This is a genomic window from Tatumella ptyseos ATCC 33301, assembly GCF_000735525.1.
Lineage (GTDB): Bacteria > Pseudomonadota > Gammaproteobacteria > Enterobacterales > Enterobacteriaceae > Tatumella > Tatumella ptyseos.
The window spans coordinates 52963-110485 of sequence record NZ_JMPR01000028.1; the positions used below are offsets into that span (position 1 = coordinate 52963).

Consider the following 57523-nt stretch of genomic DNA (forward strand, 5'->3'; position numbering starts at 1 on the left):
GATGCGAAGTATACGCCACCGGAAATTACTAATGCGATGAAAAAGAACCCTGACGATCCGGCTTTGAATATGCAGACCATGCAAGGTGAGCAACAATGATCCCTGAAATAGGCAGTTTTTTGTTATGTCTGGCACTCGGCCTGGCATTACTGTTAAGTATTTACCCGCTATGGGGGGCAGCACGGCTCGATAGCCGCCTGATGGGGATGGCCCGTCCGCTGAGTTACGGGATGTTTGCCTGTATTGCCGGGGCCTTTCTGATTCTGGTACATGCGTTTATTGTTAATGACTTCTCTGTTGCTTATGTGGCAGAAAACTCAAATACCCTGTTACCGGTCTGGTACCGTATTGCAGCCACCTGGGGCGCTCACGAAGGCTCATTGCTGTTGTGGCTGCTGATGCTGAGCGGCTGGACACTGGCCGTCGCGTTACTGAGCCGGGGGATGCCACAGGACGCCATTGCCAGAGTACTTGCCGTGATGGGCATGATTAACCTGGGTTTTCTGCTGTTTATTACCCTGACTTCCAATCCTTTCATTCGTACACTGCCTGACTTCCCGGTCGATGGGAATGACCTTAACCCTATGCTTCAGGATATCGGCCTGATTTTCCATCCGCCGTTATTGTATATGGGCTATGTCGGTTTCTCGGTCGCCTTTGCCTTTGCCATTGCCTCCCTGATGACTGGCCGCCTGGATACCGCATGGGCTCGTTGGTCACGTCCCTGGACCACTGCAGCCTGGGTATTCCTGACCATTGGTATTGTTCTGGGATCCGCCTGGTCCTACTATGTTCTTGGCTGGGGCGGCTGGTGGTTCTGGGATCCGGTAGAAAATGCTTCCCTGATGCCGTGGCTGGCAGGTACGGCATTGATTCATTCCCTGGCGGTGACTGAAAAACGCGGAACTTTTAAATCCTGGACCGTACTGCTGGCGATCACTGCGTTTTCTCTGAGCCTGCTCGGAACATTCCTGGTCAGGTCAGGGGTACTGGTTTCTGTGCACTCCTTCGCGTCCGATCCTTCACGCGGTATTTTCATCCTGATTTTCCTGGTGATTGTCATCGGTAGCTCACTACTGCTCTACGCTCTGCGTGGCGGGCAGGTACGTAGTCGTGTGCAGAATGAAGGCTGGTCACGTGAATCCTTCCTGCTCGGCAATAACGTACTCCTGATTGCTGCCATGCTGGTGGTGTTACTGGGGACGCTGTTACCGCTGGTTCATAAAGAACTGGGGCTGGGGAGTATTTCGATTGGTGCGCCGTTCTTTAATACTATGTTCACCTGGATCATGGCGCCTTTTGCGCTGATGCTGGGGATTGGTCCGCTGGTACGCTGGCGTCGTGATGAGCCGAAAAAGCTCGTTAAGCGACTGCTTGTTGCCGTGGTTGTGACCCTGATTTGTTCAATTGCGTTACCACTCATTCTGCAGGACCGTATTGAAGCGATGGCGGTTGTCGGCTTGCTGATGTCGGTATGGGTGATCCTGCTGACGTTAATGGAGTTGCATGAGCGTGCTACCCACCGTCATCGTTTTTTCCGTGGCTTACTGCATCTTTCCCGCAGTCACTGGGGCATGGTATTGGGGCACCTGGGCGTCGCGGTGACGGTTATCGGTATTGCATTCAGTACTCAATACAGTGTGGAACGCGATGTCCGCATGAAACCTGGTGATAACATCGATATTCATAATTATCATTTTATTTTCCGTGATGTGCAGCGACTGACCGGGCCTAATTACTCGGGCGGGCAGGCCATTATTGACGTCTCGCATCAAGGTAAGCAGGTCGCCGTGCTTCATGCCGAAAAACGCTATTACCCGGTCGCGCAAACCATGATGACCGAAGCGGCCATCAGCGGTGGCTTTGCCTGTGACCTTTATGCCGCACTGGGTGAAGAGATTGGCGATGGGTCCTGGGCGGTACGCCTCTACTATAAACCTTTTGTACGCTGGATCTGGTTCGGGGGTGTCTTTATGGCTGTCGGGGGTGTTCTGTGTCTGCTGGATCCCCGTTACCGTTCCCGTAAAAAACATCAGTCCGGGGAGGATCAGCACTGATGAAGAGAAAAATTCTGTTTATCCCGTTGGTGTTATTTTTACTGCTGGCCGCCGCATTGCTCTGGCAGTTAAACCGTAATGCCCATGGGGATGATCCTACCCTGCTGGAATCTGCATTAGTGGGTAAACCGATGCCGGTATTTAAACTGGAATCATTGCAAAACCCGGGCAAATTCTATGACCAGACAGCATTACTGAACGGCAAACCTCTGCTGCTAAATGTCTGGGCAACCTGGTGCCCGACCTGTCGTGCTGAACACCAGTACCTGAATACGTTGGCTGAAAAAGGTATCCGTATCGTCGGGCTGAATTATAAAGATGATCGGGTTAAAGCCGTCAATTGGCTGAATACCCTGGGTAATCCGTATTCCCTCAGCCTGTACGATGGCAACGGTATGCTGGGGCTGGATCTGGGGGTGTACGGTGCGCCGGAAACGTTCCTTATCGACGGTCAAGGCATTATCCGTTACCGCCATGCAGGGAATGTGGATGCTCAGGTCTGGCAGCAGCAGATCCAGCCGCTGTGGAATAAGTACAGCCAGTTAGCGGAGAAATAATCGATGAAAAGACTCCTGCTTTTCATGGCAGCCATGATGACCAGCTTTAGTCTCTGGGCCGCCATCGATACTTATCAATTTAAGTCGCTGGCCCAGGAAGAGCAGTATCGCTCACTGACAGAGTCCTTGCGTTGTCCGAAATGTCAGAATAACAGCATTGCCGATTCCGGAGCGATGATCGCGGCAGATATGCGACAGAAGGTCTATGAGATGCTGCAACAAGGGCAAAGCCGCCAGCAGATTATCGGTTATATGGTGAGCCGCTACGGTAACTTTGTGACGTATGAGCCGCCGGTCACTCCGTCAACGATCATTCTTTGGGTCGGTCCGGCGTGTTTTATTATTGCAGGTGCTGCGTTGATTATTTTACGTAGCAGAAGAAAGAATATGCGCAGTGAGCTTGATCAGGCTGAACAGCAAAGACTGGCTGCGTTACTGGATAATGACAGGAAGCCGCTATGAGCGCGTTATGGTTAAGTATTTGTATTATCTTGCTGGCGGCATGTGCTCTGGTGCTCACCAGTGGCTGGCGTTCCGGGAAAGACACCAGCACTCAGCGCGATCAGCTTAATAAAACGTTTTACCGTCAGCGTCTGAATGAACTGGATGAAGATGAACAGCAGGGCGTTGTGGCTGAAAAACAGGAGATGATCACCGAATTACAGCAAACGCTGCTGACGGATATTCCTGAACAACAAACGGTTATCCGCCGTAGTTCCGGTCGCTGGGTGCTCTGGCCGGGACTTATTATTCTGGTACTGGTGACTCTGGGCATGTATCTGAAAACCGGAGGGCTGGCTCAGGTGCTGGCATGGGAGCAGATTAACGCTCAATACCCTAAGCTTCGTGCTCAGTTAATGAACCCGCAGGATAAAGCGCTGAATATCCGGGAACTGGAAGAGTTTGAGGTGGGTCTGAGAACTTCACTGCAATCGCATCCTGACAATATAAATGACTGGGCGATGCTGGGACGGTTGGGGATGGTGCTGAATAATACACCGCTTGCCAGCCAGGCGTTCCAGAGAGCCTTAAAACTGTCACCGAATAACAATGAACTCAAACTGGCTTATGCCAGTGTACTGGTTCGTTCTCAGGACCCTCAGGATAATCGTCAGGCTCAGGTGATGCTCAGTAATATGCTGACTGCCGAGCCAAATAGTTTACGCATCTTAAGTTTACTGGCAGCGGTAAACTATACCCAACAAAATTACGATACGGCGATCGGTTATTGGCAAAAAATGCTGCCATTGCTGCCTGCAAATTCCAAAGAGGCGAACGCAGTAGAGCAGGGGATCGAGCTTGCCCGTACGAATGCAGGGCAACAAAGCAGTAAACTCACGCTGAATGTGGCCATTTCGCCTACTGCAGAAAAAATGTTAACCCCGAACGGAATATTGTATATTTCAGTGACCGATGGTGTATCTCCGGTCCCGGTGGCAGTGAAACGCATCCCGCTGAGTCATTTTCCGCTGACTGTTACTCTTGATGACAGCAACGCAATGGTTCAGCAACGTTTACTCTCAGCACAGCACAATATTCAGGTGAGAGTGCGTATTTCTCGTGACGGAAGTGCGGATCCGCAATCGGGCGACTGGTATGGCCAGACGGGGAAATTACCGTATAACGGTCATCAGACGGTCGCTGTGGTGATTAACCAGCAGCAACCCTGATGGTCTTTCAGATCATTGCACAGGGAGATCAGCATGCATTACCGCCTGACCATTCTGGGGGTGGCCAGTTTACTGCTGGTAGGGTGTGCCGGAAGTCATCCGGCCACTGAAAAAAATAACCAGGTGATAAAGCCTGAAGCACAGCAGGTTTCGCAGCCAGTCGCACAGGTGCCTGTTCCGCAGGCGGCATCGGGATCAGCGAATCGCAGTGATCCGCTGGAAAGTTTTAACCGTACCATGTTCAACCTGAACTACAACGTGCTGGATCCGTATATTGTGCGTCCGGTGGCGGTTGCGTGGCGGAACTATGTACCGATACCTGCCCGAAACGGGATCAGTAATGCATTGAGTAACCTCGATGAGCCTTCAAGCATGGTGAACTATCTGCTGGAAGGAGACGTACATCGTGCGGCTATTCACTTTACCCGTTTCTTCCTGAACTCCACGCTGGGGCTGGGCGGGTTGATTGATGTGGCCGGTAAAGCCAATCCGGCACTGGCCCGTGAACATGCACAGGGCTTTGGTACTACACTGGGCCATTACGGGGTAGGTTACGGTCCGTATGTTGAGTTACCGGGCTATGGCAGCTTTACATTACGTCAGGACGGCGGGGATATGGTCGATGCCCTGTATCCGCCACTCAGCTTTCTGACTATCTGGATGTCGGCAGGAAAATGGGTGTTAGAAGGAATTGAGACTCGTGCCGAATTACTGGATTCCGATGGCATGCTGAAACAACAGAGCGATCCTTATGCCTTTATCCGTAATGCTTACTTCCAGCGTTATGATTTCCTCGCCAATGGCGGTAAGTTGAAACCGGAAGTCAACCCGAACGCCCAGGCCATTCAGGGCGACCTGAGCGAGATTGACTCCGATTAATTCGCGATCAACGCAGTAGTGTACAGACGGGTCTGAAATTTCAGGCCCGTTTTTTTTGTGTTATCCCTCTTAATGTTGATGGCTGCCCCCTGGCTGGCAGTGTTGATCCCGGCTTCCGGAAAAAAGAGTTAACGCTCCCGGCGGGAGATGGCAAAGACTGTCCGGCAGAGGGGTTGCGGTGGATCAAAGTTTGTGTGCTCTTTGCCGCGAAATCGGGGTTTCGTATAGCTGAGGGGCTCTTTACGGGCGTACACTGTGTTGAGTGATTATTAACTCTACCGGAGCGCACAATGACTGATGCGATTAAAAAATGCAGTGCGAATGAGACGGCCGCGTGTTGTTGTATGGATGTCGGCACGGTGATGGACAACAGTGACTGCACAGCCGACTGGTCGGCCGTTTATCCCGACAGGGCGGCGGCAGAAGCAGCTCTGGCACAACTCACGTGTAATGCCAGGGCGGTGGAGTCAGAACCTTGTACCATCGAGAGCGAAATCAGTGAGGGGGCCGATGGGGTTCGTTTACAGGCGACGTTTACCTTCAGCTGTCAGGCCGAGAGTATGATCTTCCAGCTCGGCCTGCGTTAGCGGGCTGCCCGCCGGTTTTTCTGCAATATTCAATCTTTGTTACGTTTTGGCTGAAAGCCTGAATATTAACCTGTTCTCCGCGCCGTCCTGATACGGGGGGCGCGGAGGGTATTTTGTTTTTGCCGCCGGTATTTCAGACAGAGTGACTGACTGTAGAGAGAATACTTTGCTTCCGCGAGGCTCTGTCTGATGGCCATGGAAGTCACCGTAACCAATCAACGCAATGATTTTTAGAGGTTTTATATGCTGCCGGCCCGGTACTGATGTGGTGCTATGCTGATCCGACAGCCCACCCATGCAAATATCCTATGCATCCCGTTCACAGACTCTGATAACCTGCAGAACCGGCGTTAACCGGTATTTAATCTCCTTGTTATCCTGTCGGCGGAATTGCGCCGTATCAATTTAACCGGATATTTGTTGTGCATAAAATGGCCATTCAGTTGACTGCAAGCCGGCCTTTAGGTACAACACCTGCTTCATAACGCTATGCAGCATGCTGCAGTTCATGAAACCGTTCTTTTTTCAATTAACAGCGGTGTACTATGCAAGTTTATATCATGCGTCACGGCGAAGCGGCGCTGGAAGCGGACAGCGATGCAGCCAGACCTCTGACTCATTGCGGATGCGATGAGTCAAAACAGATGGCACACTGGCTCGATAATCAGGTCGTGGATATTGAGCGCGTGCTGGTCAGCCCTTACCTTCGGGCCGAACAGACGCTGAAAGTTGTCCGTGAAGGAATGCTTCTGCCGCAGGAAAGCGATGTTTTACCGGAACTGACCCCTTCAGGCGATGCCGGCAGGGTGGCCCGATACATCGAAGCGCTTGCACATGAAGGCGTTAGCTCTGTTCTGGTGCTCTCTCATTTACCGCTGGTCGGCTATCTGGTGTCAGAACTTTGTCCGCAGGAAGCTCCCCCGATGTTCGCGACCTCCGGGATTGCTTTGGTCGACTATGACGAACAAACGGCAACAGGCCAGCTGAAATGGCAGGTCAGCCCGTCCCGATTGGATAAAGCTATCTGATCTGCCCTGAATTACCGCGGCAGGACGCTGCCGGTGATTCAGGGAAGCTCCGGCGGTTGCCACTCTTCTGTTTCTATCAATACCAGGATCGCCGCATCCCCTCCGAACAGTTTTGGAGCCTGATGAAACGCCATCACATAGGGATGCTGTGCCAGCCATAACGGTGTCTGTTGCTTGAGAATATGTTTGCCGTGCCCGTGCATAATGCTGGCACAGAACAGATGTTCTCTCCGGCAGGCTGCCAGTAATGCCCCCAGCTCTTTTTTCGCCTGTTGCTGTGTCAGCCCGTGAAGGTCGAGGAAAATCTCCGGTGTGTAATCGCCCCGGCGTAATTTTTTAAGCTCATAGTGACTGACATCGGCACGAACATACCTTACCGGCCCCTCCTCTGCCAGCAACGGCTGGAATTCGTCGGAAAAATAATGACTGTTATCCGCTTGTTCCGATTGCAGGCGCTTCTGCGGGATGACTCTGCTTTGCGGGCGTACCGGTGCATGCTGCACAGTATCCTGTTTCAGTTTCCGTGTATCAGACATTAACTGCCGGAACAGTAACTGATCCTCCTGGCTAAGTGTTTTCTTCGGGTTCATAAGATAACTGGCTTTATGATGAGGGAGAGTCTCGTATTTTTCCTGGCTTAAAGGGAAAAAGCAAATGCCTTTCTGCTCTTCCGTTGTACATTTTCGTTATCAGGTGTTCAGGCACAGAGTTTTTTATGCGCCAAAAAGACCGTTTTTTCAGGGTCAGGTCTCTCTGCGGGTGGATAAGAGATAAAAGCGGGCTTTTTATTAATACAGCGCTGAATTCTGAGTCACTTCATGGCAAACTATCGCCCGTATTCAGATCTCGTCCCCGGAGGACAAAGTGGACAAAATTTTCGTTGATGAAGCAGTAAACGAACTGCACACCATTCAGGATATGCTGCGCTGGGCGGTGAGCCGTTTTTCCGCGGCTGATATCTGGTACGGACACGGTACCGACAATCCCTGGGACGAGGCGGTTCAGCTGGTATTACCGACCCTCTATCTGCCACCTGAATTTCCTGAAGAAATGTATCAGGCACGCCTGACCCGTAGTGAGAAAAACCGGATAGTGGAGCGGGTGATCCGCCGGGTTAATGATCGGATACCTGTCGCCTATCTGACGAATAAAGCCTGGTTTTGCGGGCATGAATTTTATGTGGATGAGCGGGTATTAGTCCCGCGTTCGCCGATTGGCGAGCTTATCAGTCAGCGTTTTGCCGGGCTTATTAATCATACCCCTGAGCGTATTCTGGATATGTGTACCGGGAGTGGTTGTATTGCTATTGCCTGTGCTTATGAATTTCCTGAGGCCGAAGTCGATGCCGCCGATATCTCGCCGGAGGCACTGGCGGTCACTGAGCAGAATATTGAATCGCACGGCCTGATGCATCAGGTCACACCGCTGCGTTCAGACCTGTTCCGTGAGATCCCCCCGGTAAAATATGACCTTATCGTCACGAATCCGCCGTATGTGGATGCGGAAGATATGGATGACCTCCCGGGCGAGTACCGCCACGAACCGGAGCTGGGACTGGCTGCGGGCAGCGATGGCCTGGTGCTGGTGCAACGTATTCTGGCGAATGCGGCAGAATATCTGAGTGAAGACGGTGTACTGATCTGTGAAGTGGGTAACAGCATGGTGCATATGATGGAGCAGTATCCGGAGGTGCCCTTTACCTGGCTTGAATTTGAACATGGCGGGGACGGGGTATTTATGCTCGACAGACAGCAATTGGTTGAGGCGCTTCCGTACTTCAGACAATATCAGTTTTAATTCCCGGACGGGCCGCTGCCAGGCGGCCTGTGTTTTTTGATACAAGGAACTACCATGGCCGGAAACAGCATAGGGCAGCTTTTTAAAGTCACCACCTTTGGTGAATCTCATGGGATCGCATTAGGGTGCATCGTCGATGGTGTTCCCCCGGGCATTCCGTTGACAGAAGAAGATATTCAGCAGGATCTGGACCGCCGTCGTCCGGGGACGTCCCGTTATACCACTCAGCGCCGTGAGCCGGATCAGGTACGTATTCTGTCCGGAGTCTTTGAGGGTGTCACCACCGGAACATCTATCGGTCTGCTGATCGAAAATACCGACCAACGTTCGCAGGATTATGGTGCGATAAAAGATCTGTTTCGCCCGGGACATGCTGACTATACCTATGAGCAAAAATACGGGCTGCGTGATTATCGCGGGGGCGGACGCTCTTCTGCCCGTGAAACGGCGATGCGTGTGGCTGCCGGCGCTATCGCAAAAAAATATTTGCAGATGAAACACGGTATCGTGGTTCGCGGGTATCTGGCCCAGATGGGCGAAGTGAAGTGTGAACTCCGCGACTGGCAGCAGGTCGGCCAGAACCCGTTTTTCTCTCCGGATGAAACCACACTGGAAGCCCTGGATGAACTGCTACGCGGTCTGAAGAAAGAAGGGGATTCTATCGGCGCGAAAGTGACCGTGGTGGCGGAAGGCGTGCCTCCGGGACTGGGTGAACCGGTATTTGATCGTCTGGATGCCGACCTGGCCCATGCACTGATGAGCATTAATGCGGTCAAAGGCGTCGAAATCGGTGACGGATTTGCCGTCGTGGAGCAACGCGGCAGCGAACACCGTGATGAAATTCGTCATGAGGGTTTCCTGAGCAACCATGCCGGTGGCGTTCTTGGCGGGATCAGCAGCGGGCAGACCATTCTGGCGAATCTGGCGCTGAAACCGACGTCCAGCATTACGGTGCCGGGTAAAACCATTACCCGGACAGGTGAAGAAGTGGAGATGATCACCAAAGGGCGTCATGACCCTTGTGTCGGGATCCGGGCGGTGCCTATCGCTGAAGCAATGATGGCTATTACTCTGATGGATCACTTGCTGCGTCACCGCGCCCAGTGTGCCGATGTCACCACCGCCATACCACGCTGGTAATACCATGAAAAAATACGCGCTGGCTGTTCTGATGTTACTTCTGAAAACCCCGGCAATGGCGGCGGCAACCCCCTGGCAGAGTATTCAGCATCCTGTCAGTGGTGCTCCGCAATCGATAGGCAGTTTTGCCAATGGTTGCATTATCGGGGCACAGCAACTGCCTCCGGACGCGGCTGATTATCAGGTGATGCGTCCGGATCAGCGGCGCTATTTTGGTCATCCGGATCTGATCCGCTTTATCCAGCGTTTCTCCGCGAGTGTTGCCGCAGAGGATAACGGAGAAGTGTTGATCGGCGATATGGGAATGGCGGCGGGGGGCCGTTTCAGTAGCGGTCATGCCAGCCACCAGACCGGTCTGGATGTGGATATCTGGCTTCAGTTACCTGCCCGTCGCTGGACGGCACAACAACTCCTGCATCCGCAACCTCTTGACCTGGTCAGTGCCGATGGCAAACATATCGTAGCCAGGCACTGGTCACCCGGCGTGATGCAGATGATCAAGCTGGCCGCTGAAGACCCGGAAGTCACCCGGATTTTTGTGAACCCGGCGATTAAACAACAGTTGTGTCTGCAGGCGGGCAGTGACAGGGGCTGGCTGCAGAAAGTACGGCCGTGGTTCGGGCATCGTGCCCATATGCATGTCCGGTTACGTTGTCCGGCAGGCAGCACGCAATGCCAGGATCAGCCCGCACCGCCTGCCGGGGATGGTTGCGGTGCCGAACTTGCCAGCTGGTTCCTGCCAGCGAAGCCTTCTGCCAGCTCTCCGGTGAAGCGGACACCTCCGCTGCCGCCGGCCTGCCAGGCTCTGCTCGATAATCACGTTTTGTAAGGAACGCTATGGAATGGTTTTTAGTCAGCCCCGTTACGGTTGCGGTACTGTTTATTGTGGCGGTGGCGGCGGCCTTTATTGATTCAATTGCCGGGGGCGGGGGATTACTGACGGTACCTGCCTTGCTGGCGGCCGGGCTGTCACCGGCGCAGGCACTGGCGACCAATAAACTGCAGTCTGTCGGCGGTTCTTTTTCGGCCACGCTGTACTTTATCCGGCGCGGAGCGATAAACATTGCTGAACAGCGGCTGAATATCGCCATGACATTTCTCGGTGCGATGTGCGGTGCCATCCTTATTCAGCATATGCAGCCTAATCTGCTGCGCCAGATCCTGCCTGCGTTTCTGATTGGTATCGGCTTATGGTTTTTATTTATGCCGAAGCTTGGTGAAAACGATCGGGCTGCACGGCTAGGGGGCTTACCTTATGCGTTGATTGGCGGCGGCTGCGTAGGCTTTTACGACGGCTTTCTGGGCCCGGGAGCGGGTTCCTTCTACGCCCTGGCGTTTGTCGTGCTGGCTGGTTTTAATCTGGCGAAAGCGACAGCACATGCCAAACTGCTGAACTTCACCTCTAACTTTGCCGGTCTGGTCTTTTTTATGTTCGGCGGCAAAGTTCTGTGGGGGCTGGGGCTGGTGATGCTCCTCGGGGCCTTTTGTGGTGCCAGACTGGGTGCCAGGCTGGTTCTGAGCCGCGGTCAGAAACTGATCCGTCCGATGGTGGTTATTGTCTCTATGACCATGAGCCTGAAACTGTTGTGGGACAGCCACGGTCAGGCCATTATAACGCTGTTATCTCACTGAAACAGCCTTCTGCAGGGGCGTGGCAGCGGAGTTCCGCTGCCACGTTGTCTCGTTTTGAGTAATGAGTAAGTGCATGACAAAGCATCGTTATCAGGATTTAAGGGTCATCTTTGACCAGTGTTTTTATACGGATTTTAATACCCGGCTGGTGAAAGGTGATGATGAGCCTGTCTACCTGCCGGCCGATGCCGGTTGTGATCATCATCGGGTTATTTTCGCCCACGGTTATTTCGCCAGCGCTTTACATGAGATCTCACACTGGTGTGTCGCCGGTGAAGCCCGTCGTCAGTTAGTGGATTTCGGTTACTGGTACTGCCCTGACGGTCGTGACAAACAGACACAACAGCAGTTTGAATCTGTCGAGGTGACTCCGCAGGCTCTGGAGTGGATGTTCTCTGTGGCGGCGGGATTTCCCTTTAATGTCAGTTGCGATAACCTGAACGGGGATCATGAGCCTGACAGAATCGCCTTCCAGCGCAAGGTGCATCAGAAAGTCGCCAGTTACCTTCTGCAGGGCATTCCCGAACGTCCGCAGCGTTTTATTGAGGCTCTGAACCGGTTTTATGGGACCCCGCCGCTGACGTTGTCACAGTTTCCCTGGCCGGAAGATCTGTGCTGACAGCCGGTTAATAAAATAAAGTCGTGATGCTCCCCGTGATTTTATAGATATCCGCCATGGGGCATTCGACGTTTATTTCCCGGGCAGGATGTAAACCAGACTTAAATCAGCGACCTGCTTCTTCAGTCGCTGATTTTTATCCTCCGGCTACTACCGATAAGGCAGGGTTCCCACGAATTTATGAAAAATGGCCTTAGAAACAGTCATCTTTTTGCAGGTGTTACCTGCAGCGGGTACCGGTTTCGGCGCGGCTTCAGCACTGATATTCATACAAGCTGGGTCCTCGTGCAGTAGCGGCCAGACTGATACGCCCGGCCAGCTTCAGTGCCTCGTCACGGAATCCGGGCATATGCTGCTTTCCGGGCTTTTTAGTGTTGGCAGAGATTTTTTCATCTGAGTTACTTCTGATGGAGAGTTTGTTCATTTAATCGCGAATCCACTTTTGCCGCGGAGGAACTGCCAGCTAGCCTGATACTTATCGGGTTGTAATTGCTCTCATTAAAACCACATATCCGGAAATCAATAGAAAAAAAATACCGATAAAAAAGAATTTTAATACTAATTTGCTACGTTATATTAAAGAACCGAAAGAGATGAGGGCAATATCATGCATTTCATTACTGAAAATTGGTTAGTTGCCTGGTTTTCCTTATTGTTTTTTTTAGAGGTTTTAATCTATAAGGATATTATCCTTACAGGAAAAATAAAGAAATACTGGGGGGTAAATATTTTAAATTTTATTGCGACAAAGTTAGTCAGTATATTACTCATCGTCCCTTTGCTATCTATTTCATCTGATAATAGTTCTCACTTCATTAGCTCATTACCTTACTGGATTTCAATTCCCATTGGAGTTGTGCTCTTAGATTTATCTGGTTATATATTTCATCGGTTGAGCCATGAACTTGAGTTTTTTTGGCGGTTCCATGAAATTCACCACTTAGATGAGGTGTTAGATGTCAGCACATCACTAAGGGTCCATTTTTTAGAAGCAGTTTCTCACGCGTTGTTAAATGTATTATTCATCTATGCATTTGGGATAAGTCAGGAATGTATAGCGGCTCATGCATTAATATCTTTTTTATTTGCCACGTATCATCATTCCCGATTCAAACTACCATTGAATATTGAGAGTAAATTATCATTACTTGTGACTACCCCTGGATTCCACGAGCCACATCATGATGTTAATATTGAGAATAATCAAAGTAACTATGCCTTTATATTTCCTGTATGGAATTATATGTTTTCAACTTATGACCAGAATACATTTAAAAAAGAATGGGATTTTGGCCTCTCATATTCAAGAGATGTCGGTGCCATAAAGTCTTTAATTAAACCATTATCGAAGGATGGTGGAAAATGAAAAAAATAAAGTTATATTATGTCAGGGGCGGAACCTCATCAGGAGTCATCATTCAAAAAAAAGATTTGCCTGAGGACAGGGAAAGCATAGAACGTATCGCAAGGGAAATATTCGGTGTTCCCAGGAGTAGTTGCCAGCCACCCGATGAGTACCAGATAGAAGGCATAGGTAAAGGTAAAAGTACCAGCAATAAGCTCTTTATTATTGATGTAAATATTGAAGATAAAATGGTCTGCAGTACATTTATTCAGTTGGAAAATATAAGTAGCCGTGTTTCGTGGGACGTCAACTGTGGGAATATGACAACTGCAATCCCCTTAGTTTTAGATGACCTGGGGTTAATGGACGTCATTAAGCATAATGAAAAAATAACAATCCACAATACAAATACCAATAAAATGATTTACTGCTCACTTCCAAAAAAAGGCGGAGAAAATAAGTTATGTAAAATACCCGGAGTTTATCATCGTTACCCGGAGATTGATATTTCCTTTAAAAATCCGGAAGCAAGCACGACAAACGCTCTTTTCCCGACAGGGAAAAAAACTGATAATATTAACGGGAAAAGTATTACCTGCATTGATGCCGTAATTCCAATGGTTATTATGAGGGCAGAGGATTTTGGTTTGTCTGGCATGGAGAGTAAAACTGAAATGTCGGAAAAACACAGGGTGCTTAATGAGATTGAAGAGATAAGGGTAAAGGCCGGAGTCCTGATGGGGATAAAGAACAAGTCAGGAGAGAATATGACAGAAGATGAAATAAGGGAGTCAATAACGGTTCCAAAAATATCGCTAATCAGTCAGGGAGGGGACGGATATGATATTTCTGCGTTTTATTTAACCCCCAAAGAGATACATAATTCAATAGCCGTTTCCGGAGGTGCATGCTTAAGCTATGCCTGCTATATAAGTAATACCGTTGCCTCTCAAATTTATTGTAATGCTGATGTGAGAATAAAACATTTCTCAGGGGTTTCTGAGTTTGGAGTGGTGGATAGTGATGGCGAAATTGAAATATATACTAAGAGGAATGCCCAGATATATATAAGTGGTAATTTTTATTTATATGATACCTAAATAGATACATCAATAATCATACTTACTTCAGGCGTACCCTGGCAGGTAACAAGGTATGGCTGGTTGGTTTTTATCCGCTTTTACTTTTCTCCGGATGATTATTATAAGAGATTTTGAAACGGATGCAGAGAGAGTTCGGGTGCCGTTGGTCGGCAGGCTCATTACAGAGAAATGCTGCAGGATATTTTATGCCTGTAACCGTAATACCAGAAGTCAGTTGATTATTTTCGTCCATAAAATGCAACTCCAGCCAGCACTGCAGCGAATGACCACAGAAACCTTTTTTACTTCATTTCGTGGTTCAGGCAGGCCACTGTTGTGTTATCTGTCGATACATTCATGTCCGCCAGGCTGATTAAACATTTCCCGCCATACATGGTTCAGGATTGAACCCAAATATTTTGTATGTCGTAATCGGTTATGAGATACGCAACTTTCATCTGCAGCCGCCAGGTCTCCGGGGGGGAAGTGATGAGTGAGTTATCTGTAAGATCCTGACAGGATCACGCCACTTAGTGGGGGATATACACTCAGGATTATCTGAGCCATTCTGAGGTGTTTTTAGAGTGGGTTGAATAGGGCCCTGAGGTTGTTTCTGTGGTGAGAGCAAGACGGTGTTATAGTCAATCCTCCGACTTACAGCAATATCGGCAAGGAGATTATGTGCGGGAAGAAATGAAGGAAAAGATGATCAGTGTCTGTGAAGCAAAGATAATAGCCAAGGGGAGTAACGTTGGGCTGTCATTCTACGCTTTTTTCGCCAACAAAAATGATGACCCGGAGTTGCTGATGGAAGTTGCTCACTGGTGGATTATGGAAATGAAGCTGGACCATTTTGAGAAGGCTGAAAAGATAAAAATGCTCGTCTCAGCCATATAGTTTTGCGGGGAAGTCTCCTGCCACCTCCTCAGGCCCTCAGGGCTGCGCCCCTGACTCCGGCAGAATAAACACGGCATAAGTTAATACGCAACTTCACCGCGAAAAAGTCGGGCACTGCCTCGTTTTGTTATACAATCACTGACACCTGATACCATGGGCTGCTGAGGCGGTAGCAAGCGGAACCGGGTGTGGGTGAACGTCTGGCACTGCTCCCACACGATCAAACCTTTTGCAGGGTGAAACATACATAAAAACAAGTAAGAGGAATGCTGTTTGATTATTGAGATTGAAACAAAAATACTGACGATGATTGATGACATGGTCGAAGACGCGACCGATGATCAGTTATTCGCTGGCGGGTATATCCGCGGCCATCTTACCCAGTCGGTGGCCGAGCTGGAGCTGCAGGGGAAGACCAGTGCGGCAGCGCTGAAACAGCAGGTCGAAGAGAGTCTGCAGCAGGCAATCCGCCAGCAGGAACTCTCGCCACCGGATCAGGTGCTGGTACTGGATTTATGGCAGGAACTCTACCTGAAAGCCAGCAGTGCCGCCTGAGCCGGGCAGCATCCCCCCGGTCAGGTGACCGGGCGTCCTTTCAGTAACTTTCTCACCCAGAAACGGTTCGGTTGCAGGGCATCCAGTGTTTCTGCATCCAGCGGCTGAGGTTCCCCGCTGATCTGTGCCGCCAGAATTTCAGCGGCCAGCGGGGCACTGCATAATCCGCGGGAACCCAATGCGCCGAGCATAAACATCTCCGGCCAGACCGGGGCGTCAGGCACGGCCTCAGGCTGATGGCGTTGTTCGGAAAGCCGGGCATAGGCGGTCAGTAAACCCGCATAGTCCGGTACCGAACCGGCCATCGGCAGATGATCGCGGATAGCGCAACGCACGCCATTCCGGGCCTGCTGATCGGTGATATCCACTTCGGCTGGCCACTGACTCTCCGGCAGACAATCGATCAGCCGCTGGCGATTTTCCCGCTGGTCACTCTCACGATAGACCGCCTCACTCTCTCCCCGGTGGTAACTGGCTCCGATGCAATGGGTATGGTGCGTTTCACTGACCGGCGTGAGATAGCCGTCGTAACACAATACTGTTTTCAGGGCAGAGAGTTGCGGGGTTGACGGCACATGGCTGACCTGACCTGACACGGCATACAGCGGTAACTCCCGGGTCTGGCTGAACCCGGGGAGACGATGCCCGTTCGCCAGCACTACCGTCTGATGCCGTTGTGCCGGCTGGTCCCTGAAACGAAGTTCCCAGTGGTCGGTATCACGCTCACACTCCTGCAGATCATGCTGCCAGTAACAGCGCAATCCCTGCTGCTCTGCCAGCGCAATCATCTCACGGGTAAGCTCCCCCGGATTCAGCCAGCCTCCCTGTGGATAGCTGAGCGCAGTGCAGTGAATGTTAACTCCGGCGAGCGCTGTGGCTTCTTTAGCATCGACGCCGGTGGCAATGGTCGCGGGCAAATCCATTGCCAGCATTTGCCGGATTTTGTGCTGACTTTTTTCATCCCAGCCAAGCTGCAGCACGCCGCTCCATTGATGTTCATAGGTGCAGGGGAGGGCATCATAGAATCGCCGGGCAAAGCTGAATGCCGTCGGAAAAAAACGCGCCAGTGCCGGGTCATGGCTGTTCAGTAACGGATAAAGTGCCCCCTGGCGGTTACCGGAGGCATTCTGAGCCGGGCAGGCATCGGCACAATAGAGGCTGACCTGATATCCCCTGCGTAGCAATGCCAGTGACAGGCAGGCGCTGGCGATACCGCCACCAATAATCGCGATATCCTGGCTTGCGGAAGCCTTCCTGGAAAACCAGGGGCGGGGCGGCGGTGAAGTCACGGCGCGGGGCAGAGTACCGCACAGCATTTCCCGTTTATGACCAAATCCCTTACGGCGTTCTACCTCAAAGCCTGCCTGCTGCAGACCACGCCGGACAAAGCCTGCGGCGGTGAAGGTCGCAAAGGTGCCTTCCTGGCGGGAAAGTCTTGCCATTGCCTGAAACAGCCGGTCATTCCACATCTCCGGATTTTTCGACGGCGCAAACCCGTCCAGAAACCAGGCATCGACCTGGCCGTTCATGCTGTCATCAAACGTCTCTGTCAGCTGATTAATATCTCCCAGCCAGAGATCCAGCGTGACCTGTCCCTGATTAAACAGCAGTCGCTGGCAGCCGGACAGGACATCCGGCCACTGTTGCTGTAACTGTTGTGCATACCCGGCCAGCGCCGGCCAGTGCTGGTGGGCCGCAATCAAATCCTCGCGGGTCAGTAAATATTTTTCACAGCTGATAAAGTGCAGACGTTTCAGCGGACCCTGCGGACCGGCGGCGATAGCCTGATCAAAAGCCTGCCAGAGTGTCAGAAAATTAAGGCCAGTGCCAAAACCGGTCTCAGCGGCGATAAAAACGGGTCTCTCATGGGTGTCGAAGCGCGCCGGCAGGCGATTTCCGCCCAGAAAGACATAGCGGGTTTCTTCCGCGCCATTGTCATTTGAGAAGTAGACATCATCAAAAAATTCGGAAACAGGTGTACCCTGTTCATTCCAGCGTAAGGAAGCATGGTCAATTCGGGAGGCGTTCACTGTCGGGGGCTCATTGGTCAGGCAATAGGCTAATTTTATCGATATCGTCCGGATGACGCAAATTTACACCGATATTTGCTGATCGGACTTGTTCGGCTTACAAGTGTACGCTAAAGTGCATCGTCAATCGAAGAGATGTGGAAGAGGACTTTTGAATGAAACGTGCAGTGATCACTGGCCTGGGGATTGTTTCCAGCATTGGTAATAATCAGCAGGAGGTTCTGGAATCCCTGCGGGAAGGGCGTTCAGGCATTACCTTCTCAGAAGAGATGAAAGACGCAGGCATGCGCAGCCATGTCTGGGGTAAAGTTAAACTTGATACCACAGGCCTTATCGATCGCAAAGTTGTGCGTTTCATGAGCGATGCGTCTATCTATGCTTTCCTCTCGATGGAAGAAGCTGTTAAAGATGCCGGACTGGAAACCGAACTCTACCAGAACAACCCGCGTGTTGGTCTGATTGCCGGTTCCGGTGGCGGTTCCCCGCGGTTCCAGGTATTCGGTGCTGACGCAATGCGTGGCCCGAGGGGCCTGAAAGCGGTTGGCCCGTATGTGGTGACCAAAGCCATGGCATCCGGTGTGTCTGCCTGTCTGGCAACCCCGTTTAAAATCCACGGTGTGAACTACTCCATCAGTTCTGCTTGTGCGACTTCTGCCCATTGTATCGGTAATGCGGTTGAGCAGATCCAGTTAGGTAAACAGGATATCGTTTTTGCCGGCGGCGGTGAAGAACTGAGCTGGGAAATGGCGTGCGAGTTTGACGCGATGGGTGCTCTGTCTACCAAATACAATGAAACCCCTGAAAAAGCATCACGGACTTACGACTCACAGCGCGATGGTTTCGTTATCGCTGGCGGTGGCGGTATGGTCGTGGTGGAAGAACTGGAGCACGCGTTGGCGCGTGGTGCACACATCTACGCTGAAATCGTGGGTTACGGTGCAACTTCTGATGGTGCGGATATGGTTGCGCCTTCCGGTGAAGGTGCGGTGCGTTGTATGAAGATGGCAATGGAGGGTGTGGATACCCCTATCGATTACCTGAACACACACGGTACTTCTACTCCGGTCGGAGATGTGAAAGAGCTGGGTGCGATCCGCGAAGTATTCGGTGATAACACACCGTTGCTGTCCGCAACCAAAGCGATGACCGGTCACTCATTAGGTGCTGCCGGTGTGCAGGAAGCGATCTATAGCCTGCTGATGCTGGAGCACGGCTTTGTTGCGCCGAGCATTAACATCGAAGAGCGTGATCCGGCTGCAGAAGGTATGAACATTGTGACCCGTGCAACCGAAAAACAGCTGACGACGGTGATGTCTAACAGCTTCGGTTTCGGCGGAACCAATGCCACCCTGACTTTGCGTAAATACAAAGCATAATCTGCGGGTGATAAAAAACCGGTCGCTATTGCGGCCGGTTTTTTTTTGCCTGCAGAAAGGGGGCCGCACAGCCTGCGGCGAACTGAAAGCGGCAGAATAGCAGTGACGGGCTTACTCTTTTCCCGGTGTACTGAACGGCCAGCGGGTCGGGTGCAGGGGAAACGCCCTTGACCGACGCGTCGCTGCCTGCTCCGGTGAGTGATTGTGAGGTATCGTCAGCGGGGGCCTGAAGACGGTTGCTGAGCACGGCACCGCGAAGAAGGTGTTGTTTGACGATTCGGGCGCTCTTTTTTGACAATGCCTTTCACTGTGTCACAATTTTTCATTTAGGATCATCGGGCAGGGTGTGCCGCCAGGCGGAGCCTGTCGCCTGAAGTCACCGGAGTTTTACTTATGACTGAACCCGCATCCCCGTCTGCAGAGGCGACGCCCGGGACGTTCCCTGTTGCACTCACTTCATTTTCGGTTTTTCTCACCTATCTGACCGCCGGACTGGCCCTGCCTGTGATCCCGTTGTATGTTCATCAGCAACTGGGGATGAATGATTTCATGGTCGGGCTGGCCGTCGGTATTCAGTTTTTTGCCACCTTACTGACCCGGGGTTTCGCGGGTATCAGAGCCGATCAGCACGGTGCGAAACGAACCACCTTATCGGGCATGGTGGTGATTATTTTTGTCGGTGTTGCCTATCTCTGTTCGGCGTGCTTATCCGGAATGCTGTTTATGCAGTTCGGGTTATTACTGCTCGGCCGGGTGTTACTCGGTTTCGGTGAAAGCCTGCTCTTTACCGGTAACCTGACCTGGGGACTGGGCCTGATTGGCCCGAAGCGTTCGGGAATTGTAATGTCCTGGAATGGCATGGCTATTTATGGTGCGCTGGCTGCCGGGGCACCGGTAGGATTACTGATCCAGCATCATTATGGTTTTACCGGGGTCAGTGCAGCCGCCATCTGTTGTCCTGTACTGGCATTACTCTGCAGCAGTCGTGTCCGTGCGGTGCCTGCGACACCGGGTCAGCGGATCCCGCTGTTCAGTGTAATAAAACAGGTACTGACACCGGGCGCGGTGCTGGCACTACAGGGTGTCGGTTTTGCGGTGATCGGGGCTTTCACCTCACTCTATTTTGCGGAACGTCACTGGGGGAATGCCGGTTATACGCTGACCGTCTTCGGGCTGGCTTATGTGGTCATCCGGCTTATTTTTGGCAAGCTTCCCGATAAAATTGGCGGTGTACGGGTTTCTGTTATCTCGTTGCTGGCAGAAGCTGCCGGGCTGTTATTACTGGCTTTCGGGCGTCAGGAGTGGATGGCATTTACCGGCGCGGCATTGACCGGCTGCGGATGTTCACTGATCTTTCCGGCTATGGGCGTGGAAGTCGTAAAAAGTGTGGATGCACGGGTCAGAGGGACGGCACTCGGTTGCTTCTCCGCGTTTCAGGATATCGCCTATGGGGTAAGCGGTCCGCTGGCCGGATTACTGGCCAGTGGCTTTGGTTATAGCTCTGTGTATCTTGCCGGTGCCGTGGCCGCGTTAACGGGGCTGGCTATCAGTGTCCGGTTGTTGTTTCATCCCATAACTTCCCGTAACACCTGACAAGCCCGCAGAATTTCAGCCCGTTGCAGGGCTGAATAGCCAAGGATCCAGCCGTACTTCTTTTCCTGCGTTATATAGAGTGGTGACAGCGGTGGCAGTATCAGTCCGTGTTGCCGAGCCTGCCGGGTCAGCAGTTGTTCGTCGCCGTGCAGTAATTCAACCGTTAGCTGCAGTCCGCCATCGCCCGGCATCAGACGTAGCCTTGACGACAGGTGCTCATCCAGAGAGGAAATCAGCAACTGGCGCCTGGCTGCATAGAGCATCCGCATCCGGCGAAGATGGTGAGCAAAGTGTCCCTGCCGGATAAATGTCGCGGTGACCGCCTGTGACAGTTGAGGTGTGTGGCCATCACTGACCGTGCGGGCCCGGACAACGGCACTGACCAGCGCCGGCGGGAGTACCATCCAGGCGAGACGTAGTGAGGGAAACAGGCTCTTTGAGAAGGTCCCGAGATAAATGACCCGTCCGTGACGATCCGCAGAGTGCAGGGCGGGTAACGGCGCATTCTGGTAATGAAACTCGCCGTCATAATCATCCTCAATCAGCCAGCTGTTATGCTGTTTTGCCCAGTCCAGCCAGAGATTACGCCGGGCTGCGCTAAGCGACATTCCGAGCGGATACTGATGGGCAGCGGTCAGGTAGGCCAGCCGGGCCGGTCTGTCGGGCACCTGAGCGCCTTCGGCATCCAGAGTCAGGGGGATCAATTGTGCACCGGCGGATAAAAATGCATTGCTGGCGCCGGGATAACAGGCCTGCTCTGTCAGTACGGTGTCCCCGGGGTCGAGCAGCAACAGGCTGAGCAGTTGCAAGGCCTGCTGTGAACTGCTCAGGATCACAATCTGTTCCGGGGAGCAACTGACCTGCCGTGAAAGCGCCAGGTAATCACGGATGACAGTCCGCAGTTCAGGTAATCCCTGCGGATCACCGTAACCCATCAGCAACCTGCCTCGTTCATTCAGTATCCCGGTATATATTTTTCGCCACAGATCCAGCGGGAACTCGCGTACATCCGGGGAACCCGCCGCGAAAGGCAGGGGAAATGCCGGGTCCTGACAACCGCCGGTATCGGCTATTTGTTGCCCCCGGACCGACAGGGCTCTGGCCGGGAAGGCGGATGCCGAAACAGCAGGGCGAGGGATACGCCGCGGGGTCTCACTGACAAAGCTGCCTCTGCCCTGATAACGGGTCAGATAGCCTTCGCTTTCCAGCTGACTGTAAGCGGCCTCGGTGGTGACCCGGGACAAAGAGAGATCAACTGCCAGCTGGCGGGTAGATGGCATCTTCTGACCTGGCGTCAGGTGGCCCAGGTGGATAGCCTGCCGCATGGCTTCGCACAGCCGTTCCCGTCGGGGGCGTCCGCTGAGATCCTGAAAGAGTACCAGCCAGGGGGAGGGTGTCATTAAGTGGTCTTAATCCATGACTGAAAGTGGTCTTATATAGGGCATTATCATGCAGTACTCTGACAGAAACAGGCAAGGAGTAAACGTATGAACCACTATCATTTATTTCCGGACGTCAGTCCGCAGGAATCAGCCGATTATCTGGCGAAGAAACTGGCGTGTTATACCGATGCCGCGGACCTGGCCGAAGATCTGCGGCAGCAGAATCCGCAAATTGTAGTGCTTGATGTCCGGGCATTGCCGCTCTATGAGCAGGGACATATCCCCGGGGCCGTCAGTTTTCCGCACCGGACAATGACCGGAGAGACACTGGCTGCTCTGGATCCACAGAAACTCTATATTACCTATTGTGATGGTATCGGCTGTAACGGCTCAACCAAAGGTGCGTTGAAACTGGCCCGTGCGGGATTTTATGTGCGCGAACTGAGTGGCGGGCTGGATTTCTGGCAGCGTGACAACCTGCCTGTCACCCGCGGTCTGCCGCCGGGCCGGTGGCCCGTTGCAGACGCGGGGGGTGAGTGTGGTTGTTAAAACAACCACACCGCCAGAGCCACAAAGACAGCCAGTACTATCAGCCACCCGATAAGCGGTATGCGTGAGCTGGCGGCAGAGGAAGAGGGCGTTATGGCCGTTGCATTTTCCGGACGCGGGCTGAGATCTGTTTCCTTACGGGCTCCCTGTCTCAGCGTTTCAGCCCGGAAACGAAACAGTTGATGTAAAATATCTTCGGCCCGCACAAGGGTCAGTGGCTGTGACGGGGAAAGTGTTTTTCCACCGTCGTGCTGAAGATACCTGATTTCTTCTTCTGTCGGTGGTTGTTTTAATGATGCCAGTAACGCCTGCAAAGTGAACGGGGTTGTTTGCGTACTCAGGGTAATACGAGCCGTCAGATACTGTGTCAGCAGCGGATAGTAGCGTGACGGGATCGGGTCGCCATTTTTCAGCGACACCAGGCTGAAGATGTTTTGCCAGACCGAGGCAGGGGTCCCGCCGCCGGAGATAGTCAGCCGGATCACCTGTTGCTGTAAGTTCTGATGTTCTGCCGGCAGAAGAGTCCTGTCTGTCACACGAAGCTGCTGCGGTTGCGGGATATCCATCTGTCCGTTCTGCAGCATAGTCAGCACCTGTTGCAGCTGAGGACGGGTCAGCGAACTCAGTACAGTCTGACCAAATTGCTGACGGATAAAGTCACTGACGGCCTGGCGGTTATTGCCCCGGGGTAACAGCGCCGTCAGTTGCTGTAACAGCAGGCGTACCGAGTGACTGTTTTGTTCCTGCGTCAGTTTCTCTGACAGCCAGTGTTCGGCAACCGGATAATGACTGGCGAGTAATTCGCTATCGTTGCTGACTCCGGCCTGATGGCGTATACCTGCCCAAAGCTCCGCAGATTTCAGCGAGCTGATAGCCATGATTTTAACAATAATGCGTTCCAGCGTCGTCCGCTGCGCCGATGTTAGCGGGGCAGAGGCAACGGAAGGAGATGTATTTTTCGGATGAACAGACGAATTTCTGTCACCCGAGACCTCAGAAGGGCCGCGGAGTGGTTGCATGACAAACATTCCAGCAAAAGAGAATTCAGGCCGGGGTAAGCCGGAGTGTATCTGACTATGATACCAATCCCCCCGTGAAATCCCAAGCAATAAGGGGGGATTATTGGTTAAACACGCCGCAGTCGTCGTGATCCCGCGCGGGAATTACCGGCGGGCGCGCGAAAGAGGTGTCCGTAGCCGCTGGGCCAGAATGACTCCAATCAGCGTCAGCCCGCCACCAATCCAGTGCCAGCTATGCATCTTTTCGTGCAGAAAAAGAATAGCAATAATGGCGGTAAAGACCGGTGACAGGTTAAGGAAAATGCTGGCAGTGTTGGCCCCCAGTCTCATGACGCCCTGGATCCACAGGTACGGCGCAAGAATCGAGGCCGGGATCGCGGCATATAAGACCAGAGGGATATTTTTCGGGGTCAGGGCGATGTCCGGCGTCAGCAGGAAACCCGGTAATAATAAAATAATGGCGAAAATGATCTGCACATACAGGCTCTGCCACTGAGGCAGCGCCATGGCCCAGCGTTTGGTCAGCACACCGTAAAGGGCATAGGCTGCAGCCGCTATCACCATCATCAGTTCACCGCTGCCTAACCCCTGATGAAGGAGTTGCAGAGGATGACCGGCACTGATAAGCCAGCTCAGCCCGACAAACGACAGCACTGTACCGATAACAATCCCCACCGTCGGTGCCAGCCGTAGAATAAACAGACTGAAAATAACCGTCATCAGCGGGATGCTGGCGACCATAATGCCGATAAACAGCGCGCTGACCGTCCGTGCCGCAAAATAGGCCAGGCTCTGGTACAGCACCATGCCCAGTGCGCCCAGGATAAGCAGCCGCCAGCGGTTACGCCATAAGGCGTGCCGGTTACGGATAACCCCGGGCAGCACAAAAGGGCTCAGTACCAGCAGTGCTATACTCCAGCGGTAAAAAGAGATGGCCTCCGGGGTGATCAGCCCGACCGTCAGTTTACTGACGACGGAGTTGATGGCCCAAATCAGCACCGCTCCCAGCGGGAAAAGAAAGTTCATAGCAGTTCCTTCAACAACATACTCTGCGCTACCTGACACCGTAACGCCTGCGGGGGGGTTATTCAGGGAGGATATCCCGGGCAATTAAGATGACTTAGCCGGCGGCGCATAGCAAGCGCAAATCTGAAAGAATCGACGGATGTTTTCCCTCCGGGTTTATGCCAGAATAACCGGATATTTCCGGTGGAACAGGACAAGTGCAGTGAAAATTGTTGTCGATGAAAATATGCCGTATGCCCGTGAATTATTCAGTCAGCTGGCAGACGTTGAAAGTGCGCCAGGCCGCTCACTTTCCTCTGAACAACTGACCACAGCCGATGGACTGATGGTGCGCTCCATCACCCGGGTGGATCAGGCACTGCTGGAAAATACGGCGGTACGTTTTGTCGGTACGGCAACGGCCGGAATGGATCATCTGAATACGGCTGATCTGCAGGCTGCCGGCGTTGCTTACTCGGCTGCCCCCGGGTGTAACGCCATTGCCGTGGTCGAGTATGTTTTCTCTGCATTGCTGGCCCTGGCTGAGCGTGATGGCTTCCTGCTGACGGACCGGACGGTCGGTATCGTCGGTGCAGGGAATGTCGGCGGCAGACTGCAACGCCGTTTCGAAGCGCTGGGGATCAAAACACTGATTTGTGATCCACCGCGGGCGGATCGCGGTGAGTCAGGCGAATTTCATTCACTGGAAACCCTGGTGCGTGAAGCCGATGTCCTGACCTTTCACACGCCACTCTATAAAGAAGGCCCGTATAAAACATGGCATCTTGCGGATCAGACCCTGCTGGAGGCCCTGAATCCCGGCACTATTCTGATCAACGCCTGTCGTGGCCCGGTGGTGGATAACGCAGCGCTGTTAACGGTGCTGAACCAGCGAAATGACCTCTCTGTGGTTCTGGATGTCTGGGAGCCGGAACCGGAACTCTCTTTACCTCTGCTGGCGAAGACTGACATTGCCACGGCCCATATTGCCGGGTATACCCTGGAAGGCAAAGCCCGCGGCACCACGCAGGTATTCGAGGCCTGGTCAGCGTTTATTGGTCAGCCCCGTCAGGTTTCACTGTCTGAGTTGTTACCCGCGCCGGATATCGGGCAAATCACCCTGAACGGCGAGTGCTCTCAGGCAATGCTAAAACGTCTGGCCCATCTGGTGTATGATGTGCGCCGTGATGACGCACTACTGCGTGCTGTGGCCGGTCAGGCCGGGGAATTTGACCGTCTGCGTAAGCACTATCAGGAGCGACGTGAATGGTCTTCGTTGCAGGTGGACTGTGATACGGCAGCCACGGCCGAAAAACTGCAGCAGCTTGGCTTCACCGCAAAATTTACCGGTACCTGCTGATTTCTCAGCGGTGACCATAATCTGTTCAGGCGGTGTGTGACACCGCTTTCTTTTTTGTTTTCTGGAGTAAACCCACATGTCTGACGGCTGGAATATCGCGCTTTTAGGAGCAACCGGTGCAGTAGGAAGCGCTGTACTGGAGTTGCTGACGGAGCGTCAGTTCCCGGTTGGCGAACTATTTTTATTAGCCAGCGAAAGCAGTGCCGGAGAAACGGTGCGTGTTGATAATAAAAATCATCGGGTGAGTGATGCGGCTGATTTTGACTGGTCGCAGGCTCAGCTGGCTTTCTTCGTGGCCGGGACAGAAGCTTCTGCCCGTTATGCTGAACTGGCGGCAAATGCCGGCTGTCTGGTCATCGACAGCAGTCCGCTGTTTGCACTCTCCCCGGATGTCCCTTTGGTGATTGCGGATGTTAACCCGCACGTACTGGCGGATTACCGTAACCGTAACATTGTGTCGGTGGCCGACAGTCTGGTCAGCCAGTTGTTATGTGCCATTAAACCGCTGGCGGATACTGCCGGCCTGGGACGCCTGCAGGTGACAACGCTGATTTCTGCCTCTGCTCACGGTAAAGCCGCCGTGGATGGCCTGGCCGGGGAGAGCGCCCGTCTGCTGAACGGTATTCCGCCGGAGGAGCACTATTTTGGCCGCCAGCTGGCCTTTAACCTGTTACCTCTGGTGCCGGATGAGCAGGGCAGTGTTGCCGTGAACCGCCGTATGGTCGACCAGATCCGCAAAATTCTGCAGGACGAAGGGTTACCGGTGTCGGTCAGTGCCATTCAGGCGCCGGTTTTCTACGGCAATGCTCAGAGTGTGCTGATGGAAACCTTGCGTCCCTACTCGGCCGATGAGGCACGTAACGACCTGGCGATGAACAGCGATATCGCACTGAGCGATGAAGGGGACTACCCGACCCCGGTCGCGGATGCCAGCGGCAATGGCCAGCTTTGCATCGGTGCCGTCCATAATGACTACGGTATCCCGGAGCAATTACAGTTCTGGTCTGTCGCCGATAATGTCCGCTTCGGTGGGGCATTGATGGCGGTGAAAGTAGCTGAACGTCTGGTGCAGGAGTATCTGTAAGCATGTCTGAAGTTAAGACACAAAAACTGGCACTGGGTATTGAGTACGATGGCAGCCGTTATTACGGCTGGCAACGTCAGCCGGAGGTTCGCAGTGTTCAGGGTGCGCTGGAAAAAGCCTTATCTAAGGTGGCCGACCATGAGGTCAATGTGTTCTGTGCCGGACGTACCGATGCCGGTGTGCATGGCACGGGACAGGTTGTTCATTTTGAAACCACGGTTCAGCGGGCCGATAGCGCCTGGACGCTGGGAGTGAATGCGAATCTGCCGAAAGATATTGCGGTGCGTTGGGTGAAAAGCGTTTCAGAGGATTTTCATGCCCGGTTCAGTGCGACCGCCAGACGCTATCGCTACATTATTTTTAACCAGCGTCTGCGTCCTGCCATCCTCGGGCAGGGGATAACGCATTTCTATCATCCGCTGGATGCAGCATCGATGCATCGTGCAGCGCAAAGTCTGCTGGGAGAAAATGACTTTACGTCTTTTCGCGCAGTGCATTGCCAGTCAAAAACTCCCTGGAGAAATATTCACCATGTGCATGTCTGGCGTCAGGGCGCGTTTGTGATCGTCGACATCAAAGCCAATGCCTTTGTTCACCATATGGTGCGTAATATTGTAGGCAGTCTGATGGAAGTGGGGTGCGGTAATCAGCCGGAGTCCTGGATGGCTGATTTGCTGGCGGCGAGAGATCGTAAACTGGCGGCGGCTACGGCCAGAGCGGAAGGTTTATACCTGGTTGCGGTGGATTATCCCCCTGAGTTCGCCTTACCCGAGCCGGAGCCCGGTCCGTTGTTTCTGATGCAGGATCAGATGACATTTCAGAAGGATTAACACGTCATGGAATATATCCATCTTATTATCGATTTCATCCTGCACATTGACGTGCATCTGGCGCAGCTGGTGGCGGAATATGGCACATGGATTTATGCCATTCTGTTTCTGATTATTTTCTGTGAAACCGGGCTGGTGGTCACACCTTTCCTGCCGGGCGACTCGTTGTTGTTTGTGGGCGGCGCGCTGGCGGCATTACCGGGAAATGAGTTGAATATCCATCTGCTGGCACTGGTGATGGTGGTGGCTGCCATTGCCGGCGATGCGGTTAACTATACAATAGGTCGTCTGTTTGGCGATAAGTTATTCAGTCGTCCGCAGTCTAAGATCTTCCGCCGCAGTCACCTGGAGAAAACCCACGGTTTCTACGAGAAGCATGGCGGAAAAACGATTATACTGGCACGTTTCATCCCGATCATCCGTACCTTTGCGCCTTTCGTCGCCGGTATGGGGAAAATGTCTTATCGTCGTTTCGGGATGTTTAATATTGCCGGGGCACTGGCGTGGGTACTGCTGTTCAGCTATGCCGGTTATCTTTTTGGCGATCTGCCGGTCGTACAGAAAAATCTCAATCTGTTGATTGTGGCGATTATCGTCGTTTCTGTGCTGCCCGGACTGATCGAATTCTGGCGGCAACGCCGACAGGCAGTGCGGAAGAACTAGTTTTTTCTGCAGGCCCGGGACACGTCCGCCAGATTTTTATCCACAGTCTCGACAGGTTGTGGTTTAATGGGCGTCATTTAGCGGCTGTTGAATAAAAATTCAGCAGGAACAATACAACTGGAAAACCCAGGTTCAAACAGAAAGGTCATCAATGAGCTGGATTGAACGAATTCTTAGTAAGAATAATGTAACCCCGACGCGTAAAGCGAGTATTCCTGAAGGGGTCTGGACAAAATGTGATAGTTGCGACCAGGTGCTGTACCGTGCAGAACTGGAGCGTAACCTCGAAGTCTGTCCGAAATGTGATCACCATATGCGTATGCATGCCCGTGATCGTCTGACCTCCTTTATGGATCAGGATACCCTGGTCGAGCTGGGCAGCGAACTGGAACCAAAAGATGTTCTGAAGTTCCGCGACTCAAAAAAATATAAAGACCGTTTACTGGCAGCGCAGAAGAGCACCGGCGAGAAAGATGCACTGGTGGTCATGAAAGGTGAACTGCACGGTATGCCTGTCGTTGCCGCTGCATTTGAGTTCGCTTTTATGGGCGGCTCAATGGGGTCTGTGGTCGGCGCACGTTTTATTCGTGGTGTTGAGCAGGCTCTGGAAGACAACTGTCCGTTTATCTGCTTCTCTGCCAGCGGCGGGGCGCGTATGCAGGAAGCGCTGATGTCACTGATGCAAATGGCGAAAACCAGTGCAGCACTGGCAAAAATGCGTGAACGCGGATTGCCTTATATTTCGGTACTGACCGACCCGACCATGGGCGGTGTATCGGCAAGCTTTGCGATGCTGGGTGACCTGAATATCGCTGAGCCGAAAGCACTGATCGGTTTTGCCGGTCCGCGTGTTATCGAACAGACGGTCCGCGAGAAACTGCCACCGGGCTTCCAGCGCAGTGAGTTTCTGATCGAAAAAGGGGCGATTGATATGATTGTCCGTCGCCCGAATATGCGCTTTAAGCTGGCAAGTTTACTGGCAAAAATGATGAATCTGCCGGCACCACTTCATGAAACCCATCAGTCGGATGTAAAGACTGAAGCGGAACATGACGAGGCCTGACAGGTATGAAAAAGACGCTTTTATAGCGTCTTTTACCTATGCACCGTAATAACATCAACGGGACACATGGAAAATCTTCATCTACCTCAAGCCACGTCGCCCCTTGCCACGTGGCTTACTTATCTCGAAAATCTGCACAGCCAGGCCATCGACTTAGGGCTTGAGCGTGTGCGTCGTGTTGCGACTCAACTGAACCTGTTGAGACCGGCCCCCTTTGTTTTTACCGTCGCCGGGACCAATGGTAAAGGGACAACCTGCCGGACACTTGAAGCCTTGCTTATTGCTGCGGGTTATCGTGTCGGGGTCTACAGTTCACCCCATCTGGTCCGATACACTGAACGGGTTCGTATACAGTCACAGGAACTGAGTGAAGCGGAGCATACGCAGAGCTTCTCGATCATCGAACAGGGGCGCGGGGATACGTCGCTGACGTATTTCGAATACAGCACCTTGTCTGCATTACAGTTGTTCCGCCAGGCGGATCTGGATGTGGTGATCCTGGAAGTCGGGCTGGGTGGCAGGCTGGATGCAACCAATATCGTTGATGCGGATGTGGCGGTGATCACCAGTATTGCGCTCGACCATACTGACTGGCTGGGGCCGGATCGTGAAAGCATTGGTCGTGAGAAAGCCGGCGTTTTCCGCAGCGGTAAACCAGCGGTCGTCGGTGAACCTGATATGCCTGCATCGATTGGCCGGGTCGCGGCGGATAAAGGCGCGATACTGCTGCAACGTAATCAGCAGTGGTCTTATCAGGCGGATGCACAGGCCTGGGACTTCCGTGATATTCAGGGTGAACTTCGCAGGTTACCTCTGCCCCGGGTACCGCTCCCGAATGCAGCGACCGCCCTTGCAGCCTTGCGGGTGTCCGGTTTGCAGGTCAGCGAAGCCTGTATTCGTGAAAATCTGCCTGAGATTATCCTTCCCGGGCGTTTCCAGACCGTCAGTGAATCTCCGCGGGTGATCCTGGATGTGGCACACAACCCACATGCCGCCGCATTTCTGGCCTCGCAGCTTGCCACACTGGCACGAAGAGGAAAAGTCAGAGCCGTGGTCGGTATGCTGCACGATAAAGACATCGCCGGTACGCTGGCCGAACTCCGTCCTCAGGTCGATTACTGGTACTGTGCGCCGCTCGGAGGCCCGCGGGGAGCGAGTGCTGAGGAACTGGTGGCCCATTTGCCGCAGGCAGAACGTTTTGCTACGGTGGAAGAAGCGTGGAAAGCGGCACAACAGCAGGCCGATGCTCAGGACATTATTCTGGTTTGTGGTTCCTTCCATACGGTAGCTCATGTGATGACGTCTGTCTCAGGGGAGAAGGGAAGTGGCGAGTAAATTTCAGAATCGTTTAGTCGGAACGGTTATTCTGGTCGCGATCGGTGTCATTGTCTTACCGGGATTGCTGGACGGTAAGAAAAAACATTACAAAGAAGAGTTCGCGGCCATTCCCCTGGTGCCTAAGCCTGGTGATCAACAGGACAATGACCTGGTGCCGCCGGTCACTCAACCGCTGGCCGCAGCTCCGGCGGCGTCAACCGCAGCAGGGGATGCAAGTACGGCTGCCCATGCCGGGACCGTGACCCCCGACAACGGTAGCGGAGAAGATGCTCCGGTAACACCGCACAGTCAGCCCCCGATCACAGCCTCTTCAACGGCAGCCAACCCCTCGGCTTCATCGCAGGCTGAGAAACTCCGGCAACAACAGGAGCGACAGGAGCAACTGGAGCAGCAACAGGCTGAGCGTCAGAAGCAGGCACAGTTAGCCCGTCAACAGCAGGCTGAAGAACGTGCCCGTCAGCAGGCGACTGAGGCTGCCGCTAAGGCAAAGGCAAAGCAGATACAGGAAGAGCGTGAGCGTGAAAGGGCGTTACAGGCACTGAATGATCAGTCTTCGGCGCCACAGCCTCAGAGTAAACCGGAAACGCCGTCAGGGCAGGCCTGGGTGATTCAATTGGGGGCATTGAAGAATGCTGCCAGAGTCAGTGAAATTGTGGCACAGCTACGCAGTGCCGGGTTCAGGGCTTATTCTCTGCCGGCTGAGCCGGTTCAGGGAGAAATCAACCGCATTCTGGTCGGTCCGGACAGTTCGAAAAGTCATTTGCAGTCTCAGGTGGCTGAACTGAAGAGTAAAACCGGCCTGAGCGGTGTGATACGGCCGTATTCTGCCCGCTGAACCTGCCCCCGGAAACGGGGGACAGGTCTTGCTCATTGAATTGTTATATAATTCATACAGATAAATATTTTTAATGTCGGGGTAATGAATAAAAAATTTCATTCCCCTTTTTTTCTGTCGTCCGGGAAAACGCTACGCAAACGTTTTCTTTTTCTGTTAAAATGCGCCGCGAACAGATGACAGAAAGGATCATAGTGCGCCGGAAACATTCATGAACTGGATTGATTACGTCATTATAGGGATTATCGGATTCTCAGCGTTTGTGAGTCTGATCAGGGGCTTTGTCCGTGAAGCTTTATCTTTAGTCACCTGGGGATGTGCGTTTTTTGTAGCGAGTCATTATTTTTCCTATCTGGCCGTCTGGTTTACCGGGTTTGCAGAACCCATGGTACGAAATGGTGTAGCAATAGCCGTACTGTTTATTGCGACGCTAATTGTCGGGGCCATTGTTAATTATGTGATTGGAACGCTTGTGGAAAAAACCGGCTTGTCCGGGACTGACCGGGTGCTGGGTGTTTGTTTTGGCGCATTAAGGGGCGTGCTGATCGTTTCGGCTATCCTCTTTTTCCTGGATACATTCACCGGGTTTTCCAAAAGCACAGACTGGACACAGTCACAATTGATCCCTCAGTTCAGCTACATCATCAGATGGTTTTTTGATTATTTACAGAGCACGTCGAGTTTTTTACCCCGGTCATAAGGTCGGGGGGATGCGGCTTAATGAGGAAATGACACCATGTGCGGTATTGTCGGTATCACCGGATTTCTGCCGGTTAACCAGTCTATTTATGATGCTTTAACTGTATTACAGCATCGCGGTCAGGATGCAGCAGGTATCTGTACTATCGATAGCATGAATTGCTTCCGCCTGCGCAAAGCAAACGGACTGGTGAGCGATGTGTTTGAAGCACGTCATATGCAGCGCCTACAGGGAAACATGGGAATTGGCCATGTTCGTTACCCGACAGCAGGTAGCTCAAGTGCCTCTGAAGCCCAGCCTTTTTATGTAAACTCCCCTTACGGTATTACACTGGCGCATAACGGTAACCTGACTAACGCACATGAACTGCGTTCCCGTCTGTTTGAGCACGGTCGTCGCCATGTCAATACCACCTCAGATTCTGAGGTGCTGCTGAACATTTTTGCCCAGGAACTGGACCGTTTTCAGGATTACCCGCTGTCTGCAGACAATATCTTTGCGGCGGTAGAGTCCTTACACAAGCAGGTGCGGGGTGCCTATGCGGTCGTTTCCATGATCATCGGACACGGCATGGTCGCGTTCCGCGATCCGAACGGTATCCGTCCGCTGGTATTAGGAAAACGTGTTCTGCCGGATCAACGCGTTGAATATATGGTGGCTTCCGAAAGCGTGGCACTGGATACCCTGGGCTTTGAGTTTATCCGTGATGTCGCCCCGGGTGAAGCGGTCTATATCACCGAAAAAGGGCAACTTTCTACCCGCCAGTGTGCCGAAAATCCGAAGTGTAATCCGTGCCTGTTTGAATATGTTTATTTTGCCCGTCCGGATTCCTTCCTGGATAAAATTTCTGTTTACAGTGCCCGTGTGCGTATGGGGACGAAACTGGGCGAAAAAATTGCCCGGGAATGGGAAGATTTGGATATCGATGTGGTGATCCCCATCCCGGAAACCTCGACCGATGTGGCACTGGAAATTGCCCGTATCCTTGATAAGCCTTATCGTCAGGGGTTTGTGAAAAACCGCTATGTGGGCCGGACATTTATTATGCCCGGACAGCAGATGCGCCGCAGTGCGGTCCGCCGTAAACTCAACGCTAACCGTGCCGAATTCCGTGATAAAAACGTGTTACTGGTCGATGATTCGATTGTACGCGGCACGACTTCTGAGCAGATTATCGAAATGGCACGTGAAGCCGGCGCGAAGAAAGTTTATCTGGCCTCTGCAGCGCCTGAAGTACGGTTCCCGAATGTCTATGGTATCGACATGCCCAGTGTCACGGAGCTGATTGCTCACGGACGGGAAGTGGATGAAATTTGTCAGCTGATTAAAGCGGATGCGTTAATTTTCCAGGATCTTAACGATCTGGTCGCGGCCGTGCGGGAAGAAAACCCGGAAATCACGCAATTCGACTGTTCGGTGTTTGACGGTATCTATGTGACTAAAGACGTGGATCAGGCCTATCTGGATTATCTGCAATCGTTACGTAATGACGACGCGATGGCGATTGCCCGGCAGACTGAAGCCGAAAATCTGGAGCTGCATAACGAAGGTTAATGACCGGCGTTGTCAGAGAAAAGAACAGGGCGGATTTCCGCCCTGTTCTTTTTGGCAAATCCATTCGCTCACAGCGTTCTCCCGCGGTATCATAGGCGTTTTAAGGAAGTGCAGGGCAGGTTATGAAGAGGCTGATTGTTGGGGTATCAGGGGCCAGTGGCGTTATCTATGGTATACGTATGCTGGAAGTTTTAAAAAACGTGCCTGAGGTGGAAACCCATTTAGTGATGAGTCAGTCAGCCCGCCAGACGCTGGCACTGGAGAGCGACTATTCTGTACGTGATATTCAGTCACTGGCGGATGTGGTTCATGACATTCGTGATATCGGTGCCAGTATTTCTTCCGGATCGTATAAAACGGACGGTATGGCGCTGCTTCCATGCTCAATGAAGACGCTGTCCGGCATTGTTCACAGCTACAGTGACAACCTGCTGACACGTGCGGCTGATGTCGTACTGAAGGAGCGGCGTAAGCTGGTATTGGGTGTGCGTGAAACTCCTCTGCACCTCGGACATCTGCGGATGATGACGACTGCCGCAGAAATGGGAGCGATTATTATGCCTCCGGTGCCTGCATTTTATCACCGGCCGCAGAGCGTGATGGATATTGTCGACCAGACAGTAAACCGGGTGATCGATCAGTTCGATATTACGTTACCTGAAGACCTCTTTGCCCGCTGGCAGGGCAAAAGTTAAGGTGAAATGATCCTTAATAGTGCACTTTTCCCTCTAAGCACCGTTCCGGTGCTTCTGAATCCCCCTATTGGTGCATGACCTTCCCTCTGAGTCGGCTGCCACCGGCAGCATCATTCCTGTTTGTGCAAAAAAAACACTATTTTCGTGATTGTCGGCCATTCCCGGAAGACATGCGCATTCTGGCATGAAATGTGCAAAACTCCTTCTGCACACATGACAGTAAGATTAATCACTATAAAAAAATTAACCAGAGGGCAATCTATGAAAAAGCGTGTTTTGGCTCTTTCGCTTGTTTTGGCATTTTCCAGTGTTGGCAGCGTATTCGCGGCGCTCCCGCAAACACTGCGTATCGGCACAGACCCGACGTACCCGCCCTTTGAGTCCAAAAATTCTGACGGACAGATAGTGGGATTTGATATCGACCTGGCCAACAATATCTGTCAGCGTATTCATACCAGGTGCGTCTTTGTGGAAGGTGATTTTGACAGCCTGATCCCGTCGCTGAAAGCGCAAAAGATTGATGCCATTATCTCGGCTCTGTCGATTACACCGAAACGTGAAGAGCAGATTGCGTTCTCTGACAAACTCTATGCCGCCAACGCGCGTCTGGTTGCGGTCAAAGGCTCTGCACTGCAACCGACCGTCGCTTCCCTGAAAGGGAAAAGTATCGGAGTAGAGCAGGGGACGACGCAGGAAACCTATGCCGATCAATACTGGCGTCCGAAAGGGGTGAATGTTATCTCTTATGCGACTCAGGATCAGGCGTATCAGGATCTGAATGCTGGCCGTCTCGATGCCGCTTTCCAGGATGAAGTTCAGGCCGGAGAAGGCTTCCTGAAGAGCCCTGTCGGGAAAGGATATGCGTTTGCCGGCCCGGCGGTGAAAGATGCAAAAATTTTCGGTGTAGGTACCGGCATGGGTCTGCGTAAAGGAGATACTGAGCTGAAGACCGCCGTGGATAAAGCGTTTGAGGCGATGCGTAAAGACGGGACTTACAATAAGCTGGCGAAGAAATATTTCGATTTTAATGTGTACGGTGGCTAATGTGTCATTCGCTGCCCGCCCCGGGCGGGTAGCGGTTATTTATTTTGTTGCAGGAATTTGTTGATGCTCTACGGATATACCGACGTCATTATGAAAGGCGCGCTGGTTACAATTGAACTGGCATTAAGCTCCGTGGTACTGGCGGTCGTACTAGGGCTGATAGGTGCCGGGGCAAAGTTATCGAAGAATCGTGTGTTGTCCACGATTTTTGGTGCATATACCACCATTATTCGCGGTATTCCGGATCTGGTTTTAATGCTGCTGATTTATTATGGCTTGCAGATTGCCCTGAATGAGTTCACTGATCTGCTGGGTATAGAGCAGTTTGATATTGATCCTATGATGGCGGGGATCACCACCATCGGGTTTATTTACGGAGCGTACTTCACTGAAACGTTCCGCGGCGCTTTCCTGTCCGTACCCAAGGGTCAGGTGGAAGCAGCCACTGCCTTTGGAATGACCCCTTCTCAGGTTTTCCGGCGGATACAGTTTCCGCTGATGATGCGTTTTGCACTGCCGGCTATCGGTAATAACTGGCAGGTTATCCTGAAAGCGACGGCGCTGGTTTCCTTACTCGGTCTGGAAGATGTGATTAAGGCAACGTCCCTGGCAGGGAAGAGTACCTGGCAGCCGTTTTATTTTTCTCTGGTTGCCGGCGCGATTTATCTGTTTTTTACCACGGTTTCCAATGGGGTGTTGTGGTGGCTGGAACGCCGCTATTCAGTGGGAGTGAAAAAGGCTGAATTATGATTGATATTATTCACGACTACTGGAAGTCGCTGTTATGGACCGACGGATATCATATTACCGGGGTCGCTATTACGTTATGGTTGCTGGTGCTGTCGGTGTCTATTGGCGGTGTGATGGCCTTGTTTCTGGCTATTGCCCGGGTGTCACCTAACCGTTTTATCAGCACGCCGGTCTGGCTGTTCACTTATGTTTTTCGCGGAACACCACTCTATGTGCAGTTACTGGTGTTCTACACTGGAATGTATACCCTGGAAATTGTGAAAGGTAACGAGTTACTGAATGCCTTTTTCCGTAGCGGAATGAACTGTGCAGTGCTGGCGTTTACCCTGAATACCTGTGCCTATACCACCGAACTTTTTGCCGGTGCTATCCGCTCTGTGCCTCACGGAGAAATCGAAGCCGCCAGAGCCTACGGATTTTCAACGTTCAAGCTGTACCGTTGCATTATTTTGCCGGCAGCTTTACGTATTGCGTTACCCGCGTACAGCAATGAAGTGATCCTGATGCTGCATTCCACGTCTCTGGCGTTTACCGCTACCGTGCCGGATGTGCTTAAAATCGCCAGGGATATTAATGCTGCGACCTACGAGCCTTTTACGGCCTTTGGTATTGCGGCGGTGATCTATCTGGTGATCTCTTATTGCCTGATTTCGCTGTTCCGCAAAGCAGAACGTCGCTGGCTGCCCCACGTTAAATCCTGATCCCGCTGAGAATTACTATGTCTGAATTAAAATTAAGTGTGACAGAGCTCCATAAACGTTATGGGGATCATGAAGTCCTGAAGGGTGTTTCATTACAGGCTGCGGCAGGTGATGTGATCAGTATTATTGGCTCTTCAGGTTCAGGAAAGAGTACTTTTCTGCGTTGTATAAATTTTCTGGAAAAACCGAGCGAAGGCTCTATCTCTCTGAATAATGAAAATATTAATCTGGTCAGAGATAAAGATGGTCAGCTGAAAGTGGCGGATAAAGAGCAACTGCGTAAGTTACGTACCCGCCTGACTATGGTCTTCCAGCACTTTAACCTGTGGAGTCATATGACGGTACTGGACAACGTGATGGAAGCTCCGGTCCGGGTGCTGGGGATCAGTAAGCAGGAAGCGCGTGAGCGTGCGATTAAATACCTCGATAAAGTCGGTATTGATGCCCGTGCCCGGGATAAATATCCGGTTCATCTTTCCGGAGGGCAGCAGCAACGTGTCTCTATCGCACGGGCGCTGGCAATGGAGCCGGAAGTTTTGCTGTTTGATGAACCCACTTCCGCACTGGATCCGGAACTGGTGGCTGAGGTGCTACGTATCATGCAGCAACTGGCGGAAGAAGGAAAAACTATGGTCGTGGTCACCCATGAAATGGAATTTGCCCGCCATGTCTCAAGCCAGGTTATTTTCCTGCATCAGGGTAAAATTGAAGAGCAGGGCTCGCCTGAAAAAGTCTTTGGTCACCCGGAAAGTCCGCGTCTGCAGCAGTTTTTGTCCGGCGCATTGAAGTAAACCGTGCTCCCGCCCGGTGCAGTCCGGCGGGCGGGAGACAGAGTCAATTTCTGACAGTGACCTCCAGGCACAGTTAATTGACGATACTTGTCTTATCCTGTTCACGACTCTCTGATCGCGACTGGTTCGGCAGTCAGACCGATATTAATCGTTTATGTCTTCTGCGGAATGGGTTACCGGATCTTAGAGCATCGTTGTCCGTCCTGATATTTCCCGGTTGTTTGTCGTGCCAGGGGAGAGCACCGTTACCTGGCAACGGTGGCTAAAAGCCTGCCGGAAATCGCGCAAAAGCAGGCTCTGCCTCAGTATCCTACGCCTCTGGTTCAGTCGCTGAGAAAAGCACGGGATAAGAAGAAAAATATAAAGTCATCAATGGGTGACATTTAACAATATATTAACGCCCATTATCATCATTGTCTGATAAAATCAGATGTTATGTGGATCTGCGAAAAAAGGGTTACGGATGGTGGAGCAAATTCCTGAAGATGATATCGAGTGGGTCGATATTGTTAACGAAAATGATGAAGTCATCACGACGGCCAGTCGTACACATATGCGTGCCGAATGTCTCCGTCACCGGGCAACCTATATAGTGGTCCATAACGGGATGGGTGAAATACTGGTTCAGCGCCGTACTGAGAATAAGGATTTTATGCCGGGCAAACTCGATGCGACAGCCGGTGGGGTAGTGCAAAGCGGTGAAGATATCCTGGCATCAGCGCGACGTGAAGCCGAGGAGGAGCTGGGTATTGCAGCGATTCCGTTTGCCGAGCACGGGAAATTTTATTTTGAAGACAAACATTGTCGTGTCTGGGGCGCACTGTTCAGTTGCGTCTGTCATGGCCCGTTTGCCATGCAGGAAAGTGAAGTCGCTGAGATTTTCTGGATGACACCTGAAGAGATCACTGTCCGTTGTGACGAGTTTACTGATGACTCTCTTAAGGCACTGTCGTTGTGGATGAGCCGCAACAGTGAAGGGCGCCGGGCCTCTAACGAGTTGCAGGCATAATCGCGGTATTTCCTTATTTCCGCAGGCAGCTGTCTTAGCTGCCTGCGGGGACCGGTTATTTCTGGCTTTCTGCCTGTTCCGACTGAATAGCGGTTAACGCAATGGTGTAGACAATGTCGTCTACCAATGCTCCGCGGGAAAGGTCGTTGACCGGTTTACGCATACCCTGCAACATCGGACCGATAGAGACCAGGTTCGCAGAACGCTGTACGGCTTTATAGGTTGTATTACCGGTGTTCAGATCCGGGAAGATAAATACGGTCGCACGGCCGGCAACCGCAGAATCCGGCGCTTTAGACTTCGCAACATCTTCCATAATGGCCGCATCATATTGCAGCGGTCCGTCAATGACCAAATCCGGACGTTTGTCCTTCGCCAGGCGCGTCGCCTCGCGAACTTTTTCGACATCGCTGCCTGCTCCGGAATTGCCGGTAGAATAGGAAATCATCGCCACCCGGGGTTCAATCCCAAAGGCTTTGGCTGAATCGGCCGACTGGATAGCAATTTCCGCCAGCTGTTCAGCACTGGGATCCGGGTTAATGGCGCAGTCACCGTAAACCAGTACTTGTTCCGGCAATAACATAAAGAAGACGGATGAGACCAGAGAACTGTTGGGGGCCGTCTTAATCAATTGTAGTGGCGGGCGAATGGTATTGGCAGTGGTATGTACCGCCCCGGAGACCAGACCATCGACTTCGCCTTTTTCCAGCATCAATGTGCCCAGCACGACGTTATCTTCCAGTTGTTCTCTGGCAACGATATCAGTCATCCCTTTGTTTTTACGCAGTTCCACAAGACGGCTGACGTAGTTTTCACGCGCCTGTTGCGGGTCCACGATTTCGATGCCATCGCCCAGAGTAACGTCCTGCAGGGCCGCGACACGATGTATTTCGTCCGGGTCACCCAGTAACACACAACGGGCGATCCCACGGGCAGCACAGATCGCGGCGGCTTTAATTGTTCTGGGTTCATCCCCCTCAGGTAACACAATACGCTTAGAGGCCTGACGGGCCAGCTCAGTCAACTGATAACGGAAAGCCGGAGGTGAAAGCAGACGGTTGCTCACCGTTGCGTTGCTCAGAGAATCGACCCAGTCTGTGTTGATGTGGCTGGCGACGTATTCCTGAATCTTCTCCACCCGCTGAGTGTCATCTATCGGCACTTCCAGGTTGAAACTTTGCAGATTTAACGACGTTTGCCAGGTATTGGTATTGACCGTAAATATCGGCAGCCCGGTTTGTAATGCCCGTGAACAAAGCTTACTGATGGCGGGGTCGATTTCATAGCCGCCGGTCAGCAGGATAGCCCCGAGCTCTACCCCATTCATCGCCGCCAGACACGCTGAGACCAGCACATCCGGCCGGTCAGCGGAGGTGACCAGTAATGACCCCGGACGGAAAAGTTCAAGCATATGGGGCAGGCTGCGGGCACAGAAGGTGACTGACTTAATTCGTCGGGTGTTGATGTCTCCTTCATTGACGATACGGGCATTCAGATGACGACACATATCGATAGCACGGGTCGCAATCAGTTCGAAATTCCAGGGGATAATGCCCATCACCGGTAACGGGCTTTGTGCCTTCAGTTCGTCAATATCGACAGGGGCAATCTTCGTTTCGGTTGGATCTTCAAAAAATTCTGACAGATCCGGGCGTGTGCGGCCCTGCTCGTCGAGCGGGGCATGAAGTTTATTAAAGATAACCCCTTTGATTTGTTTATTTTTTTTGCCACCGAAACTGTTCTGAATAAACTCCAGACGTTCTTTCAATTGTGCCGCAGAATCATTGCCGGGTGACATCACAAAAATGATCTCGGCATTCAGCGTGCGGGCAATTTCAAAGTTCAGCGCGTTGGCAAATTCATGTTTACGGACCGGTACCAGTCCTTCAACCAGCACGACTTCTGCATCACGGGTGTTATCATGAAAGCGGGCAATAATTTCTTCCATCAAAACATCCTGCTGGTCCGCACCCAGAAGATTTTCGACGTAAGACATATTCAGGGGTTCGGCGGCAGGTATTGCGAAGTTATGACGGACAATCGCAGTGGTATGATCTTCTGCATCAGCATTAGAACGGGGCTGGGCGATGGGTTTAAAAATGCTAAGACGCATTCCTTTACGCTCCATCGCACGAATGACTCCCAGGCTGACACTGGTCAGGCCGACACTGGTGCCGGTCGGAATAAGCATAATTGTGCGGGACACTTGCGGCCTCTCTGCGTTTATCAGATCTGTAAAAAAGACCGCCAGACTGTGCTGGCGGCAGACGAGTTCATTCAGGCGGTCAGGCGTGCGGCATCACGGGCAATGACAAGTTCTTCATTGGTCGGGATGACAAGTACCGGGCGGGTGCCTGGCTTGTTAATAAACCCGGCCTGACCAAAACGGGCTTCCAGGTTACGGTCATGGTCGACATCGAAATTCAGCAATGCCAGTTTTTTCATGGTCAATTCACGGACCGTTGCGGCATTTTCACCAATACCGCCGGTAAATACGACCGCATCCAGACGGCCTTCCATCAGGGAGGTATAGGCACCGATGTATTTCGCCAGCCGGTGACAGAAGACTTCCATCGCCCGTCTGGCTTCTTCCTGATGCTGGTAATTTTCTTCGACAAAGCGGAAATCATTAGTGACCCCGGTCAGTCCCAGTAAACCGGACTCTTTGGTCAGCAGGGTGTTGATCTGATCGGTACTCATTCCCAGGCTATCATGCAGGAAGAAAATAATCGCAGGGTCGATATCGCCGCTACGGGTGCCCATGACCAGCCCTTCCAGAGGCGTCAACCCCATTGACGTATCCACGCTTTTTCCGCCCCGGATAGCGGTGACAGAACCGCCATTACCCAGATGGCAGGTAATAATATTCAGCGACTCCGGTGGGGTTTCCAGCATTTTTGCGGCTTCCAGAGAAACGTAATAATGGCTGGTTCCGTGTGCACCATAACGGCGTACCCCGTGCTCTGTGTAAAGCTGATAGGGCAGTGCATACAGATAAGAAGACTCAGGCATAGTCTGATGAAATGCCGTATCGAACACGGCCACATTTTTAGAGGCCAGGTGCGGGAAGTTCTTCAGGGCTTCGGCGATACCGATAAGGTGGGCCGGATTGTGCAGCGGTGCAAAACATGACGCATTTTTGATTTCTTCGATGACCTGGTCATCGATTAAAATAGACTGAGTCAGCCGCTCTCCGCCATGAACAATACGGTGGCCAATGGCCACGATTTGCGCTGAGAGTTCCGGCTGCTGACTGAGGATTTGCCCGACAATAAAATTCAGCGCTTCACTGTGCGCAGCTCCCGCTCCCAGAGCCGCCTCCTGTTTACCGCTTTCCTGTTTCCATTTTATGCGGGCTTCGGGCAGGTTAAAGCATTCCGCTAATCCGGAAAGATATTCATCACCATTCTCCGGATTTATAATAGCAAACTTGAGGGAAGAACTGCCGCAGTTGAGAACCAGAACTAACTTACTCGACATGGAAGCACCTATTTGTTTAAAGTGGTGATGAACAACGTAATAAGACGTTAATGTAACCCATGAAAGCTGACATGTTCATGATAAACAGCCTGCTGAATTAAAAAATTGTCCCCACTCAAAAAAATTAGTTATTTTTACCTGTTTTTTTGAGTGGCTACGCTTACGTGTCATGCTTTAATGGCTACAATTTATCACAGGGTGCTAATAAGCCCCTGTCTTATTGAAAATTATGCTAAATTTTACTCTTTATCTGCATGGGATTAAAATTTTTTGCACGTTAGATTGTTATCTGAGGTACCGGTATGAGTAATACGGGCAATGTTAACTGGTTCGGTGTGCTTAAGCGCGGACAACACTATATGAATACCTGGCCCAATGACAAGCGCCTGAGCCCGGTGTTTCCGGAACATCGCATCGGAAAGGCGATTCGCTTTGGTATCCGCTTTATGCCGCCCGTCGCCGTGTTTACCCTTTGCTGGCAAATTGCCCTCCATGCACAAACCGGCCCCGCGGTTGCCAGTGCGCTTTTTGCATGTAGCCTGCCGGTTCAGGGATTATGGTGGATGGGTAAACGAGCCATGAAGCCGCTGCCTCCGACATTGCTGCAATGGTATCATTCCGTGCGCACTAAACTTGAGCAGGCAGGACAACCCACCGCTATTCCTGACGGTGAACCGACTTATCAGTCGCTGGCGGATTTACTGAAAAGGGCTTTCCGGCAGCTGGATAAGACTTTCCTGGATGATCTCTGACCTGTCCCGACAGGGACTGGTGGCCGGAGGTATTTATTCGGGATGAATTCCCCGGATTGAGCTGCGTGAAACCGGTCAGACGGAAGGTATGACCCCGCCCCGGGGTAAAACCGTAACTGGCAGAATTAACGCTGACTGTTCAGGGAACGGGCAGTGTCAGTTAACAGTCACTCCTGCCGGTTCCTGACGACCTGCTTGGATCGGTTACTGATAGTGTTCAGAGATTTTATCCAGCGTTGTGGTGCAGCTGGCACAAAATATTTCCATAAAGTCATCCACCTCTGGCATTTCCCGGCGTAACTCGCTGATGCGCGATTCCAGCCCTTCTTTGACATGGATGAACTCATCATTATGAAAACGAAGTTCATTCAATGCCTTAATATAGGCTGACAGGATATCTGCAGCTTTAACAATGGCTTTATAGCGTGGGTCGACATTCTTCTGAATAATCAGTCCGGAGAAACGTTCGCGTAAATCTTCCGGCAGGGTTTCGATGCATTCCTGTTCAGCCAGGGTTTCCAGTTGCTTAAACGCCTGAGTAAACTGCGGATTATGATATTTCGTTTTAGAATTGATGTCCTGCAGCTTTGTTTCAGAGACTTCATGATACAGGGCAATCACTGCGGCGCGATCCGGATCCAGGGGATTGTTATAGCGGGTATTACCGATGACGGTCAGTAAGTGGGCGATAACCGCGACCTGATGACTATGTTCAGCCACATTCTCTTTCTGTACGCAATGCATTAATGCCCAGCGTTTTATCAGAGGCATACGGGTTATCCAGGCCATAAAAGTACTTTGAAATTTCATCAGTCATGTTCCTGGTGCAGTAAAGAGGGGGAGGGGGAGTACCGGATTGCGCGTCCACCGGATGATCCGCACAACCCGCAGAACGGGGGGAGTCCCCCGTCACTGGCAGAAAGCGAAGGCCGGCTGGTTACTGGTGATAGTGCTCCAGAAAACGTCCGAACTTACTGATGGCCATTTCCAGGTCATCGACGCGTGGCAGAGTCACAATACGCACATGATCCGGCCATGGCCAGTTAAATGCACTGCCTTGTACCAGCAAGACTTTTTCCTGCAATAAAAAGTCCAGCACCATTTTCTGATCATCGTGCAGGTTAAACTTTTTCGGATCAATGCGCGGGAACATATAAAGTGCGCCCTGTGGTTTTACGCAACTGACTCCCGGAATATCATTGATCATTTCCCAGGCGCGTTCACGTTGCTGGTAAAGGCGTCCTTCAGGAACAATAAACTCGCTGATACTCTGATATCCCCCCAGCGCTGTCTGGATAGCATGTTGTGCAGGCACGTTGGCGCACAAACGCATAGAGGCCAGCATTTCCAGGCCTTCTATATATCCCTTGGCATGCTTTTTCGGCCCGTTAAGTACCATCCAGCCCTGGCGGAATCCGGCTACGCGATACGTCTTGGACAGACCGTTAAATGTCACCGTGAGCAGGTCAGGTGCCAGCGCCGCGATGGAGTGATGCTGTGCTTCATCGTAGAGGATCTTATCGTAGATCTCATCGGCGAAAATGATCAGGTTATGCTGACGAGCGATCTCGACGATCTCCAGTAACAGTTCTTTGCTGTATACTGCACCGGTCGGGTTATTCGGGTTAATGATGACAATACCGCGGGTTCTTGGTGTAATCTTTGCACGGATATCATCCAGGTCCGGGAACCAGCCTGCAGATTCATCACACAGGTAGTGGACGGCTTTGCCGCTGGAGAGGGAGACTGACGCCGTCCAGAGCGGATAATCCGGCGCAGGGACCAGCATTTCATCCCCCGTGTTTAGTAAAGCCTGCATTGACTGCACGATCAGCTCTGACACACCGTTACCGATATAAATATCTTCAACGGTGACATCACGCATCCCGCGAGCCTGGTAATGCTGCATAATTGCTTTGCGGGCAGAATACAGTCCCTTTGAATCACAATAGCCCTGTGAGGTGGGGAGATGTTTGATCACATCGACCAGAATTTCGTCCGGAGCCTCAAAGCCGAACGGGGCAGGGTTGCCGATGTTCAGTTTAAGGACTTTGTTGCCTTCTTCTTCGAGGCGGCGGGCCTCTTTGAGTACCGGACCTCGGATGTCATAACAAACGTTATCAAGTTTTGCGGATTTTTCAATTTTAGTAGTCATTACAATCGCCCTGGACAGCAGAGTCCGTGTATTTGCCCGACAGTGAAGCCTATAAATGTACGCTTCTGGTCACCCTAAAAGAAGGGTTAAGGTGAATTTTAGCGACTTTTGGCGTATATCAATACTTTTAATGTTATAAAGTGTTGGTTTTGTGTTGGTTTTTGGTGTTTAAACCTGCATTTAATCAATAGGTTGGTTTTTTGTTCTGTTGAAAATTCAGGTTTAATGGCCACAAATTGAATCGAATAAAATTAACTCATCTCAAAATAATTTTATGCTGTAGAGAAAATTATTCGCAGGAACTTATTAATAATTTAAAACTGAAATCGGTTTCATTTTTCCTGCAGAGATGAGAAATATCTTAAATAGTATTCGTCATTAATCGTTAATTGAGATATTTCTGTTAACTATTAATAATTTCCGATAGGTGACAATTAATAGAATAGGAAAATCACAGTTTAAAAACAATATGATAGAATATTTACCTCTGTTGCCAGCACATAATAGGACCTGACGGAGATAATTACCCTTTAAGTAAAGTTCCCTGAATATGAAGCAGGTCAAAATTTGTGTAATTTTATATAAAAAAAATTCCAATTCTCTGCTAAAAATGATTAAGTATAATTAACAAATTAAAAGGCAGGATGTACCTTCTGAAATACTGTAAAAGAGGAGGGGACTGTGGGCCTGCGAATATTTTTAATTTGTTTCCGGAATAACGGCCCTTTGCAGGTGTCTGAGGCCGGAGAGCACGATCAAAGTGAGGTTGTTAAGGCGAAACTGCCGCAGTTTCGTCATCAGTACTGACGATAAACCACCCTTTTCGCGCAATGATAAAAAATTTTATTTATATCCTGTCTATTGGCAGGTTCTTTGAAGTAACACCAGGGCAGTAGCAATAAAATCCTATAAGTGACTATAAAATATGACAAATATTAATCCCCCGATAATGAATCTGGATCTTGATCTTTTAAGAACCTTTGTGGCTGTAGCGGACCTGAATACATTTGCAGCGGCAGCTGCAGCGGTCTGTCGCACTCAATCTGCAGTCAGTCAGCAAATGCAACGACTGGAACAACTGGTAGGAAAAGAACTTTTTGCCCGCCATGGTCGCAATAAGTTGCTGACAGAGCACGGGATTCAGCTACTCGGTTATGCCCGAAAAATCCTGCGCTTTAATGATGAGGCCTGTGCATCGCTGATGTACAGCAATGTTCAGGGCATTCTGACGATAGGGGTAACGGAAGATACCGCGGAAACGCTGTTACCTTATGTACTTAACCGGATCACCACACTCTATCCTAAGCTGACTATCGATATCCGTATCAATCCGCCCGAAGATATCTTTGCCATGCTGGAGCGGGAAGAAGTTGATTTGGTGCTGGCCACGAAAGCGTTTGGCGATGTGGTCAGTCAGGTACTGCGTACATCACCGACGCTGTGGTTTTGTGCAGCCGATTATGCGTTCCGCCATGGTGAAGCCTTACCGCTGGTATTACAGGATGAACCGAACCCGTTTCGTGAAATGGCCATTGAACATCTGGATAAAATCGGCATGCCGTGGCGCATCTCTTATGTTGCGGCATCCCTGTCTGCCGTTAAAGTCGCCGTGAAATCCGGACTCGGGGCAACCGCGCGTCCTGCAGAGATGATTGGCCCGGATGTGCGGGTGCTTGGAAGTGCAGAGTATTTACCCCAGTTACCGGATACGCAATATTTGTTATGTCGCAAAGAGGCGACAGAAAACGAATTGCTGCAGTCGGTGTTTAATGTACTCAGGCCGTTAGCGGATCCTTCACATCCGCCGGCAGAGATGTCTGAAGACATACCTGAAGTTGCTGAAGATATTGCGGCGGATTAAATACAGCCGTTATCCCTTTCTTTCCGGACAAAAGACCTGCCCGGTAACGCGCGGGTCTTTTTTTATTCCCTCTCACTGCTGTTTCCTGCCCCCCGCCCCCTCTCATTCTGTTTGATTTTTGAACACTCAGACCGTAAGGCTGTTCCTGATCAAAAAAAAATCACCCGCCTGACAGGAAAATAACCAAAGCCCTGCCAGAATGTAGGTGTTTAGACCAAAATTTAAACACTTCGTCCAGGGTTAGCCGTTCTCCGGCACCGACGGGCCATAAAGACAATTTTCAGGTCGACCCGGGTGCACTAATTGTTAATAATGTGTTTCGTATGTTTCCTACTATTTAATTTAAATATGTAAAGGTTGACAAAAGGTTTACTAAGAGGGTAAAACCCCTAAAAAGCTATGGATATCAAGCCGGCTGAGCAATTTTTATCGGGCTTATCTCCTTTTCCTGAATTTTTGTGTTGATGGGGGGCGTGTCATTGCCGGTCACCTGAAACACATTTCGTGAGTAAGCAAGAGTATGTCAACAGCTACGGAAGTAATTGCACATCATTGGGCATTCGTTGTGTTTGTCGTCATTGCTATAGGTTTATGCATCTTCATGCTGGCCGGGGGCTGGTTATTGGGGGGCAGGGCAAAGGCCAGATACAAGGATACACCTTTCGAATCGGGTATTGCGCCGGTCGGCAACACTCAACTGCGGTTGTCCGCAAAATTCTATCTCGTGGCGATGTTCTTCGTCATTTTCGATGTTGAAGCCCTGTTTCTCTATGCATGGTCTGCCTCCGTGCGGGAAAGCGGTTGGATAGGATTTGCAGAAGCGGCAATTTTTATTCTGGTATTGCTGGCGGGCCTTGTCTATCTGGCACGGATCGGTGCGCTTGACTGGGCACCGGCGCGTCGCCGGATTCCGGTCGTTACGGCCACTCGTCAGCATCATACCCCCTCAGAAAAGCAGTAACAGCGAGGCATTGAAATGGACTATACGCTGACCCGCATAGACCCCGAAAATAACGGTGAAAACGATCGCTATCCCCTGCAAAAACAGGAAATCGTCACGGATCCGCTTGAACAGCATGTCCATCGCAGCGTGTATATGGGGAAACTCGAACATGCCCTGCACGATATGGTGAACTGGGGAAGAAAGAACTCGCTCTGGCCTTATAACTTCGGGCTTTCCTGTTGCTATGTCGAAATGACAACCTCTTTTACCGCCGTACATGATGTTGCCCGCTTCGGGGCTGAAGTCATGCGTGCTTCACCGCGTCAGGCTGATTTTATGGTCATTGCCGGTACGCCATTTACCAAAATGGCCCCGGTTATCCAGCGATTGTATGACCAGATGCTGGAACCGAAATGGGTGATCTCTATGGGGGCTTGTGCTAACTCCGGCGGTATGTACGACATCTATTCCGTGGTTCAGGGAGTCGATAAGTTCCTGCCCGTTGATGTGTATATCCCCGGGTGTCCGCCACGTCCCGAAGCCTATATGCAGGCGCTATTACTGCTTCAGGAATCTATCGGCAAAGAGCGCCGTCCGTTGTCCTGGGTGGTCGGAGACCAGGGCGTGTATCGTGCCAATATGCCTTCTGAGCGGGAAAGAAAGCGCGGTGAACGCATTGCTGTGACCAATTTACGTACCCCGGACGAAATCTGAGCCGGTTACTTATGGATGAATATGTATGGCGCTTTTAGAGTCATAATCCCGCCGGATACCATCCTGATGTCATCTTATTAGTGCCTGAAACAGGCCGGCATGGTGAATATCATATGACTGATTTGAACACGCACGACTCCGTTCAGCCCTCATGGCAAACCCGTGATCATCTTGATGATCCCGTCATCGGTGAACTGCGTAATCGTTTTGGCCCGGATGCCTTTACTGTTCAGCCCACCCGCACCGGTATTCCGGTTGTCTGGGTTCCCCGTGAACAACTCACGGATGTCGTCACCTTTTTGCGCAAACTCCCTGAGCCGTATGTCATGCTCTATGATCTGCACGGCGTGGATGAGCGTTTACGTACCCATCGGCAGGGGCTTCCGGCCGCAGACTTTTCGGTGTTCTATCATCTGTTATCGATAGGGCGTAACCGCGACATTATGCTGAAGGTTGCTCTTGCGGAAAATGATCTGAATTTACCGACATTGATCCCTGTCTTCCCGAATGCGAACTGGTATGAGCGCGAGACCTGGGAGATGTTCGGGATAACGTTTAACGGACATCCGCATCTGACCCGCATCATGATGCCACAGACCTGGACCGGGCATCCGCTGCGTAAGGATTATCCCGCCCGGGCCACTGAGTTTGATCCTTTTTCACTGACTAAAGCGAAAGAAGATCTGGAGATGGAGGCGCTGACCTTTAATCCCGAAGAGTGGGGCATGAAGCGGGGTGGCAGGAATGAAGATTTTATGTTCCTGAACCTTGGCCCGAACCACCCCTCAGCGCATGGTGCGTTCCGTATTATTCTGCAACTGGATGGCGAAGAGATCGTCGATTGCGTTCCGGATATTGGCTATCACCATCGTGGTGCCGAAAAAATGGCCGAGCGTCAATCCTGGCACAGCTATATCCCCTATACCGATCGTATCGAGTATCTGGGCGGGTGCGTCAATGAAATGCCTTATGTGCTGGCTGTCGAAAAACTGGCGGGGATCACGGTCCCGGAAAAGGTCGACGTGATCCGCGTGATGCTTTCAGAGCTGTTCAGGATCAATAGCCATCTGCTGTACATCTCCACCTTTATTCAGGATGTCGGTGCGATGACGCCGGTGTTCTTTGCCTTCACGGACAGACAGAAAATTTACGATGTTGTCGAAGCGATTACCGGATTTCGTATGCACCCGGCCTGGTTCCGCATCGGCGGTGTTGCTCATGATCTGCCAAAAGGCTGGGAACGACTGTTACGTGAATTTCTGGACTGGATGCCAAAACGGCTGAAAGAGTATGACAAAGCCGCACTGCGTAACTCCGTGCTGGTAGGACGTTCAAAAGGGGTGGCGGCATATAACCTGCAGGAAGCTCTGGAGTGGGGTACCACCGGCGCGGCATTACGGGCCACCGGTCTCGATTTTGATGTCCGCAAATGGCGTCCGTATTCCGGGTATGAGAATTTCGATTTCGACATCCCGGTTGGTGATGGCATCAGCGATGCTTACAGCCGTGTCATGCTGAAAATGGAAGAGATGTGGCAGTCACTGAGGATCCTGGAGCAGTGCCTGAATAACATGCCTGCCGGGCCGTTTAAAGCAGACCACCCACTGACGACGCCTCCGCCGAAAGAGCGCACATTGCAGCACATCGAAACGCTGATCACCCATTTCCTGCAGGTTTCCTGGGGCCCGGTCATGCCGGCCAATGAATCTTTCCAGATGATTGAGGCCACCAAAGGGATCAACAGTTATTACCTGACCAGTGATGGCAGCACGATGAGCTATCGCACCCGGGTAAGAACACCGAGTTTCCCGCATTTGCAGCAAATACCTTCGGTGATCCGTGGCAGCCTGGTGTCGGATCTGATTGTTTATCTGGGCAGTATTGATTTTGTTATGTCTGACGTGGATCGCTAATGATGAATGAGCAAAACATAACCATTAAGACGGTTGAACCTGAACAGGTTTTTTCCCTGAGTGGGGAAGAACGTCAGGCGATAGAACATGAAAAACACCATTATGAAGATGCCCGTGCCGCCTCCATCGAAGCGCTGAAAATTGTTCAGAAGCAGCGGGGATGGGTTCCTGACGGAGCTATCGGGGCGATCGCTGATGTGCTGGGGATCCCGGCCAGTGATGTCGAAGGTGTGGCGACGTTTTACAGCCAGATTTACCGGCAGCCGGTTGGCCGCCATGTGATCCGCTATTGTGACAGCGTCGTCTGCCATATCACCGGTTATCAGGGGATACAGGCCGCACTGGAGCAGCAACTGAAGATTAAACCCGGTCAGACAACCCCTGACGGTCGCTTCACTCTGCTGCCTACCTGCTGCCTGGGGAATTGTGATAAGGGGCCGGTCATGATGGTCGGTGAGCAGACCCATGTTCATCTGACGCCGGAAGCGATTGCGACATTACTGGAGCAGTACCCATGAGTGTAAAAACGATCATTCGTACGGCGGAAACCCATCCGCTGACCTGGCGTATGCGGGATGACCAGCAACCGGTCTGGTTAGAGGAATACCGTAGCAAAAACGGGTATGCCGGCGCGGAAAAAGCGCTGAAAAGCCTGGCGCCGGAAGAGATCGTCGCACAGGTGAAAGACTCAGGGCTGAAAGGCCGTGGAGGGGCCGGGTTCTCGACCGGTCTGAAATGGAGCCTGATGCCGAAAGATGAATCGATGAATATCCGTTATCTGCTCTGTAATGCAGATGAGATGGAACCAGGCACCTACAAAGACCGCTTACTGATGGAGCAGATGCCACATCAGCTGGTGGAAGGCATGCTGATCAGTGCGTTTGCGCTGAAAGCTTACCGCGGATATATCTTCCTGCGCGGTGAATATATTGAAGCGGCAGTGCATCTGCGGCGGGCGATAGAAGAAGCCAAAGCGGCGGGTTATCTCGGTGAAAATATTCTGGGGACGGGCTTCAGCTTCGAACTTATCGTCCATACCGGGGCCGGTCGTTACATCTGTGGTGAAGAAACCGCCCTGATCAACTCCCTGGAAGGCCGGCGAGCGAACCCCCGTTCCAAACCGCCATTCCCGGCGTCGGCCGGAGTCTGGGGGAAACCGACCTGTGTTAACAACGTAGAAACGCTATCCAATGTTCCGGCAATCCTCGCTAACGGGGTCGACTGGTACAAAGGGATCTCCGGCAGTGAAGACGCCGGCACCAAAATGATGGGCTTCTCCGGCCGGGTTAAGCATCCCGGCGTGTGGGAGCTGCCTTTCGGCATCACGGCCCGCGAAATCCTGGAAGATTATGCCGGGGGGATGCGGGACGGGTTGCGTTTCAAAGCCTGGCAACCCGGCGGTGCCGGAACGGATTTTCTGACCGAAAGTCATCTGGATCTGCCAATGGAGTTTGCCAGTATCGGTAAAGCCGGCAGCCGACTGGGCACGGCCCTGGCGATGGCGGTGGATCACGAAATTAATATGGTGTCTCTGGTCCGTAACCTGGAAGAATTTTTTGCCCGTGAATCCTGTGGCTGGTGTACGCCCTGTCGGGACGGATTGCCCTGGAGTGTCAAAATCCTGCGGGCGCTGGAACAGGGCAAGGGCCAGCCGGGCGATATCGAAACTCTGCAGCAGTTGTGTCGTCAACTGGGGCCGGGTAAAACCTTCTGCGCCCACGCGCCGGGAGCGGTCGAACCGCTGCAAAGCGCCATCAAATATTTTCGTGAAGAGTTTGAAGCAGGTATTGCACCACAGGTCTTCGGGAATGTCCGCAGTATTGCGGGGATCCAGCCTAACCTTTTGAAAGCACGCTGGTAACTGAGTTTCTCTTATCGCAATCGCGGTCAGAGCCGGTTGACCAACAAAAATTATAAGTACTGTGTCTAACGCTCGTGCCTGCACGAGCCTTACGGAAGCATGTTCACTATGGCTACAATCCATGTAGACGGTAAAGAATATGAAGTAAACGGGGCAGACAATCTGTTACAGGCGTGTCTGTCACTGGGGCTGGATATTCCTTATTTTTGCTGGCACCCGGCGCTGGGCAGCGTGGGGGCTTGCCGCCAGTGTGCGGTAAAGCAATATCAGAATGCCGAAGATACCCGTGGACGGCTGGTCATGTCCTGCATGACGCCCGCGGCGGACGGCACCTTTATCTCCATTGACGATGGAGAAGCAAAAGAATTCCGTGAAAGTGTGGTGGAATGGTTAATGACTAACCATCCGCACGATTGTCCGGTGTGTGAAGAGGGGGGTAACTGTCACCTTCAGGATATGACCGTGATGACCGGCCACAGCTTCCGGCGGTATCGTTTCACTAAGCGGACACATCAGAATCAGGATCTCGGGCCGTTTATCTCTCACGAAATGAATCGCTGTATTGCCTGCTATCGCTGTGTCCGTTACTACAAAGATTATGCCGGCGGCACCGATCTTGGCGTGTACGGTGCGCATGATAATGTGTATTTCGGACGCCCGCAGGACGGCACACTGGAAAGTGAATTTTCCGGCAATCTGGTGGAAGTCTGCCCGACCGGGGTCTTTACCGATAAAACCCATTCTGAACGCTACAACCGTAAGTGGGACATGCAGTTTGCACCCGGCATTTGTCAGCAATGCAGCGTGGGTTGTAATACCAGCCCCGGCGAACGTTACGGGGAGTTACGGCGTATTGAAAACCGCTTTAATGGCAGCGTAAACCACTATTTTCTGTGTGACCGTGGCCGCTTTGGTTACGGGTATGTCAATCTGAAAGACAGGCCCCGTCATCCCTGGCAGCGCCGTGGTGATAATCCGGTGACGATGGATGCCACACAGGCAGTGAATGCCGTTGCGGATGTATTGCGTCAGGCCGGAAAAGTGGTCGGTATCGGTTCTGCCCGCGCCAGCATTGAAAGTAACTTTGCGTTACAGCAACTGGTGGGGGCAGAAAACTTTTCTACGGGCATGGCCAGCCAGGAACATCAGAATGTAATGCAGGTGCTTCAGGTACTGCGCGAAAGCGGTATTTACACGCCGTCATTGCGGGAGATTGAAGACTACGATGCCATTCTGGTGCTCGGTGAGGATCTGACACAGGTCGGTGCCCGTATCGCACTTTCGGTACGTCAGGCCGTGAAAGGTAAAGCCCGTGAAATGGCAGCAGCCCAGAAAGTGGCGGACTGGCAGATAGCGGCCATCCTGAATATTGGTCAGCATGCGAAACATCCGCTGTTTATCACCCATGTTGATGAAACCCGGCTGGATGATATTGCGGCCTGGAGTTATCGCGCACCGGTGGCTGAGCAGGCCCGTGTCGGCTTTGCGATTGCCCATGCTATCGACAGCGCAGCACCGGCCGCAGAAGGTATCGACAGCGCACTGGAGGGGAAACTGGACGTTGTCGTTCAGGCGCTGACCGGTGCGAAGAAACCATTGATTATTTCCGGGACACACTCCGGATCGCCCGCCATGATCGAGGCGGCGGCCAATGTGGCGCGTGCGCTGAAAAATACCGGCGCAGACGTAGGACTGACCTTGCTGGTCCCCCGGGCGAATAGCCTGGGTCTGGCGATGCTGGGCGGACAGCCTCTTGAGCCGGTACTGGATCAACTGCGCCGCGGCGAAGCTGATGCGGTCGTGATTATGGAAAATGATCTGTACCGCAATGCGCCGCGTGCGCTGGTAGATGAGGCTCTGAGTGTCTGCCGGCAGGTCATCGTGGTTGATCACCAGCAGACGGCGACGCTGGAAAAAGCCGGTTTCGTGTTACCTGCCGCCAGTTTTGCTGAAGCCGACGGCACCCTTGTGAACAATGAAGGCCGGGCACAGCGCTTCTTCCAGGTCTTTGATCCGGCCTTCTACGACAACACTGTACTGATTTCTGAAAGCTGGCGCTGGCTGCACTCACTGCACGCGGTGCTGGAAAGCCGTAAAACCGACTGGTCACAGCTGGATCATGTGATTGAGTCCGTGATTGTGCAGCAACCGCAGCTGGCGGCCATCAGGGATGCTGCACCCGATGCCTCTTTTCGGATCCGCGGCCAAAAACTGGCCCGCTCTCCTCATCGCTCCAGTGGCCGTACGGCGATGCGGGCCAATATCAGTGTCCATGAACCACGTCAGCCTCAGGACAAAGACACCATGTTCGCTTTTTCCATGGAAGGGAACAACCAGCCAGAGGCACCTCGCTCGCAGGTACCTTTCGCCTGGGCGCCGGGCTGGAACTCGCCTCAGGCCTGGAATAAGTTTCAGGATGAAGTGGGCGGACATCTGCGACACGGGGACCCGGGTGTCAGGCTGATTGAGCCTGCCGCAGGGCAACTGCCCTGGTTCCCGGTGCCGGGTCAACGTGCCCCTGAGGGCTGGCAGGTCGCGCCACTGTATCGTCTGTTCGGCAGTGACGAATTGTCCCAGCGTTCAGCCGTTTTCCGTGAGCGCATGACCGAGGCCCTCGTGGTGCTTCATCCGTCAGACGCCGCTACCCTGGGCGTTAATGAAGGGGCCCGGCTGGAGCTGCAATGTTGCGGAGAAACGCTGGTGTTGCCGGTCCGGTTTTCTGCACAGTTACCCGCGGGGCAGGTAGGTCTGCCCTTAGGCTTGCCGGGGATCCCGCCGTTCCTGTCTGGTGCAACCATTGATAAACTGCAGGAGGCAGCACAATGAGCTGGTTTACCCCTGAAGCGGAAGCAGTCATTGTCCAGGTCATTAAGTCGGTGGTGATCCTGCTGGTCGTGGTGGTCTGCGGGGCGTTTATGAGTTTTGCAGAACGCCGGCTGCTTGGATTGTTCCAGAACCGTTACGGGCCAAACCGTGTCGGCTGGGGCGGTTCTCTGCAGCTGGCCGCAGACATGATTAAAATGTTCTTCAAAGAAGACTGGGTGCCGCCCTTTACGGATCGCGTTATTTTTACCCTGGCACCGGTGATTGCTTTTGTGGCGTTACTGCTGGCCTTTGCCATCATCCCGGTCGCCCCGGGCTGGATGGTAACCGACCTGAATATCGGTTTACTGTTTTTCCTGATGATGGCCGGACTGGCGGTGTATGCGGTGCTGTTTGCCGGCTGGTCAAGTAATAATAAATACTCCCTGCTGGGGGCGATGCGTGCCTCTGCCCAGACCCTGAGTTATGAGGTTTTTCTGGGACTTTCCCTGATGGGCGTGGTGGCGCAGGCGGGATCATTCAATATGTCTGATATCGTCAACAGCCAGGCCCATTTGTGGAATATCATCCCGCAGTTCCTTGGCTTTATTACCTTCTGTATTGCCGGAGTGGCGGTCTGTCACCGCCATCCGTTTGACCAGCCCGAAGCCGAGCAGGAACTGGCGGATGGTTATCATATCGAATATGCCGGGATGAAGTTCGGGTTGTTCTTTGTCGGTGAATATGTGGCTATCACGACGGTTTCTGCGCTGATTGTTACCTTATTCTTTGGCGGCTGGCTTGGTCCCTGGCTGCCTCCCTTCGTCTGGTTTGCCCTTAAAACTGCCTTCTTCATGATGATGTTTATTCTGATCCGCGCCGCACTGCCTCGTCCGCGCTATGACCAGGTCATGTCGTTCGGCTGGAAAGTCTGTTTGCCGTTGACGCTGTTGAATCTGCTGGTGACTGCCGCAGTGATCCTGTTCAACGCGCAGTAAGGAGTAGCACCGTGAAAATCAAAGAAATTGCGACAGGCTTTGCGACCCAGGTACGGAGTATCTGGATGATAGGGATGCATGCCTTTGCTAAACGTGAAACACAGATGTATCCGGAGGAGCCGGTTTATCTGCCTCCGCGCTATCGGGGACGGATTGTCCTGACCCGTGACCCGGACGGAGAAGAACGCTGTGTTGCCTGTAACCTGTGCGCGGTGGCCTGTCCGGTGGGATGTATTTCCCTGCAAAAAGCGGAGATGGCCGACGGACGCTGGTACCCCGAATTTTTTCGTATCAACTTCTCGCGTTGCATCTTTTGCGGTCTTTGCGAAGAAGCCTGTCCGACCACGGCTATCCAGTTAACGCCCGATTTCGAGCTGGGTGAATTCAGGCGTCAGGATCTGGTGTACGAGAAAGAGGATTTGCTGATTTCAGGGCCAGGCAAATATCCGGAATACAATTTTTATCGTATGGCCGGTATGGCGATCACCGGTAAAGAAAAAGGTTCCGCCGAAAACGAAGCCAAACCTATCGACGTTAAAGGCTTATTACCCTAAGGAGTCGGGCATGGAATTCGCGTTTTACTTTTGCGGGGCGGTGGCAGTGTTAACCACACTCAGGGTGATTACTCATACGCATCCTGTACATGCCTTACTGTACCTGATCATCTCTTTACTGGCCGTGGCCGGGGTATTTTTCTCCCTGGGGGCTTATTTTGCCGGAGCACTGGAAATCATCGTCTATGCCGGGGCCATTATGGTGCTGTTTGTCTTTGTGGTGATGATGCTTAATCTGGGCAAGGCTCAGCAAAAGCAGGAACAGGAATGGCTG

55 protein-coding genes (2 of these 55 running past the window's edge) are annotated in these 57523 nt (G+C 52.1%); 46 read left to right on the forward strand and 9 right to left on the reverse strand.

All coding sequences use genetic code 11. From position 1 onward, the window contains the following. From ccmE to sixA, 8 genes are all read left to right on the forward strand, one after another. Window positions 1-99, forward strand: partial view of a cytochrome c maturation protein CcmE gene (gene ccmE / locus GTPT_RS08070; RefSeq protein ID WP_025903290.1) — the final stretch only. 393 nt of this gene lie to the left of the window's left edge; the window shows 99 of its 492 coding nt (coding positions 394-492); its start codon lies beyond the left edge, outside the window; it ends in the stop codon at window positions 97-99. After that, window positions 96-2057, forward strand: a complete 1962-nt coding sequence (locus GTPT_RS08075) for a heme lyase CcmF/NrfE family subunit (protein ID WP_029989473.1) — start codon at window positions 96-98, stop codon at window positions 2055-2057. Before ccmE ends, GTPT_RS08075 begins: the two co-directional genes overlap by 4 nt. Beyond that, window positions 2057-2614 (forward strand): DsbE family thiol:disulfide interchange protein, encoded by a 558-nt coding sequence (locus GTPT_RS08080; protein ID WP_025903292.1) that lies wholly within the window; start codon window positions 2057-2059, stop codon window positions 2612-2614. The genes GTPT_RS08075 and GTPT_RS08080 overlap by 1 nt, the downstream gene beginning before the upstream one ends. Window positions 2615-2617: 3 nt before the next feature. Beyond that, complete coding sequence (locus GTPT_RS08085; protein ID WP_025903293.1) at window positions 2618-3076, forward strand: cytochrome c-type biogenesis protein; 459 nt, start codon at window positions 2618-2620, stop codon at window positions 3074-3076. Continuing rightward, on the forward strand, window positions 3073-4284 hold the full coding sequence (gene ccmI / locus GTPT_RS08090) for a c-type cytochrome biogenesis protein CcmI (protein WP_025903294.1): 1212 nt from the start codon (window positions 3073-3075) through the stop codon (window positions 4282-4284). The genes GTPT_RS08085 and ccmI overlap by 4 nt, the downstream gene beginning before the upstream one ends. A 33-nt stretch (window positions 4285-4317) precedes the next feature. Beyond that, the gene (mlaA, locus tag GTPT_RS08095; RefSeq protein ID WP_025903295.1) at window positions 4318-5163 is read left to right on the forward strand and encodes a phospholipid-binding lipoprotein MlaA; all 846 of its coding nucleotides are present in this window, start codon (window positions 4318-4320) and stop codon (window positions 5161-5163) included. Between the two features lie 290 nt (window positions 5164-5453). Then, window positions 5454-5750 carry a YfcZ/YiiS family protein gene (locus GTPT_RS08100; protein ID WP_081671420.1) on the forward strand — a complete coding sequence of 99 codons (297 nt, stop codon included), beginning with the start codon at window positions 5454-5456 and terminating at the stop codon, window positions 5748-5750. Between the two features lie 545 nt (window positions 5751-6295). Next, window positions 6296-6778 carry a phosphohistidine phosphatase SixA gene (sixA, locus tag GTPT_RS08105; RefSeq protein ID WP_025903297.1) on the forward strand — a complete coding sequence of 161 codons (483 nt, stop codon included), beginning with the start codon at window positions 6296-6298 and terminating at the stop codon, window positions 6776-6778. A gap of 38 nt (window positions 6779-6816) precedes the next feature. On the opposite strand, the gene smrB is transcribed toward sixA, so the two are convergent. Then, window positions 6817-7368 carry an endonuclease SmrB gene (gene smrB, locus GTPT_RS08110; protein WP_025903298.1) on the reverse strand — a complete coding sequence of 184 codons (552 nt, stop codon included), beginning with the start codon at window positions 7366-7368 and terminating at the stop codon, window positions 6817-6819. Between the two features lie 274 nt (window positions 7369-7642). On the opposite strand from smrB, the gene prmB reads away from it, so the two are divergent. The 9 genes from prmB to GTPT_RS08160 all read left to right on the forward strand — a co-directional run bounded on the left by prmB (window position 7643) and on the right by GTPT_RS08160 (window position 15845). Continuing rightward, a complete protein-coding gene (gene prmB, locus GTPT_RS08115) occupies window positions 7643-8575 on the forward strand; it encodes a 50S ribosomal protein L3 N(5)-glutamine methyltransferase (RefSeq protein WP_025903299.1) in 933 nt (310 codons plus the stop codon). Between the two features lie 54 nt (window positions 8576-8629). After that, window positions 8630-9715 carry a chorismate synthase gene (gene aroC, locus GTPT_RS08120; protein WP_025903300.1) on the forward strand — a complete coding sequence of 362 codons (1086 nt, stop codon included), beginning with the start codon at window positions 8630-8632 and terminating at the stop codon, window positions 9713-9715. Between the two features lie 4 nt (window positions 9716-9719). Further along, window positions 9720-10544: a penicillin-insensitive murein endopeptidase gene (gene mepA, locus GTPT_RS08125; RefSeq protein WP_029989477.1), complete on the forward strand. Its 825-nt coding sequence runs from the start codon at window positions 9720-9722 to the stop codon at window positions 10542-10544. 8 nt (window positions 10545-10552) lie between these two features. Then, the gene (locus GTPT_RS08130) at window positions 10553-11347 is read left to right on the forward strand and encodes a sulfite exporter TauE/SafE family protein (protein ID WP_025903302.1); all 795 of its coding nucleotides are present in this window, start codon (window positions 10553-10555) and stop codon (window positions 11345-11347) included. 73 nt (window positions 11348-11420) lie between these two features. Beyond that, window positions 11421-11966 (forward strand): elongation factor P hydroxylase, encoded by a 546-nt coding sequence (locus GTPT_RS08135; RefSeq protein ID WP_029989479.1) that lies wholly within the window; start codon window positions 11421-11423, stop codon window positions 11964-11966. 607 nt (window positions 11967-12573) lie between these two features. Beyond that, window positions 12574-13332, forward strand: a complete 759-nt coding sequence (locus GTPT_RS08145) for a sterol desaturase family protein (RefSeq protein WP_029989483.1) — start codon at window positions 12574-12576, stop codon at window positions 13330-13332. Further along, complete coding sequence (locus GTPT_RS08150; protein WP_029989485.1) at window positions 13329-14411, forward strand: PrpF domain-containing protein; 1083 nt, start codon at window positions 13329-13331, stop codon at window positions 14409-14411. Before GTPT_RS08145 ends, GTPT_RS08150 begins: the two co-directional genes overlap by 4 nt. 663 nt (window positions 14412-15074) lie before the next feature. Next, window positions 15075-15290 (forward strand): DUF6500 family protein, encoded by a 216-nt coding sequence (locus tag GTPT_RS08155; RefSeq protein WP_025903305.1) that lies wholly within the window; start codon window positions 15075-15077, stop codon window positions 15288-15290. Window positions 15291-15563: 273 nt separating this feature from the next. Then, window positions 15564-15845: a YfcL family protein gene (locus GTPT_RS08160; RefSeq protein ID WP_025903306.1), complete on the forward strand. Its 282-nt coding sequence runs from the start codon at window positions 15564-15566 to the stop codon at window positions 15843-15845. Window positions 15846-15865: 20 nt separating this feature from the next. Here the strand turns inward: GTPT_RS08160 and mnmC are convergent, their stop codons facing one another. Beyond that, a complete protein-coding gene (gene mnmC, locus GTPT_RS08165) occupies window positions 15866-17875 on the reverse strand; it encodes a bifunctional tRNA (5-methylaminomethyl-2-thiouridine)(34)-methyltransferase MnmC2/FAD-dependent 5-carboxymethylaminomethyl-2-thiouridine(34) oxidoreductase MnmC1 (protein ID WP_029989487.1) in 2010 nt (669 codons plus the stop codon). Window positions 17876-18030: 155 nt separating this feature from the next. On the opposite strand from mnmC, the gene fabB reads away from it, so the two are divergent. Both fabB and GTPT_RS08180 read left to right on the forward strand, forming a co-directional pair. Continuing rightward, a complete protein-coding gene (fabB, locus tag GTPT_RS08170; RefSeq protein WP_025903308.1) occupies window positions 18031-19251 on the forward strand; it encodes a beta-ketoacyl-ACP synthase I in 1221 nt (406 codons plus the stop codon). Between the two features lie 393 nt (window positions 19252-19644). Further along, window positions 19645-20844, forward strand: coding sequence for an arabinose transporter (locus GTPT_RS08180; protein ID WP_025903310.1), 1200 nt, complete (start codon window positions 19645-19647; stop codon window positions 20842-20844). Here GTPT_RS08180 and pdxR read toward each other — a convergent pair. Continuing rightward, a complete protein-coding gene (gene pdxR, locus GTPT_RS08185; RefSeq protein WP_029989489.1) occupies window positions 20817-22244 on the reverse strand; it encodes a MocR-like pyridoxine biosynthesis transcription factor PdxR in 1428 nt (475 codons plus the stop codon). The genes GTPT_RS08180 and pdxR overlap by 28 nt on opposite strands. 87 nt (window positions 22245-22331) lie before the next feature. Between pdxR and GTPT_RS08190 the strand changes: the two genes are divergently transcribed. Beyond that, window positions 22332-22775 (forward strand): rhodanese-like domain-containing protein, encoded by a 444-nt coding sequence (locus GTPT_RS08190; RefSeq protein ID WP_029989490.1) that lies wholly within the window; start codon window positions 22332-22334, stop codon window positions 22773-22775. Here the strand turns inward: GTPT_RS08190 and flk are convergent. After that, window positions 22772-23794 (reverse strand): flagella biosynthesis regulator Flk, encoded by a 1023-nt coding sequence (gene flk, locus GTPT_RS08195; protein ID WP_029989492.1) that lies wholly within the window; start codon window positions 23792-23794, stop codon window positions 22772-22774. The genes GTPT_RS08190 and flk overlap by 4 nt on opposite strands. A 144-nt stretch (window positions 23795-23938) precedes the next feature. Beyond that, complete coding sequence (locus tag GTPT_RS08200; RefSeq protein ID WP_025903312.1) at window positions 23939-24820, reverse strand: DMT family transporter; 882 nt, start codon at window positions 24818-24820, stop codon at window positions 23939-23941. A gap of 202 nt (window positions 24821-25022) precedes the next feature. On the opposite strand from GTPT_RS08200, the gene pdxB reads away from it, so the two are divergent. The 15 genes from pdxB to yfcD all read left to right on the forward strand — a co-directional run bounded on the left by pdxB (window position 25023) and on the right by yfcD (window position 39216). Further along, complete coding sequence (gene pdxB / locus GTPT_RS08205; RefSeq protein WP_025903313.1) at window positions 25023-26159, forward strand: 4-phosphoerythronate dehydrogenase PdxB; 1137 nt, start codon at window positions 25023-25025, stop codon at window positions 26157-26159. Window positions 26160-26235: 76 nt separating this feature from the next. Further along, window positions 26236-27243, forward strand: coding sequence for an aspartate-semialdehyde dehydrogenase (locus GTPT_RS08210; RefSeq protein WP_025903314.1), 1008 nt, complete (start codon window positions 26236-26238; stop codon window positions 27241-27243). A gap of 2 nt (window positions 27244-27245) precedes the next feature. Then, window positions 27246-28073, forward strand: coding sequence for a tRNA pseudouridine(38-40) synthase TruA (gene truA / locus GTPT_RS08215; protein WP_025903315.1), 828 nt, complete (start codon window positions 27246-27248; stop codon window positions 28071-28073). Window positions 28074-28079: 6 nt separating this feature from the next. Next, the gene (locus GTPT_RS08220; RefSeq protein WP_029989494.1) at window positions 28080-28736 is read left to right on the forward strand and encodes a DedA family protein; all 657 of its coding nucleotides are present in this window, start codon (window positions 28080-28082) and stop codon (window positions 28734-28736) included. A gap of 151 nt (window positions 28737-28887) precedes the next feature. Further along, window positions 28888-29799 (forward strand): acetyl-CoA carboxylase, carboxyltransferase subunit beta, encoded by a 912-nt coding sequence (gene accD, locus GTPT_RS08225; RefSeq protein ID WP_025903317.1) that lies wholly within the window; start codon window positions 28888-28890, stop codon window positions 29797-29799. Between the two features lie 66 nt (window positions 29800-29865). Next, complete coding sequence (gene folC, locus GTPT_RS08230) at window positions 29866-31134, forward strand: bifunctional tetrahydrofolate synthase/dihydrofolate synthase (RefSeq protein WP_029989496.1); 1269 nt, start codon at window positions 29866-29868, stop codon at window positions 31132-31134. Beyond that, complete coding sequence (locus GTPT_RS08235) at window positions 31124-31972, forward strand: SPOR domain-containing protein (protein ID WP_025903319.1); 849 nt, start codon at window positions 31124-31126, stop codon at window positions 31970-31972. The genes folC and GTPT_RS08235 overlap by 11 nt, the downstream gene beginning before the upstream one ends. A 211-nt stretch (window positions 31973-32183) precedes the next feature. After that, window positions 32184-32672, forward strand: a complete 489-nt coding sequence (gene cvpA, locus GTPT_RS08240; protein WP_025903320.1) for a colicin V production protein — start codon at window positions 32184-32186, stop codon at window positions 32670-32672. 36 nt (window positions 32673-32708) lie between these two features. Then, entirely contained in the window at window positions 32709-34226 is a 1518-nt protein-coding gene (gene purF / locus GTPT_RS08245) for an amidophosphoribosyltransferase (protein WP_025903321.1), read from the forward strand. Between the two features lie 122 nt (window positions 34227-34348). Next, window positions 34349-34921, forward strand: coding sequence for a UbiX family flavin prenyltransferase (locus GTPT_RS08250; RefSeq protein ID WP_025903322.1), 573 nt, complete (start codon window positions 34349-34351; stop codon window positions 34919-34921). Window positions 34922-35182: 261 nt separating this feature from the next. Further along, window positions 35183-35965, forward strand: a complete 783-nt coding sequence (locus tag GTPT_RS08255) for a lysine/arginine/ornithine ABC transporter substrate-binding protein (protein WP_029989498.1) — start codon at window positions 35183-35185, stop codon at window positions 35963-35965. 63 nt (window positions 35966-36028) lie between these two features. Continuing rightward, complete coding sequence (locus GTPT_RS08260) at window positions 36029-36715, forward strand: histidine ABC transporter permease HisQ (protein WP_025903324.1); 687 nt, start codon at window positions 36029-36031, stop codon at window positions 36713-36715. Continuing rightward, window positions 36712-37416 (forward strand): ABC transporter permease, encoded by a 705-nt coding sequence (locus GTPT_RS08265; protein ID WP_025903325.1) that lies wholly within the window; start codon window positions 36712-36714, stop codon window positions 37414-37416. The genes GTPT_RS08260 and GTPT_RS08265 overlap by 4 nt, the downstream gene beginning before the upstream one ends. A gap of 17 nt (window positions 37417-37433) precedes the next feature. Further along, window positions 37434-38207, forward strand: a complete 774-nt coding sequence (gene hisP / locus GTPT_RS08270; RefSeq protein WP_025903326.1) for a histidine ABC transporter ATP-binding protein HisP — start codon at window positions 37434-37436, stop codon at window positions 38205-38207. A gap of 463 nt (window positions 38208-38670) precedes the next feature. After that, window positions 38671-39216 carry an NUDIX hydrolase YfcD gene (yfcD, locus tag GTPT_RS08275; protein ID WP_025903327.1) on the forward strand — a complete coding sequence of 182 codons (546 nt, stop codon included), beginning with the start codon at window positions 38671-38673 and terminating at the stop codon, window positions 39214-39216. 55 nt (window positions 39217-39271) lie between these two features. Here the strand turns inward: yfcD and pta are convergent, their stop codons facing one another. Together pta and GTPT_RS08285 are read right to left on the reverse strand one after the other, a co-directional pair. Beyond that, on the reverse strand, window positions 39272-41407 hold the full coding sequence (pta, locus tag GTPT_RS08280) for a phosphate acetyltransferase (protein WP_025903328.1): 2136 nt from the start codon (window positions 41405-41407) through the stop codon (window positions 39272-39274). 86 nt (window positions 41408-41493) lie between these two features. Beyond that, window positions 41494-42696: an acetate kinase gene (locus GTPT_RS08285; RefSeq protein ID WP_025903329.1), complete on the reverse strand. Its 1203-nt coding sequence runs from the start codon at window positions 42694-42696 to the stop codon at window positions 41494-41496. A gap of 302 nt (window positions 42697-42998) precedes the next feature. Here GTPT_RS08285 and yfbV point away from each other — a divergent pair, with 302 nt between their 5' ends. Next, entirely contained in the window at window positions 42999-43448 is a 450-nt protein-coding gene (gene yfbV, locus GTPT_RS08290; protein ID WP_025903330.1) for a terminus macrodomain insulation protein YfbV, read from the forward strand. Window positions 43449-43652: 204 nt separating this feature from the next. On the opposite strand, the gene yfbR is transcribed toward yfbV, so the two are convergent. Then, window positions 43653-44258, reverse strand: a complete 606-nt coding sequence (gene yfbR, locus GTPT_RS08295; RefSeq protein ID WP_025903331.1) for a 5'-deoxynucleotidase — start codon at window positions 44256-44258, stop codon at window positions 43653-43655. A gap of 127 nt (window positions 44259-44385) precedes the next feature. Beyond that, window positions 44386-45603 carry a pyridoxal phosphate-dependent aminotransferase gene (locus tag GTPT_RS08300; RefSeq protein WP_025903332.1) on the reverse strand — a complete coding sequence of 406 codons (1218 nt, stop codon included), beginning with the start codon at window positions 45601-45603 and terminating at the stop codon, window positions 44386-44388. Between the two features lie 925 nt (window positions 45604-46528). Here GTPT_RS08300 and GTPT_RS08305 point away from each other — a divergent pair. The 10 genes from GTPT_RS08305 to nuoJ form a co-directional block, all read left to right on the forward strand. Next, window positions 46529-47464 (forward strand): LysR family transcriptional regulator, encoded by a 936-nt coding sequence (locus GTPT_RS08305; RefSeq protein ID WP_025903333.1) that lies wholly within the window; start codon window positions 46529-46531, stop codon window positions 47462-47464. A gap of 520 nt (window positions 47465-47984) precedes the next feature. Further along, a complete protein-coding gene (locus GTPT_RS08310) occupies window positions 47985-48425 on the forward strand; it encodes an NADH-quinone oxidoreductase subunit A (protein WP_025903334.1) in 441 nt (146 codons plus the stop codon). 15 nt (window positions 48426-48440) lie between these two features. After that, complete coding sequence (locus GTPT_RS08315) at window positions 48441-49121, forward strand: NuoB/complex I 20 kDa subunit family protein (RefSeq protein ID WP_025903335.1); 681 nt, start codon at window positions 48441-48443, stop codon at window positions 49119-49121. A gap of 113 nt (window positions 49122-49234) precedes the next feature. Next, window positions 49235-51034 (forward strand): NADH-quinone oxidoreductase subunit C/D, encoded by a 1800-nt coding sequence (gene nuoC / locus GTPT_RS08320; RefSeq protein WP_025903336.1) that lies wholly within the window; start codon window positions 49235-49237, stop codon window positions 51032-51034. Window positions 51035-51036: 2 nt separating this feature from the next. Then, window positions 51037-51552 carry an NADH-quinone oxidoreductase subunit NuoE gene (gene nuoE / locus GTPT_RS08325; protein ID WP_025903337.1) on the forward strand — a complete coding sequence of 172 codons (516 nt, stop codon included), beginning with the start codon at window positions 51037-51039 and terminating at the stop codon, window positions 51550-51552. Continuing rightward, window positions 51549-52895 (forward strand): NADH-quinone oxidoreductase subunit NuoF, encoded by a 1347-nt coding sequence (gene nuoF / locus GTPT_RS08330; protein WP_025903338.1) that lies wholly within the window; start codon window positions 51549-51551, stop codon window positions 52893-52895. Before nuoE ends, nuoF begins: the two co-directional genes overlap by 4 nt. Before the next feature lie 108 nt (window positions 52896-53003). Further along, on the forward strand, window positions 53004-55721 hold the full coding sequence (nuoG, locus tag GTPT_RS08335; RefSeq protein ID WP_029989501.1) for an NADH-quinone oxidoreductase subunit NuoG: 2718 nt from the start codon (window positions 53004-53006) through the stop codon (window positions 55719-55721). Then, entirely contained in the window at window positions 55718-56695 is a 978-nt protein-coding gene (gene nuoH, locus GTPT_RS08340) for an NADH-quinone oxidoreductase subunit NuoH (RefSeq protein ID WP_025903340.1), read from the forward strand. The genes nuoG and nuoH overlap by 4 nt, the downstream gene beginning before the upstream one ends. 11 nt (window positions 56696-56706) lie before the next feature. Next, entirely contained in the window at window positions 56707-57249 is a 543-nt protein-coding gene (nuoI, locus tag GTPT_RS08345) for an NADH-quinone oxidoreductase subunit NuoI (protein ID WP_025903341.1), read from the forward strand. 10 nt (window positions 57250-57259) lie between these two features. Continuing rightward, on the forward strand, window positions 57260-57523 hold the beginning of the coding sequence (gene nuoJ / locus GTPT_RS08350; protein ID WP_025903342.1) for an NADH-quinone oxidoreductase subunit J. It continues 291 nt past the right edge of the window; the window shows 264 of its 555 coding nt (coding positions 1-264); it begins with the start codon at window positions 57260-57262; the stop codon falls past the right edge of the window.

What these genes read in the sequence shown, in the direction of transcription:
- GTPT_RS08075 (WP_029989473.1), top strand. Translation starts at nt 96, where the DNA reads ATGATCCCTGAAATAGGCAGTTTTTTGTTATGTCTGGCACTCGGCCTG.
- GTPT_RS08080 (WP_025903292.1), top strand. Translation starts at nt 2,057, where the DNA reads ATGAAGAGAAAAATTCTGTTTATCCCGTTGGTGTTATTTTTACTGCTG.
- GTPT_RS08085 (WP_025903293.1), top strand. Translation starts at nt 2,618, where the DNA reads ATGAAAAGACTCCTGCTTTTCATGGCAGCCATGATGACCAGCTTTAGT.
- ccmI (WP_025903294.1), top strand. Translation starts at nt 3,073, where the DNA reads ATGAGCGCGTTATGGTTAAGTATTTGTATTATCTTGCTGGCGGCATGT.
- mlaA (WP_025903295.1), top strand. Translation starts at nt 4,318, where the DNA reads ATGCATTACCGCCTGACCATTCTGGGGGTGGCCAGTTTACTGCTGGTA.
- GTPT_RS08100 (WP_081671420.1), top strand. Translation starts at nt 5,454, where the DNA reads ATGACTGATGCGATTAAAAAATGCAGTGCGAATGAGACGGCCGCGTGT.
- sixA (WP_025903297.1), top strand. Translation starts at nt 6,296, where the DNA reads ATGCAAGTTTATATCATGCGTCACGGCGAAGCGGCGCTGGAAGCGGAC.
- smrB (WP_025903298.1), bottom strand. Translation starts at nt 7,368, where the DNA reads ATGAACCCGAAGAAAACACTTAGCCAGGAGGATCAGTTACTGTTCCGG.
- aroC (WP_025903300.1), top strand. Translation starts at nt 8,630, where the DNA reads ATGGCCGGAAACAGCATAGGGCAGCTTTTTAAAGTCACCACCTTTGGT.
- mepA (WP_029989477.1), top strand. Translation starts at nt 9,720, where the DNA reads ATGAAAAAATACGCGCTGGCTGTTCTGATGTTACTTCTGAAAACCCCG.
- GTPT_RS08130 (WP_025903302.1), top strand. Translation starts at nt 10,553, where the DNA reads ATGGAATGGTTTTTAGTCAGCCCCGTTACGGTTGCGGTACTGTTTATT.
- GTPT_RS08135 (WP_029989479.1), top strand. Translation starts at nt 11,421, where the DNA reads ATGACAAAGCATCGTTATCAGGATTTAAGGGTCATCTTTGACCAGTGT.
- GTPT_RS08145 (WP_029989483.1), top strand. Translation starts at nt 12,574, where the DNA reads ATGCATTTCATTACTGAAAATTGGTTAGTTGCCTGGTTTTCCTTATTG.
- GTPT_RS08150 (WP_029989485.1), top strand. Translation starts at nt 13,329, where the DNA reads ATGAAAAAAATAAAGTTATATTATGTCAGGGGCGGAACCTCATCAGGA.
- fabB (WP_025903308.1), top strand. Translation starts at nt 18,031, where the DNA reads ATGAAACGTGCAGTGATCACTGGCCTGGGGATTGTTTCCAGCATTGGT.
- GTPT_RS08180 (WP_025903310.1), top strand. Translation starts at nt 19,645, where the DNA reads ATGACTGAACCCGCATCCCCGTCTGCAGAGGCGACGCCCGGGACGTTC.
- pdxR (WP_029989489.1), bottom strand. Translation starts at nt 22,244, where the DNA reads ATGACACCCTCCCCCTGGCTGGTACTCTTTCAGGATCTCAGCGGACGC.
- GTPT_RS08190 (WP_029989490.1), top strand. Translation starts at nt 22,332, where the DNA reads ATGAACCACTATCATTTATTTCCGGACGTCAGTCCGCAGGAATCAGCC.
- flk (WP_029989492.1), bottom strand. Translation starts at nt 23,794, where the DNA reads ATGCAACCACTCCGCGGCCCTTCTGAGGTCTCGGGTGACAGAAATTCG.
- GTPT_RS08200 (WP_025903312.1), bottom strand. Translation starts at nt 24,820, where the DNA reads ATGAACTTTCTTTTCCCGCTGGGAGCGGTGCTGATTTGGGCCATCAAC.
- GTPT_RS08210 (WP_025903314.1), top strand. Translation starts at nt 26,236, where the DNA reads ATGTCTGACGGCTGGAATATCGCGCTTTTAGGAGCAACCGGTGCAGTA.
- truA (WP_025903315.1), top strand. Translation starts at nt 27,246, where the DNA reads ATGTCTGAAGTTAAGACACAAAAACTGGCACTGGGTATTGAGTACGAT.
- GTPT_RS08220 (WP_029989494.1), top strand. Translation starts at nt 28,080, where the DNA reads ATGGAATATATCCATCTTATTATCGATTTCATCCTGCACATTGACGTG.
- accD (WP_025903317.1), top strand. Translation starts at nt 28,888, where the DNA reads ATGAGCTGGATTGAACGAATTCTTAGTAAGAATAATGTAACCCCGACG.
- folC (WP_029989496.1), top strand. Translation starts at nt 29,866, where the DNA reads ATGGAAAATCTTCATCTACCTCAAGCCACGTCGCCCCTTGCCACGTGG.
- cvpA (WP_025903320.1), top strand. Translation starts at nt 32,184, where the DNA reads ATGAACTGGATTGATTACGTCATTATAGGGATTATCGGATTCTCAGCG.
- purF (WP_025903321.1), top strand. Translation starts at nt 32,709, where the DNA reads ATGTGCGGTATTGTCGGTATCACCGGATTTCTGCCGGTTAACCAGTCT.
- GTPT_RS08250 (WP_025903322.1), top strand. Translation starts at nt 34,349, where the DNA reads ATGAAGAGGCTGATTGTTGGGGTATCAGGGGCCAGTGGCGTTATCTAT.
- GTPT_RS08255 (WP_029989498.1), top strand. Translation starts at nt 35,183, where the DNA reads ATGAAAAAGCGTGTTTTGGCTCTTTCGCTTGTTTTGGCATTTTCCAGT.
- GTPT_RS08260 (WP_025903324.1), top strand. Translation starts at nt 36,029, where the DNA reads ATGCTCTACGGATATACCGACGTCATTATGAAAGGCGCGCTGGTTACA.
- GTPT_RS08265 (WP_025903325.1), top strand. Translation starts at nt 36,712, where the DNA reads ATGATTGATATTATTCACGACTACTGGAAGTCGCTGTTATGGACCGAC.
- hisP (WP_025903326.1), top strand. Translation starts at nt 37,434, where the DNA reads ATGTCTGAATTAAAATTAAGTGTGACAGAGCTCCATAAACGTTATGGG.
- yfcD (WP_025903327.1), top strand. Translation starts at nt 38,671, where the DNA reads ATGGTGGAGCAAATTCCTGAAGATGATATCGAGTGGGTCGATATTGTT.
- pta (WP_025903328.1), bottom strand. Translation starts at nt 41,407, where the DNA reads ATGCTTATTCCGACCGGCACCAGTGTCGGCCTGACCAGTGTCAGCCTG.
- GTPT_RS08285 (WP_025903329.1), bottom strand. Translation starts at nt 42,696, where the DNA reads ATGTCGAGTAAGTTAGTTCTGGTTCTCAACTGCGGCAGTTCTTCCCTC.
- yfbV (WP_025903330.1), top strand. Translation starts at nt 42,999, where the DNA reads ATGAGTAATACGGGCAATGTTAACTGGTTCGGTGTGCTTAAGCGCGGA.
- yfbR (WP_025903331.1), bottom strand. Translation starts at nt 44,258, where the DNA reads ATGAAATTTCAAAGTACTTTTATGGCCTGGATAACCCGTATGCCTCTG.
- GTPT_RS08300 (WP_025903332.1), bottom strand. Translation starts at nt 45,603, where the DNA reads ATGACTACTAAAATTGAAAAATCCGCAAAACTTGATAACGTTTGTTAT.
- GTPT_RS08305 (WP_025903333.1), top strand. Translation starts at nt 46,529, where the DNA reads ATGACAAATATTAATCCCCCGATAATGAATCTGGATCTTGATCTTTTA.
- GTPT_RS08310 (WP_025903334.1), top strand. Translation starts at nt 47,985, where the DNA reads ATGTCAACAGCTACGGAAGTAATTGCACATCATTGGGCATTCGTTGTG.
- GTPT_RS08315 (WP_025903335.1), top strand. Translation starts at nt 48,441, where the DNA reads ATGGACTATACGCTGACCCGCATAGACCCCGAAAATAACGGTGAAAAC.
- nuoC (WP_025903336.1), top strand. Translation starts at nt 49,235, where the DNA reads ATGACTGATTTGAACACGCACGACTCCGTTCAGCCCTCATGGCAAACC.
- nuoE (WP_025903337.1), top strand. Translation starts at nt 51,037, where the DNA reads ATGAATGAGCAAAACATAACCATTAAGACGGTTGAACCTGAACAGGTT.
- nuoF (WP_025903338.1), top strand. Translation starts at nt 51,549, where the DNA reads ATGAGTGTAAAAACGATCATTCGTACGGCGGAAACCCATCCGCTGACC.
- nuoG (WP_029989501.1), top strand. Translation starts at nt 53,004, where the DNA reads ATGGCTACAATCCATGTAGACGGTAAAGAATATGAAGTAAACGGGGCA.
- nuoH (WP_025903340.1), top strand. Translation starts at nt 55,718, where the DNA reads ATGAGCTGGTTTACCCCTGAAGCGGAAGCAGTCATTGTCCAGGTCATT.